A 57,671-nucleotide genomic window follows, 5' to 3' on the forward strand; every position below is an offset into this window, starting at 1 on the left:
TGCATATTCTTGAATTTTTCCTGGGCCGTGGCTGAGAGCGACACCACCTGCTGCGTGCTGCTGCTGACTATCAAGCAGCCGCTCGCACCGTGTGTCGGCTTGAACCATGACCTCCCGCCGGCGGATAGACCGCTGGTTCACTCGACGCGAAGGAGCTTCCGTCATGCATTACCTCGATAACCTGCTGCTCAACACCGACAGCTACAAAGCCAGCCACTGGCTGCAATACCCGCCCGGCACCGATGCGGCGTTTTTCTATGTGGAATCGCGCGGTGGCGTGTACGACCAGACCGTGTTCTTCGGCCTGCAGTCGATCCTGAAAGAAGCCATCAACCGGCCGGTGACGCACGCCGATATCGACGATGCGAAGGAACTATTGGCCGCGCATGGCGAGCCGTTCAACGAAGCCGGCTGGCGCGATATCGTCGACCGCCTTGGCGGGCAGCTGCCGATCCGCATCCGCGCCGTGCCCGAAGGTGCGGTGGTGCCCACGCACAATGTGTTGATGACCATCGAATCCACCGACGCCAAGGCGTTCTGGGTGCCGTCGTATCTGGAAACGCTGCTATTGCGCGTGTGGTACCCGGTGACGGTGGCCACGGTGAGCTGGCAGGTGAAGCAGATCGTGCGCGATTACCTGGAGCGCACCAGCGACGACCCGGAAGGACAGCTGCCCTTCAAGCTGCATGACTTTGGCGCGCGTGGCGTGTCCAGTCTTGGCTCGGCCGCCCTCGGTGGCGCGGCGCATCTGGTGAACTTCCTCGGCACCGATACCTTGTCGGCGTTGTTGCTGGCACGCGCGCATTACCACACGCCGGTGGCGGGGTTTTCGATTCCCGCCGCCGAGCACAGCACCATCACCAGCTGGGGCCGCGAGCGCGAGGTGGATGCGTATCGCAACATGCTCACGCAATTCGCACGGCCCGGTTCCATCGTGGCGGTGGTCTCCGACAGCTACGACATCTACCGCGCCATTCGCGAGCATTGGGGCACCACCTTGCGCGAAGAGATCATCGCCTCCGGCGCGACGGTGGTGATCCGCCCCGATTCCGGCGACCCGGTGGACGTGGTCGAACAGTGCCTGGTGCTGCTGGACGAAGCCTTCGGCCATCAACTCAACGGCAAGGGCTACAAGGTGCTCAACCATGTGCGAGTGATCCAGGGCGATGGCATCAATCCGCAATCGCTGCACGCCATTCTCGAACGCATCACTGCCGCCGGTTATGCCGCCGACAACGTCGCCTTCGGCATGGGCGGTGCGCTGCTGCAGAAGGTGGACCGCGATACGCAGAAGTTCGCGCTGAAGTGCTCGGCGGTGCGTGTGGACGGGCAATGGATCGATGTCTACAAGGACCCGATCACCGACAAGGGCAAGCAGAGCAAGCGGGGGCGTCTGACCTTGCTGCGCGACCGCCGCGATGGTCGTTACCGCAGTGCATTGCTCGACGAAGTGGCCGCCAGCGCCGACAGCGAAGATGCGCTGGTGACAGTATGGGAAAACGGCGTCATGCAGCAGGAATGGACGCTGGAGCAGGTGCGCGCACGTGCCGACGCCGCGCGTCGCTGACGTTTACGGCGCAGGCAGTGGCATGCACGCCTCCATCGATGACGACTCGTTGCTGTCTGCATCGCCACTGTTGGCCGGGCTGCGTGCTGCGGCGCCCAGCCTGCGGCGGCGCGTGCCGCAGCAGAGCGAGACAAGCCGATGGCATGCGCTGCGCATCGGCGAGCGCGCGTATCGGGTGGCGTTGCCGATCACCTTTACGCCGTATGCGTCGGTGCGGCCGTGTTCGGCGCGCTGCGGTTTCTGTTCGGAAAACCTGCGCCAGCACGGTGGCGGCCTGGCCGCAGCGATGTTGCGTCCGGGGCCGGACTACTTCGCACAGTTGAGCGCTGCGTTGCAGTTGCTGCACAAGGTGCCGTTGTCGTATTCCTTGTCCGGGTTGGAGATGACCGACGATCCGGATTGGTTGCAGGCCTTGCTGCATACCTTGTCAACAACGCCCGACGGCCCGCGTGTGGAGCAGCGCGTGCTGTACAGCAATGGTGCCGGGTTTGCGCGTGCGCAGGGTGCGCAGTTGATCGATGCCTTGGTGGACTTCGGCCTGTCGTGGATCGAGCTGTCGCGTCACCACCCGCTGCAGGCGGGCAACGACGCGATCATGCGCTTTCGCCCCGACGAGCCGATTGCCGATACGGCCACTTTCGCGCATACGGCACGAGGCATTGCGGCGCGCGTGCCGGTGCGACTGGTCTGCATCGTGCAACGCGGTGGTGTGGACAGTGCCGATGCCGTGGCGCAGTACATCGCGTGGGCGCGCAGCTGTGGCGCCAGCCAGGTGATCTTTCGCGAGTTGTCGCGTCTGGACGCTGCGTATCGCAGCAATGGCACCTGGCGTTATATCGCGCAGCACCGCATCGGGATGGAGACCTTGTTGGCGCAGTGCATGCAGCAGCCGTGGTGGTCGCGTTGGCAAGCGGACGGCATGACCGAGGGCTATTACTTCTGGAATCTGCGCATGCGCAGTGAGGATGGCCTGGAAGTGGTGTTCGAAAGCGCCGACTATGCGGCCATGCACGCGCGGCATGCCACCGGCGACCTCTACAAGCTGGTGTTTTTCGCCAACGGCCGCTTGTGCGCGGGCTGGGATCCGGATGCCGACGTGCTGTGGGACCCGGCCGATGGATGAGCTCGATCAGCACAGCTGGTGGACGCCTACACCGGACGACCCCGCGTGGGCACTGCCCGATGACCTGTGCGCAGCCGATTCGCTTGGCGGGCGCGACTGTGGCTGGGTCAACCAGATGCGCCCGTTCGTACGCCATTTCAGTGCGCCGGGGGAGCAGGTGTTCGATCCGTTCTGCGGTTTCGGCAGCACGCTGCTGGCGGCGGCGATGGAAGGGCGCAACGCGCATGGCATGGAGATCGACCCTGCACGTGCGCAACTGGCGCGCACGCGCCTGCAACGGCATGCCGTACAGGCGCCGGTCGTGGTCGGCTCGCTGGTCGACACCGCGCCTGCTGCGGTGATCGATCTGTGTCTGACCAACGTGCCGTATTTCGGTTGCCACTGGCGCGGCCAAGCAGTGCCTGGGCAGCTGTATGCCAGTGCCGATTACTCGGGCTATCTGTTCGGCATGCGCGGGGTATTGCATGCATTGCGAAAGCGGCTGCGGCCGGATGCCTTTGGCGTGGCGATGGTGGAAAACGTCGTTGTCGGCGGGCGGGTGATCCCGCAGGCATGGGACCTGGGGCGGATCCTCGCCAGCCTGTTCACGCTGCGCGAGGAACGGGTGCTGTGCTACCAGCGGCCGGGCGCAGCGCTGACGCATGCCGGCACGCAGAGCAATCGCAGCCACGAGTACGCATTGATTTTCCAGCATTGCCGGCAGCGGCTGGACCTGCAGCAGGCGGCGCAGTTGCTGCAGGCGGTGCGGGCGCAAGGCCTGCCGGTGGTGGTGCACGGGAGCTACGCGCGTTGGTTGGAGTCGCCGGACTCGGTGCTCCAGGGCCCGGCCGATCTGGACCTGATGCTGCAAGCCGAGCAGCCACTATGGGACCGCCTGACCGCGTGGCTACATGAGCAGGGATTCGCGTTGAGCCTGTGGGGCGAGCCGTGCCGGGCGCCGGTGGCGCTGGCCGCGGTGCGTGCGCACCACTATCTGCGCGCCGAGCGCATCGGCGCAGACGGCAGCCGCCTGCAGCTGGACCTGCAATTGCCGGCGGATGAACCGCCGTTGCCCTGATCCGGCAACGCCACGCCACGCGCACATGGGTTGCGGCTATGCTCTTGGCCGGTTTTGGATGCCGGAGTTGTCTATGTCTTGTTCTTCCCTGATCGCGCGCGGCGCGCTGCTTGGCGCGTTGGCAACCCTGGCTGGCTGCGGTGGCAGCAAGGGCGACACGATGCTGATGCGCGAGTCGTTCAATTCCGACGATACCTATTCGCGCAGTGTGGCGGCCACCTCGATGCAGGCTTGCGAGGCCGCGCGGCGCGTGTTGTTGAGCCAGGGCTACGCGGTCACGCGCGCCGATGCCGCAGGCGTGGAAGGCAGCAAGAACTTCCAGCTCAAGGAAGCCGACCAGAGCGAGCAGCTCAATCTGCGCATTTCCTGCGCCACCCAGGAGGGCGGCAAGGCGCAGGTCTTCGTCAGCGCGCTGCAGGATCGTTACGCACTGAAGAAGAGCTCGACCTCGGCCAGCGTCGGTGTCGGCGTGCTCGGCTCGTTGTCGTTGCCGGTGGGCAGTACCGGCGACTCGCTGGTGCGTGTGTCCACCACCACGGTGCAGGACGCGGCCTTCTACAAGCGCTTTTTCGAGCGCTTGAACTCGTATCTGCCCAATGTGACCCAGGCCGCGCCTGCCGCGGCGAGCGCGGCCCCCGCACCGGTTGCACCGCCGCATCCAGCAGCGGCCACACCTGCGGCGACGGCGGCACCCGTGCCGACCGCAGCGGCTGCAACACCCGCGACTGCAGTGCCGGCCACTGCCGCAACGTCTGCTTCCACAACAGTCGAACAGCCGCCGGTTGCGCCGCTACCGGTCGAGGCCCAAGATCCGCCCCCTGCACCGGCACCTGCATCCACGCCGGCGAACGTGCCGCAGACCGAGCCCGCAACTCAGCCGTGACGTTAGAGTTCACGCTTCGCTCCGGAACCTGAATAGCCGGCTGCGCGCTTCACGTTGCGTTCTCGACCGAGCCGCGAGAGTGCAACCATGACTCGCCGAGTGGGCGAGAACGACGGAGACCACGATGAAGATGCGCAATTCCCTGCTGGGTATTTCCTTGATCAGCCTGATGGCGACGAGCACCTTCGCGCAGGCCCAGACCCATTCGCGTCAGCACCGTTATACGGAAGCAGACGAAGGCCGCAAGTTCAATGACGGCACGCGCGTGCGCTGCCACAATGTCGAAGTGCAGAAGAATTCGACCGACCCCAATCGCGTCGGCGGCACCGTTGCAGGCGCAGTGGTTGGTGGTCTGCTGGGTAATCAGGTAGGTGGCGGTAACGGCAAGAAGCTGGCAACCGTGGCCGGTGCAGTCGCCGGCGGTGCTGCGGGCCGCACCATCCAGGGCAATCGCCAGCAAGCCAACGGCAATCGTCAGGTCGAGCGCGTCTGCGAACGTCGTTGAATCTGCTGAATTGAATCTACGAGCCCCGGTCATGCCGGGGCTTTCTACGTTTGAGGGTGCAGCGCCGTGTTGTCGATTCACACCACATCGCAGCGATGAGTTTTTTTCGCACTTGCCGCAACGGGATGTTTGCTCTGGCCTTGTTGGCCGCGCAATTGCTGCAGGTCGCCGTTGCCGCGCCAAGTGAGGCAGCAAACGCTGCAGGGGTGGACTGCGTCGAAGCATTGCTGCGGCGCCTGGGCTGGGACATCCGCAGCGCAGCGGTCAGTGCGCCGGTGATCCAACGCGGAGAACCGTGTACGCGCGGCTCGCTCGCGCAGGCACGCGCCGCCGGCGACCTGCAGCTGACGCTTCCACTAAATTGGAACGCGCAACAACGCGGCGCATCGCTCAAGGCCTTGCTGGACGATTCCGCCACGCAGTGCGCCTATGCGTTCGAAGTCGGCGCGGCCACGCGGCGTGCAACGACGCAGCTGCAAGACAACCCGCACTATCGGTTTTCGGCCGTGCAACTGGGCTGGATCGGCTTCGGCTGGCGTGGCGCCGCTGCGCAGGGCTGGAGCGGTTTTCGCAGTTTCGGGCGTGGTTATCAGCCGCGTGGCAGCAATGCGCAGGCGCTGGATGCGTTCTACAGCGGCCAAGTGCGCTCCGAATGCGGGGTGGGGCGTCAGGTGGCGCAGCTGGCCACGCAGCGCGAGCTGTACGGCGATGCCGGATTCGATCGGGTGTTTACGCCTGGCGAGTTATCGATCGGTACCTTTTTGACCTTGCACGACACCGACAGCATCTTGCTGGGTGCGCATGCCGGCGAATTCTTTGCCGACGGCAAGGCAGTCAAGACCGCGCAACTGGGGCGCCAGGCATTTGTCGGTGCGCCGGGGTTTATCGCGCATGTGTTCGACAAGGCGTATCTGGACGACATCCATAACCAGGCCGAAAACTTCGTGGTGGTGGATGTCAGCGATGCGGCGGCGCAGGCGTTGGCGCAGCACGGCGGCTTTGCGCATTACGACGCGCTCAATCGACAAATCTGGGAACTGGCCAAGGACGTGCGCGGGCGGGGCAAGCGCCGCTTCGAGCGTTTGCTGTACGAGCGCGATGCAAAACTGCGCGCCACGCTCGATGCGCAACAACACGCGCAGCTGCAAACGCTAGAAGCGTTACTGGACGATCCGTTCTATCAGGGCTTTCTGGTCTACGTGCATCCCAAGGGCGTCAAGCCGATCGGCTATCACGTGGCGCGACTGCTAGACCGCAATCCCCGCACGCCGTATGCCATCGACCTGACCCTGCACAATTTGCGCAGCACCTTGTACTGGCGCTGGATCGATTGGCAGCTGCAACAGTGCAGCGCCGGCACCGCTGCGGAACGATCCATTGAGAATTCCGCCACGCCAGCGTACGCCCGGCGTGGCACCCTGCACTGATCAGATCATGAGGAGCGATTATGGAACTGGGTATGGTGGGTTTGGGCCGCATGGGCGCCAACATGGCCGAGCGTCTGGTACACGGCGGACATCGCGTGCATGGCTACGACCCGGGCGAGGGCGCGCGTAGCAGTGCGCAGGCCAAGGGCATTGTCACTGCCGATGCGCTGGCAGCGTTGGTGTCGGCACTGCCGAGCCCGCGGGTGCTGTGGTTGATGGTGCCGGCCGGCAAGATTGTCGATGACACCCTGGCGCAGCTGCTGCCTTTGTTGCAGGCCGGCGACATCGTCATCGACGGCGGCAATTCGTATTACAAGGATTCGCAACGCCGCGCCGCGCTGTTGCAGGCCAGCGGTATTTCGTTTGTCGATTGCGGCACCAGCGGTGGCGTCTGGGGTCTGCAGGAAGGCTATAGCCTGATGGTGGGCGGCGACGAGGCGGCAGTGACCACGCTGCATCCGGTGCTGGCCACGTTGGCGCCGGCAGCGGACAAGGGCTGGGGCCGCGTTGGCCCGAGCGGTGCCGGCCACTTCACCAAGATGGTCCACAACGGGATCGAGTACGGAATGATGCAGGCCTATGCCGAAGGTTTTGCGCTGATGCAGCACAAGACCGATTTCGCGCTGGATCTGCACCAGGTCGCCGAGATCTGGCGCGATGGCAGCGTGGTGCGTTCGTGGTTGCTGGATCTCACCGCCGATGCGCTGGCGCACAACCCGAGCATGGCCGGCATCGCACCGTTCGTGGCCGATTCGGGCGAAGGTCGCTGGACGGTGGCCGAGGCAATCGATCTGGAAGTATCCGCGCCGATCATCACGCTGTCGCTGATGGAGCGGTTGCGCTCGCGCGACAAGGATTCGTTCACCGACAAGTTGCTGGCGGCGATGCGCAACCAGTTCGGTGGGCATGCGGTGATGACCACCACCGCGACACCGCCGACGATCGGCAGCAAGGACGCGTAACGCGTCAGCGAGTGAAGCAGGTCATGCGCGCCTGCCTTGCGGGCGCGCAGTCGTTTCAGCGGTCGCCAGACGTGGCGCCGGCACCATCCAGCCACTGCACCTGACCCGACGCAGCACTGCGTTGCGCCAGCTCCAGCAGCTCCATCAATTGCACGGCGTCTGCACCACTGACCGGTGCCGGGCCGGTACCGGCCAATGCATCGCGAAATGCGGCGTAGCAGTTGCGATAGTCGCCGGGCAGGGTGTCGGGTTGATGGGTGTGCACGCGGCCTTCTTCATCGACACGGGTGACGGTGCCGGGCAGCGGGTCGACACCCCAGCCGGCGGTGCCCGGGCGACGCCCGGCGCGGAGTTGGTCTTCCTGCGTATCCAGCCCGTGCTTGAGATAACTGCCGCGAGTGCCGTGGACGGCAAAGCGCAGGCTGCTGTCGGCCACCAACGAGCCGGCATGCAGGATCACGCGCAGGCGCGGGTAACGCAGGGTCACATGGAAATAATCGTCGCTGCGTGCCTGGCTGCGTTGGCGCTGCAGATCTGCGCTGATCGCCTGCGGGGTGCCGAACAATTGCAGTGCCTGATCGAGCAGATGCGGGCCCAGGTCGTACCACAGCCCGGCGCCGGGGATGTCGCTCTCGCGCCAACGGTCGCGCACCTGCGGGCGGTAGCGGTCGAAGTGCGAATGGAATTCCACCACCTCGCCCAGCTGGCCTTCGTCGATCAGCCGGCGCACGGTGAGAAAGTCTGCGTCCCAGCGGCGGTTCTGAAACACGCTGACGATGCGCCCGGCCGCTGCAGCGGCGTCCACCACCTCGCGCGCCTGTGCGGCATCCAGTGCGAAGGGTTTGTCGACCAGCACGTGCTTGCCGGCGGCCAGTGCCTGCAAGGCGAACGGCGCATGGGTCTGGTTGGGTGTGGCAAGCACCACCGCATCGAGCGCGGGGTCGGCCAACGCGGTTTCCAGATCGGCAAGCACGGCCACATCGGGGAAGTCGGCCTGCGCTTGTTGCGGCTTGGACGACACCACGCTGTGCAACTGCAAACCCGGTGTGCTGGCAATCAGCGGGGCATGAAAGGTGCGGCCGACATAGCCATAGCCGACGACGGCCAGATTGAACGGTTTAGGCATTGAAAACGGTTCATCGCAACGACTGAGGAAGCGTCCATGGTATTGCACACACCCGTGTGCGCCAGGTTCACAACCTCTGCATCCGGCAGTCACACCTGCACGACGAACGCCACTGCAGACTGCGGCCACATTCACTGGAAGGGGTATCGGATGAAGAATATGACGCATGCACGCAAGTTGCTGGCTTTGTCGCTGTCGCTCGGCCTGACGCTGGGTGCCTCGCAGGCATTCGCGGCGCCGCAGGAACATGCCGATCACAAGGACCACGCTGCCAGCATGGACGAGTCCAAGAAGCCGGTGACCGACACCTGGATCACCACCAAGGTGAAGGCCGATCTGCTGGCCACCGACAACGTGTCGGGTACCGACGTCAAGGTCGAGACCAAGAACGGCATCGTGACGTTGACCGGTTCAGTCGCGACCAAGGCCGAGCACGACAAGGCCGTGGCTGTGGCCAAGGGCATCGAAGGCGTCAAGAGCGTCAAGTCGGTGGGTCTGAAGGTTGTTGCTGCGAAGAAGTAATCGCAGTCATAGATGCCGGGCCGCCGCGACGAGGCGGTTGGCCTGAGCACGAAGGCGTACTCTACGGAGTGCGCCTTTTTTGTTGGTGTGTCGCAGGCCAGCCGACAGGTGGCGCCCGCTCTCACCATTTTCACGTTTGCTGCACTTATGATATGCCCATTCAGCTATGTCACGGATCGGCGTGACAAATCTGAATCATTAATCTCACCTTGGGTCTGGTCGGGGATAATACCGGCGCGCCTTCGGGTCCTTGCAGCGAGCGGATACAGATCGAGTAATGCAGACAACGGTCCAAGCAGACAGATGGGATCGCTGGCGCCTGCCTTTGCTGGCAGTTGCCGTGTTCCTGATTGTGGTGGTGCCCTCGTTGCTGTTGCAGCAAATGGCGCACAACGCCAATCAGGCCGCGGTGTGGGTCTCGCATAGCCAGGACGTGCAGGAGACCGCGCAGCGTCTGGAAGCGGCGATGCGCGACACCGAATCGGCGGCGCTGATGCGCTCGCATGGTGTGGTGCGCCCCGCCTTGCTGGAGCGCATGCGGCGTGGCCGGCGTGAAGCGCTGGCGGCGGTGCATCAGCTCATCGTGTTGACCAAGGACAACCCGGCTCAGCAAGTGCGGATGGGGCGCATCCAGAGCACGATCGAGCGCCGCTTGCTGCTGGCCGAGCGTATCGCCGTGGCGACCGATCCGGCGCTGATCCGTGCGCTGATCGACGACATGACATTGAACAACCCGATCCGGCTGTTGATCGACGAGTTGCAAAGCGCCGAAAGCAAGTTGCTGGAACTGCGCAGTACGCGCGCCACCAAAGAACGCACGCATTACGCGGTACTGAGCTGGGGGACGCTGGCCGTGCAGTTGCTGCTGCTGGGCACGGTGATCTGGTTGCTGCAGCGGCAGATCCGCCGCCGCCTGGCGGCCGAGCAGGAATATCTGCGTGCCAATGGCCGCGCCAGTTCGGTGCTGCAGACCGTGCGCGAGCCGATCGTGCTGCTGGATGACAAACAGCGCATCATGCTGCACAACCCGGCCTTCGCCGAGTTGTATGGCCTGGAAGAGCGCGGTAACGAATCGATGTCGCTGGAGGACGTGGGCGAGGGCGTGTGGCGCGATGCGCAGATTCATCAGCGGCTTGCCGACGTGCTGCTGCGCGACCGCGAGTTGTGGGATTACGAACATGAGCAGCGCGGCGCCGATGGCGTGCTGCGCACCATGTTGATCAACGCGCGACGCATGCCATTGCCCGATACCAACGACGAAGATGTGGTGCTGATGACGGTGAGCGACATCAGCCTGCAGAAAGCCTCGCAGCAGCGCATCCAGGAACTCAACCGGCAGATGGAAGGCAAGGTCGATCAGGTGTCCGAGGTCAACCGCGAGCTGGAAGCCTTCAGCTATTCGGTCTCGCACGATCTGCGCGCACCGTTGCGGCATGTGGCCGGTTTTTCGGACAAGCTGGCGCGTCACCTGGGCGATGCGGCGGACGAAAAATCGCGTCACTACATGGAAGTGATCAGCAGCTCGGCGCGGCGCATGGCGTCGCTGATCGACGATCTGCTGGTGTACTCGCGCCTGGGCCGCAGTGCGCTGCGCCTGCAGGCGGTGGACATGCAATCGCTGGTGTCGGAGACGCGCGCGATCCTGGATTCCAGCGTGCAGAGCGAAAACACCGGCCACCGTGTGGAATGGCATATCGCCCCGCTGCCGGTGCTGGTGGCCGACGAAAACATGATGCGCCAGCTGTGGATGAACTTGCTGGGCAATGCGGTCAAGTACAGCGCCAAGCGCGAAGTGGCCAAGATCGAGGTCAGCTACCGGCCGCTACCGGACGGCGGCCATCAATTCAGCGTGCGCGACAACGGTGCCGGCTTCGATATGGAGTACAGCGCAAAGTTGTTCGGTGTGTTCCAGCGTCTGCACAAGGCCAGCGAATACGCCGGTACCGGCATTGGCCTGGCCAGCGTCAGGCGCGTGTTGACGCGCCACGGCGGCCGGGTCTGGGCCGAGGGTGTCGTCGACGAAGGCGCCACGTTCCATTTTGTGCTTCCCCCTGCGCATGAAGCGCCCAACCAAGAGTTCAATGCATGAGTGCCATCCGTACCATTCTTCTGGCAGAAGACAGCCCGGCCGATGCAGAAATGGCGGTTGACGCCCTGCGCGAAGCCCGCCTGGCCAACCCCATCGTGCACGTCGAAGACGGTGTGGAAACCATGGACTACCTGCTGCGTCGTGGCGCGTTCGCCGATCGCGAGGAAGGCTTGCCGGCGGTGTTGCTGCTGGACATCAAGATGCCGCGGCTGGATGGCCTGGAAGTGCTCAAGCAGGTGCGCGGCGACGAGACGCTCAAGCGCTTGCCGATCGTGATCCTGTCGTCCTCGCGCGAAGAGAGCGATCTGGCCCGCAGCTGGGACCTGGGCGTGAATGCCTATGTGGTCAAGCCGGTGGATGTCGATCAGTTCTTCAATGCAGTCAAGACGCTCGGCACGTTCTGGGCGGTCATCAATCAGGCACCGGAGCTGGACTGAACCATGCTGCAAGAGGGTGGCAAACTGGAGCAGCTGAAGATCCTTCTGGTGGAAGATTCACCGGAAGATGCCGAGCTGTTGTCCGATCAGCTGCTGGATGCCGGCATCGACGCGGCGTTCGAGCGCGTGGACAGCGAACGCTCGCTGCGCAGCGCGCTGGATGAATTCCAGCCGGACATCGTGCTGTCGGATCTGAGCATGCCCGGGTTTTCCGGCCACCAGGCATTGCGTCTGGTGCGCCAGAACGGCGCCACGCCCTTCATCTTCGTCTCCGGCACCATGGGCGAGGAGACTGCGGTCAAGGCGCTGCAGGACGGCGCCAACGACTACATCATCAAGCACAACCCGACCCGCTTGCCGAGTGCGGTGATCCGCGCGATCCGCGAAGCGCGTGCCGACCTGGAACGTCAGCGCGTGGAGAGCGAGCTGATGCGCGCGCAGCGGCTGGAAAGCCTGGCGATGCTGGCGGCCGGGTTGAGTCACGACTTGCGCAATATCCTGCAGCCGTTGTTGATCGTGCCCGACCTGCTGGCCGGGCGCACCGAGGACCCGCAGCTGCGTCAATTAGCCAAGGTGGTGGCCGAGTGCGGCCGGCGCGGGCATGAAATGGCCGAGTCGATGCTCTCGTTCGTGCGCGGCTCCAACAAGCCGCGCGAGCAGGTGTCCGTCGCCAGCCTGTTCCAGGGTGTGCAGATGCTGCTCAGGAGCAGCCTGCCCGATGGCGTGCGCCTGCAGATGGAGACGATCGCCCTGGATCTGACCATCGAGGCCAATTACACCGAGCTGCAGCAATGCCTGCTCAACCTGGGCTTGAACGCGATCCAGGCGATGCCAGGTGGCGGCACATTGATTCTGTCGGCCGATCGCCATGACGATGCGCGCGTGCGCATGAGCGTGGCCGACACCGGCGTAGGCATGAGCGATGAAACCCGCGCACGCTTGTTCAGCCCCTTCTTCACCACCAAGGCCGATGGCACCGGGCTGGGGCTGATTTCGTGCAAGCGCATCATCGAAAGCTACGGCGGCAGCATCCTGGTCGACAGCCGGTTGGGCGAGGGCACGCGTTTCGACATGCTGGTGCCGATGCGCTCGAACGCGGTGGCGGTTGCCGACGCCGAGCCGCCGCTGCCGCTGGGCCATGGGCAACGCATCCTGCTGGTAGACGGCGAAGCCACGCGCCTGTCGCTGCTGGGTAATGCACTGTCCAGCCAGGGCTATCAGCCGCAGCTGGCCACCGATGGTGCGGCCGCGCTGCAACTGGTGCAGCCACACGCCATGCCCGACCTGGTGATCATCGACAGCGACATCATTCTGCTCTCGGCCGTGAGCGTGCTGTTGAGCATGCAGGAGCTGGGCTATCAAGGCCCGGCGATCGTGCTGGAAGATGTCGGCGCGCCGCTGCAGCGGATGCACTTTCCGGCGGATATCCCGGTGCATGTGCTGCGCAAGCCGCTGGAAATGCGCCGGGTGTTCCGTGCCGTGTCGCACGCGCTCGAAATGGCCTGATCCAGGGGTTTTCGCGCGTTGCGGGCGTGCTTGTTCAAGTGCAATGCGATTGCAACAGTTGACGCCCACGCCGGCCGCATGCGCGAATAACGCATGACCACCGTGCTTCTCAGCCTCGGCAGCAATGTCCAGCCGACTCACTATCTTCGCTTGGCCGTCGACGCCTTGCGCGCGCGCTTTGGCCAGCTCGACGTGTCGCCTGCGTACCGCACGCCGGCGGTGGGCTTCGACGGGCCGGACTTCGTCAACAACGCGGTGGTGCTGGATACCGATCTGGATCTGCACGCGCTCGATCATTGGCTGCATGCGCTGGAAGACGCGCACGGCCGCGACCGCAGCGGCCCGCGTTTCAGTGACCGCACCCTGGATGTGGATGTGGTGTTCTTCGGTGATTGCATCATCGAAGGGCCCGGGCATCTGCGTATTCCGCGGCCGGAGCTCAAGCATGCGTTCGTGTTGAAGCCGCTGGCCGATATCGCGCCTGGCTTTGTCGACCCGTTGAGTGGGCAGACGTTGGCGGCGCTATGGCAGGCGCATCCGCAACACGGCACCGCGTTCACGACGGTGGAGCTGGAGGCGGCCCCCGTCGCGGCGGCTGTGGCGCAGTAGCGCAGCGCTGCAGTACCGGCAAGGTGTGACCGACAACGCGTGCGGATCGTCGTAGGCAGGCATGAAAGGTGCCGCCCGGAACCGTCATGGTCGAGTCTGCAGGTAGCGCGTTATCCGCAGCGCACATGGAGCGAGTGTGCGCGGCAGCACGCCTGGCCGCCTGGACAGTTGCTCAACTGAGCTGGCGGCCACCGTCCACATGCAAGGTATGGCCAGTGACGAAGCTGGCTTCATCGAGCAACCAGCGCACTGCCTCGGCGATCTCTTCGGGCGTGCCGATGCGTGCCAGCGGCGTGCGCGCGAGCAGGGCCTGCTTGGCGTCGGAAGACTTGCCTTCTTCCGGCCACAGAATCGCGCCGGGGGCGACCGCATTGACCCGCACCTGCGGTGCCAGTTCCAGTGCGAGCGAGCGGGTCAGCATTTCCAGCGCACTCTTGGAGGCGCCGTACAGTGGGTGATTGCGCATCGGCTGCTGGGCATGCAGGTCGGTGAGGTTGACGATGGCTCCGCTGTGCTGGCGCAGTTGTGCGGCCGCAGCCTGGGCGATGAAGAACGGCGCGCGCGCGTTGACTGCAAACAACTCGTCCCATTGCGCTGCGGTCGCTTCGCCCAGCGCGGTGGGATAGAACGCCGAGGCGTTGTTGACCACGCCATCCAGGCGGCCGAATGTGGCGATGCAGTCGGCGACCAGTTGCGCCGGTGCCTCCGGCAAGCGCAGATCGGCGTGCAAGGCCAGCGCGCTGCCTGCGCGTTGCGCGCACAACGCGGCCACGCGCGCGCTGAGCGCCTCACCGGAGCGGTGCGCATGCAAGGCCACGCGGTAGCCGGCCGCATGCAGGGTGGTGGCGATCTGGGCGCCGATACGGCGGCCTGCGCCGGTGATCAATACCACCTTGGAACTGTCTGTCATGGCGTACTCGCTCGGCGTTGCAAAGGGCTCGGCTATCCTGTGCATTCTCCCCGCAACCGGTGCCCGCATGCACGCCGACCTTCCCACTCCCGATTCGGACGCCTTGGCGCACAGCGACCGCCTGGCTGCGCATGTGCGCGCCGAAATCGCCGCTGCCGGTGGTGCGATCCCGTTCTCGCGTTTCATGGAGCTGGCGCTGTATGCGCCGGGTCTTGGCTATTACAGCGCCGGCTCCAGCAAATTTGGCGAGGCCGGCGATTTCGTCACCGCGCCCGAGCTTGGGCCGTTGTTCGCAGCGACCGTGTCCGGTGCGTTGGCGCCGGTGTTGCAGCAACTTGGCCCAACTGCCCGCGTGCTCGAAGTAGGCGGTGGCAGCGGCGCATTTGCCGAAGTCACGCTCAAGCGCTTGCTCGAGCTCGATGCGCTGCCCGAGCGTTACGCGATTCTGGAGCCCAGTGCAGACTTGCGCGAACGTCAGCGCGAGCGGTTGGGGCGCACGCTGATACCGCCGGTGTTCGATCTGGTCGAGTGGCTGGATGCACCGTTTCCGGACGATTGGGACGGCGTGCTGTTCGCCAACGAAGTGATCGATGCATTGCCCACGCCGCGCTTCGCGCTGCGCGATGGCGAGGTGTATGAGGAAACCGTGGTGCTGGATGCGCAGCAGCAGTTTGCACGTGGCGAGCAGCCGGCCGATGCGTTGCTGGGTGCAGCGGTGCGTCATCTGGAGCGCTATCTGCAGCAGCCGTTCGCCGATGGCTATCGCTCGGAGTTGTTGCCGCAGTTGCCGTACTGGATTCAGGCGGTGGCCGGTGGTCTGAAGCGCGGGGCGATGTTGTTTGTCGACTACGGTTACCCGCGTGGCGAGTTCTATCGTGCACAACGCGAAGACGGCACCTTGCGTGCGTTCTATCGCCATCGCATGCATGAGGATCTGTATCGCTGGCCGGGTCTGCAGGATCTGACCGCGTCGGTAGACTTCACCGCGTTGGCCGAGGCCGGCACCGGTGCCGGTTTCGAGTTGGCCGGTTACTGCACGCAATCGAGCTTTCTGCTCGGCAACGGTCTGGATGCGTTGCTGGCGCAGGCCGATACGCGCACCGATGAGGTGGGGCGCATGCGCTTGCGCGAGCAGATCAAACGCTTGACCTTGCCCAGCGAAATGGGCGAGCGATTCCAGGTGATGGGCTTTGCGCGCGATGTCGATTTTGCGCCGGCATTTCTGGCGGGCGATCTCACATGGCGGCTGTGACGTCTGCGCTGCGTCCGTTTTATCGGCCGTGGTTGTGGGTGGGTTTGTGGGTCGCGGCAATTTTCGTGGTGATTGCGGTGTGCCTGGGGCCACCGCCAGAGTTTCCGGAGCTACCCTCCAACAGCGATAAGGCGGAGCACTTTTTGACGTTCGCGTTGTTGTGCTGGGGTGCGGTGCAGTTGTTCGCCACACGTCGGGCGTTGTTGTATGCGGCGTTCGGGTTGGTGTTGCTGGGTATCGGTATCGAGATCGCGCAAGGTGCGTTGACGACCAATCGCAGTGCTGATCCCTACGATGCGCTTGCCGATACCTTGGGCATCCTTGCCGGGTTGTGTCTTGCTTGGACGCGGCTGCGATTGGTGATGTTGCGGGTGGATCAGCGGGTGTTTGGGTCGCGCTGATTTTTCTGTGTTTTGCGGTTTTGGGATGACTGGCAAAACGTAGTGCTCAGGGCTGCAGTTTGGCTGCAGGGCCCTTGCCCGCCCACCCTCGCGGGACACGCCGCAAGTACGTCCATGTAGGCTCTTACGCGGCATCCATGCCGCGTAAGGTCCCGCGACGGTGGGCTGGCAAGGACCAGTCGAGGTGGTCGGTGTGCATGGTTGCAAGCAAGGCATGTGTTGTTTGGATAACGCCACGGCCGATCAGCTTCGCAACGCAAAGCGCAACGCGATCAACAGGCAGGCTTTCATCAAACTACCGACCAACTTTCTGGTGAGGGCACCGCGCACTCGACTCACCAAGCTTTTGATCGCATCTAAACGACGCTACGACTCGAAATCTCGGGTGTCTTGAAACGCATGGAGAGTGCGGATAGATCAGTTACAGAGCGGTTGATCTGTGATTCCGCTGCAGGGCCCTTGCCCGCCCACCATCGCGGGACACGCCGCAAGTACGTCCATGTAGGCTCTTACGCGGCATTCATGCCGCGTAAGGTCCCGCGACGGTGGACGGGCAAGGACCAGTCGAGGTGGTCTGTGTGCATGTTTTCAAGCAACCAGCAAACTGTCTGGTGCGGCAAGGGCACCGCGCGCTCGACTGACTAGGTCAAACGCACCGCGCGTTCGCGCAACCACTTGGTTGCGACCCACTTTTCGCCGGCTAATACCGGTGCGCCGGCATGCAGGCTGCGCGTCATCGGATGCGGGCGGTCGTAGCTGAAAAACACGGCGTTGCCTTTGACGGCAGCCACGTCCAGATGTGCATCGGGAAAGCGCGTGGCGCCGCCGCGTTCGGGCGTGTTGAGATACATCACCAGCGATGCGAGGCGTTGGCCGCCGGCCTGCAACAACACCGGCGTGCCGGCGGCGGTTGGGTCGAAGTAATCGTAGTGCGGCTGATATTCCGCGCCGGTGGCGTAGCGCAAGACCTGCAATCCTTCGCCGTGGTCCACCGGCCAATCGAGCAGGCGTGCGATACGCGCTTCGATGCGTTGGCATAACGCATCCTGGCCCAGTTGCAGACACATGCTGTCACTGGTGCGCGCGGCGTGCACGATCTGCGCGCCGTTGTCGTTGTCCACGGTGCGCGAGCGTGCCAGGCGTGGTTGTGCCAGTGCGATCAAGGCATCGCATTCGGCATCGGACAAAAAACCACCCAGCACCACCACGCGCGGCAGCAGCAGGCTGACCAGTACGCGCACCTGGCGGTCGCCCAGATCCAGCAGCGAGGCATCGTTGTCCTGCAACACCGCAGGCACGCGCACCGGTAGCGGCAGGCTGTGTGTCACTGCGTGTTGCTGGATGTGCTCACGCAACAGCGCTTCGACCGCGTCGATGGCGTCTTGCTCGTTCCAGCCCTGATCCAGTAGCGGTTGTAGCGCTTGCTCGGGCGGTTGGCCGGCCAGTGCCTGCGCAATGATCCAATCGCCCAGGGCGGCGGGAATAGTGGTAGATGTCATCGCCCTACAGTGCATGCCAACGTGTGGCAGCTTTATGTCAAATGTGTCGCGGTAAGACAAATGCAACACATAGCCCCTATAAAAGTGACGGGGATCTTGAACGTGCTCGCCACTGCAGTGCGCGGAACGCCACCAATTCTTGACGACTCCTCTTCATACCGGACCTTTTGACCTGGAGATCAGCCGCATGGCCGTTCGCAACAGCAGCAAGACATTATTGATGACGTTTGGTACCGCACTGGCGCTGTCCGCCTGCGGTGGTGGTGCCGACCGCGTCGCTTCGCCTGGCGAGGGCGCGTTTCCGCCCGCACCGACACCCGCTCCTGCACCGACGCCTGCGCCCACGCCGGCACCGACGCCTGCGCCGGCACCGACCGGCCCGGCTGCGGATTGCCCGACCGGTTTTTCCAACGTCGGCACCATCGCCAACAACACGCTGCGCGCCTGCCAGTTGCCGGACACCATCACCGGCAATCTGGTTGTACCGGCACGTGCAGGCACTGCGTATTCGATCAGTGGCCGCGTCAACGTGGGGACCGACCGCGGCGGCAATGCCATTGCACCGGCCGCCGGCAGCGCGCAGGGCATCTTGACGATCGAGCCGGGCACGACGTTGTACGGCTCGTCGGGGAGCGACTACATCGTGGTCAATCGCGGCTCGCAGATCTTTGCCGAAGGCAGCGCGACCGCACCGATCGTGTTCACCGCGCGTCAGGCGCTGGACGGCACCGTCACCGCCAATACCATCGGCCTGTGGGGCGGCATTGTGGTGTTGGGCCGCGCGGCCATCAACAACTGCCCGGGCACCACCGTGTCAGGTACGCCGGAATGCCAGGCGCAGGTGGAAGGCACCAACGCGTTCTACGGCGGCAACAGCGTCACCGACAACAGCGGTTCCATGCGCTATCTGCGCGTGATGTATTCGGGCTTCGAAATTTCGCCCAACAACGAGCTGCAGGGCATCACCCTGGCCGGTGTGGGCAACGGCACGCGTCTGGATTACGTGCAGATCCACAACAGCTCCGACGACGGCATCGAATGGTTCGGTGGTTCGGTCAACGGCAGCCACGTGGTGATCACCGGTGCCGACGACGATTCGCTGGATACCGATGCCGGTTGGAACGGCGCCTTGCAGTTCGGCATCGTGGTGCAGCGTGCCGGCGGCGGCGACCGCATGAACGAGTGGAGCAGCCTGCGTCGCCAGCCGTATTCGCGCCCGAAGGTGGCCAACTTCACCTACGTGGGCAATGCGCGCGCCGGTGCGGCGATCATGCTCAACCAGGGCACGCAGGCCGCGTTCTACAACTCGGTGTTTACGCGTCCGGCGGGTGGCACCGGCGATGGCCTGGTGTGCTTCAACCTGGCCGACGCCGACACCCTGGGCACGTTCAACTCGGTGTTCTTCGCCTGCCCGACCGCCTTCGGTAGCGATGCGCGTGCGGCCACCCAGTTTGCGGCCGGTACCAACAACGTTGCCAACGGTGTGTCCACGTTGCAGAACACCTTCGTCAATGGCGCCAACGAAACCGCCGTGCCGGCATTCCAGGGCTTGAATGGGGTGAGCAGCTTCTTCCAGCAGGTGAACTACATCGGTGGCGTGCGTGATGCCAACGACACCTGGTGGCAGGGCTGGACCTGCGGTCTGACCGCCGATCGTCCCTGCTGAGGCACAGCGTCACGCGGCGGCCCGATGGTCGCCGCGTGAAGCGTCCAGCTTCATCTTTCAGTTGCCAGGGCTCCCACGATGCGAACCTCCGCTGTCGCCCGTCTTTCGCGGACGGGCCTGTCTCTTTCCATTTCCACCTTGCTGTTTTCCGGCGCTGCGCTGGCGCAATCGACCACCACCGATGCCGATTCCAGCAGCGGCACCAGCAGCACTACCAGCACCACCAACAGTGCGCCCAAGCAACTCGACCAGGTCGTGGTGCGTGGCGAGTACATTCCCGAACCGATGCTGCAGACCTCCGAGGTGGCATCGTTCATCACCCGTGAGGACATGGAGCGCACCGGCGACAGCAGCGCAGCGGTGGCGCTGACGCGTGTCACCGGCCTGAGCCTGTCGCGCGGTAAATATGTGTATGTGCGCGGCCTGGGCGAGCGCTATTCCTCGGCATTGTTCAATGGCTCGCCCTTGCCCAGCCCCGAGCCGATGCAGCGCGTGGTGCCGCTGGATCTGTTCCCCAGCGATGTGCTGGCCAGCGTGACCGTGCAAAAAACCTATTCGGCCGATTATCCGGGCGAATTCGGCGGCGGCGTGATCGATCTGCAATCGATGACGGTGCCGGATAAACCGTTTCTCTCGCTCACCGTAGGCGGCGGCGTCAACAGCGTCAGCACCGGCGAAAAAGGCCTGACTTACTACGGCTCCGGCGACGACGAGTGGGGCTATGACGATGGCACGCGCAAGCAGCCTGCCGCGTTGCGCGATGCGATCCAGAGCGGCCGGCGCGTCGACCTGGGCAGCTTCTCGCGCGAGGACATCCGCAGCATCGGCCGCAGCTTGAACAATGCCAACCTGTACGTGCTGCAGGAAAAGGACAGCATCGCTCCGGACGTCAATGTCGGCGGCAGCGCCGGCTACAGCATGGACGTGGGCGAAGCCAAGCTGGGCATCATTGCGGTGGCCAGTTACGACAACGAATGGCGCACGCGCACCGGCAAGCAGCAGGACGGCATCTTTGTCGGCGATACGGTCGAGTTCAATTCCAATTACGACTTCGCCACCACCCGCAACAACGTGCGCACCAACGGCATGCTGGGCCTGGGTTGGGAATACGGCCGCCACACCATCGGCTGGACCACCTTGTATGTGCACGACGCCTTGAAAGTGGCGCGTAGCCGTGCCGGCCGCGATGAGCTGGCCGGGTTCGATGTGCGCGACGACAACACCGAGTGGTACGAGCGCCAGCTGATCAACAACCAGCTGCGCGGTACGCATGCATTCGGCGAATACGATGACTTGAAGATCGAATGGCGCGCAGCGGTGGCCAATGCCAGCCGCGATGTGCCGTACGAAACCGGCATTCGTTACGAGCTGCTTGACGGTTACTGGGCGCACGATGCCTCGCGCGTGCAGAACTACACCCGCTTCAGCAAGGTCGACGACAAGGTGGCCAGCGGTGGCGTGGATGTGACCTGGCGCCTGCCGATCGAGCACGACCTGACCGTCAAGGGTGGTCTGGCTTATCTGGACAACGACCGCACGGCGTGGAGCCGCGAATTCCGCTTCCTGGCGCTGGATGGTCCGTTGCCGTTCTACAACCAGTTCCAGCGTGTGGATTACCTGATCTCCGATTTCAACCTCAGCAACGATCTGCTGCGTCTGCGCGAAACCACCGGCAGCTTTGGTGCGGCCGCGTACGATGCGACCTTGAAGGTCAAGGCGGCGTATCTGCAGGCCGAAGGCGAGATCGTGCCGACGCTGCGCGCCACCGTCGGTGTGCGTTACGAAGACGCCACGCAGGCGGTGCATCCGTACGACATCTTCAGCGGCACGCGCCAGGACAGCGTGGCACCGCTGGAGAACAGCTACGCGCTGCCATCGGCCACGGTGACCTGGAATTTTGCCGAGAATCAGCAGCTGCGCTTTGGTGCCTCCAAGACCATTGCACGGCCGCAGTTTCGCGAAATGGCACCTCAGCAGTATCTGGATCCGGATATCGACCGCCAGTTCTTCGGCAACCCGTTCCTGGTCGATAGCGAGCTGGTCAATCTGGATGCGCGCTACGAATGGTTCTTCGAGCCGGGCCAGTACGTCACCGTTGGCGCGTTCTACAAGAGCATCGACAAGCCGATCGAAGCCATCGTCAACGATGCGCCGGGTGGCGGCATCGTGCAGAGTTTCATCAATGCGCCCAAAGCCACGCTGTACGGCGTCGAGCTGGAAGCCAAGAAGTATCTGGACCTGCCGATCGCGGGTGACTGGTGGGGCGACAACCGGGTGTTCGTGTCCGGCAACTACACGCGTACCAAGTCGGAGGTGAGTGCCAGCGATGGCGACACCGTGCAGCCGTTCGGCTTCACTGCGCCGGTGCAGGCGACCTTGTTCATCCGCGATGGCTCGGCCTTGCAGGGGCAGTCCGACGACATCGCCAACCTGCAGATCGGTGTGGAAAGCGAAAGCACCCACAGCCAGGCCACGTTGATCGCCAACTATGTCGGCGAGCGGGTGTCGGCGCGTGGTCGCCCGGGGCAGCCGGATTACATCGACAAGCCGGGCACCTCGCTGGATCTGGTGATCAAGAAGGGTCTGGTGTGGTCGGGCAATACGCTGTCGTTGAACTTTGCGGCACGCAATCTGCTCAAGACCAAGTATCAGGAATACCAGAGCCTGGGCAGCAACCGGGTGGACCTGTACGAGTACCAGCCTGGCGTGACGTATGACCTGAGTGTGACAGCGCGCTTCTGATCCAACGCGTACTGCTGTCAACGCAAACGCCCGCTATGCATCGCATGGCGGGCGTTTTGCGTTTGATGGTGTGTCGCCGTGTGTCGGCATGTGTCATCGGTTTCTTCGAACTGACACATTGCTGCCGCATTCTGTCATCCGACCGCAATCCTGAGACGGATGTCCGCTTTGCAGCGCGCTTTGCCCTCCTTGAAACCCGTGATGACGCTGCGTGGTGTTCGCACTGCGGTGGCCTGCGTGCTGCTTGCGGTGTTGGCGCTGCAGTGCGCGCGCTTGCTGTGGCTGTTGATCACACCGATCGGGCCGTTGGGCACTGGCCAGGTCGCCACGGTAGCTAATGCGGATGTGCCCGCATTGCGCCGCGATGTGTTCTATCGCAGCGTGCCCGAGAGCAACAGCGACGGCATCGTGTTGCATGGGGTACGCGCAGGCGGTACGCAAGCGGCTGCGTTTTTGAGCAGTGGCGATGGCAAGCAAGGCGCGTATCGCGTGGGCGATGCCGTGGTGCCTGGCGTGGTGGTGCACGCGATCGCGAGCGATCACGTGTTGCTGCGTGCAAGCAACGGCGTGCGGCGTCTGGCGTTGGTCGAATCCATGGCGTCGTCGTCGAGCGCATCGCCTGCAGCGAACGCGACAACGTCGGCAAGCTCCGCACCTGCGGTGATGTCGAATGTGGGCACAGTGGCTGGCGCTGCTGCAGCCACGGCCGTCGACCCACAACAACTGCTGACGACCGCCGGCTTGCGCGCAAGTACGGATGGCGGCGGCTTCACCGTGATGCCGCGCGGCGATGGCGCACTGTTGCGCCAGGCCGGCCTGGCACCGGGCGATGTGCTGACTCAAATCAATGGCCGCACGCTCGATGCCGAACACCTGCGCGAGCTGCAGGACGAACTGCGCGATGGCCAGGCGGCCACGCTGACCTACCGCCGCGACGGCCAGACCCACACCATGACCTTGAAGCGCCCGCAATGACTGCTGTTCGCCCCGTATGGCTGCTTTCAGCCACGTTGTTGCTTGCACTGCCGGCCGTGCCGATGGTGTCGCTGCATGCCGCCGATGCGCCGGCCGTGCGTTTACAAGATGTGGACCTGCGTGCCTTCATCCAGGATGTGTCGCGTGCCACCGGCATTACCTTCATCGTGGACACGCGCGTGCAGGGCACCGTCAATGTGGCGCGTGCACAGGCGATGTCGGAAGAGGATTTGCTTGGCATGCTGCTGGCGGTGTTGCGTGCCAATGGCTTGATCGCGGTGTCCAGCGGTCCTTCGACCTATCGCATCATTCCCGACGACACCGCAGCGCAACAGCCCGGCAGCGCAGCCAACGGCAACCTGGGTTTTGCCACGCAGGTGTTCACCCTGCAGCGCGTGGATGCGCGCAGCGCTGCTGAGATTCTCAAGCCCTTGATCGGGCGCGGCGGCGTGATCATGGCGATGCCGCAAGGCAATAGCCTGCTGATTGCCGACTACGCCGACAATCTGCGCCGCGTGCGCGGCCTGGTCGCGCAGATCGACACCGACCGTGCGGCGATCGACACGGTGACCTTGCGCAATAGCTCGGCGCAGGAACTGGCACGCACGTTGACCTCGTTGTTCGGGCAGGCGGGCGAGCGAAGCAATGTGCTGTCGGTGTTGCCGGTGGAAAGCAGCAATTCGCTGATCGTGCGTGGCGATCCGGCGCTGGTGCAGCGCGTGGTGCGCACCGCGGTGGATCTGGACGGGCGCGCCGAGCGGCGTGGCGATGTCAGTGTGGTGCGTCTGCAACACGCCAGTGCCGAACAATTGCTGCCGGTATTGCAGCAGCTGGTCGGGCAGACGCCAGGCAATGACGCGCAGCCTGGGCAGGATGCGCGCCCGACTGCAGTGGATGTGGCAGCCGCTGCCGGTGGCGCACAGACGCAGGTGATTGCACCGGCTGCCGGCAAGCGCCCGGTGATCGTGCGCTACCCCGGCTCCAATGCCTTGATCATCAATGCCGACCCGGAAACCCAGCGCGCCTTGATGGATGTGATCCGGCAACTTGACGTGCATCGCGAGCAGGTCCTGGTCGAAGCGATCGTGGTGGAGATCTCCGACACCGCCGCCAAGCGCCTGGGCGTGCAGCTGTTGCTGGCCGGCCGCAATGGCACGGTGCCGTTGATCGCCACGCAATACAGCGGTGCATCGCCGGGCATCGTGCCGCTGGCCGCTGCGGCTGCCGGCACGCGCAGCAACAATGGCGAAGAAGATTCGGTGCTGGAGCAGGCGCGCAATGTGGCCGCGCAATCGTTGCTGGGGTTGAGCGGCGGCTTGATCGGCCTGGCCGGGCAAAGCAACGATGCGGTGTTCGGCATGATCATCGATGCGGTCAAGAGCGACACCGGCTCCAACCTGTTGTCCACACCGTCGATCATGACGCTGGACAACGAGCAGGCGCGCATTCTGGTCGGCCAGGAAGTGCCGATCACCACCGGCGAAGTGCTGGGCACCGCCAACGTCAATCCGTTCCGCACCATCCAGCGCCAGGATGTGGGCGTGCAGCTGGAGGTGCGCCCGCAGATCAATACCGCGGGCGGCATCACGCTGGCGATCAAGCAGGAGGTCTCGGCGATTGCCGGGCCGGTCAGCGCGCAGTCCTCGGAGCTGGTGTTCAACAAGCGCCAGATCGAAACCCGCGTGGTGGTGGAAAACGGCGCCATCGTCGCGCTGGGTGGTCTGCTCGATCAGAACGACCGCCAGACGGTCGAGAAGGTGCCGCTGCTGGGCGATGTGCCCGGCCTGGGCGCGCTGTTCCGGCATAAATCGCGCAATCGCGACAAGACCAATCTGATGGTGTTCATTCGCCCGACCATCATCCGCGATGCGGCCGATGCGCAGCGCATGACCGCACCGCGCTACAACTATCTGCGCGATCGCCAGTTGGCCGATGGCGACCCGGAAGCCGCGCTCGATGCACTGGTGCGCGACTATCTGCGTGCACAGCCGCCGCAGTTGCCGGCCGCGCCATCGTCGGTGGCGCCAGCACCGACGCCTGCGCCCAGCGCACGCCCCGTGCAGCGCTGATGCCATGAGCAGTGCGCGCGCCAGCATTTCGTATGCGTTCGCCAAGCGCCACGGCGTGGTGCTGCTCAGTAGCGACACTGCTGCGCAGATCGGCCTACGCGAAGGTGGCGATGTGCAGGCCTTGATCGAGCTGCGGCGTGCGCTCGGTGTGCCATTGCAGGTACGCACTTTGGCGCCTTCGGTCTTCGACCGGCATGTGTCGGAGATCTACGCCGATGCGGGCATGGAGCAGGGTGTGCAGGTGGAGGCGCTGGATCTGCACGGCAGCCTGGATTCGTTGATCGACGATATCCCCACCGCCGATCTGCTCGACAGCCAGGACGATGCGCCGATCATCCGCCTGATCAACGGCATCATCGCCGAGGCTGCGCGCTTGGGCGCCTCGGACGTGCATCTGGAATCCTACGAATCGCGCTTGCGCGTGCGGCTGCGCGTGGATGGCGTGATGCGCGAAGCGGCCAGGCTGCCCGGACGCATCGCCCCGCTGCTGGTGTCGCGCGTGAAGGTGATGGCACGCCTGGATATCGCCGAAAAACGCATTCCGCAAGATGGCCGCGTGTCGTTGGTGATGGGTGCCAAGGCGTTGGATGTACGTGTCTCCACGCTGCCTACGCGCAGCAGCGAGCGCGTGGTGTTACGTATTCTGGACAAGGAGCAGGGCACGCTGTCGTTGGCGCAGTTGGGCATGCCGCCTGCGGTGATGCACACCGTGCAGCGCGCCTTGCAGGTGCCCAACGGCATCGTGCTGGTCACCGGCCCGACCGGTTCGGGCAAGACCACCACGCTGTATGCGGCGCTGAGCCTGCTCAACGATGGCTCGCGCAACATCCTCACGGTGGAAGACCCGGTGGAATACGCCATCGACGGCGTCGGCCAGACCCAGGTCAACGCGCGCGTGGGCATGACCTTTGCGGTTGGCTTGCGCGCGATCCTGCGGCAGGACCCGGACGTGGTGATGATCGGCGAGATCCGCGATACCGAGACCGCGCAGATTGCGGTGCAGGCCAGTTTGACCGGCCACCTGGTGCTGTCCACCGTGCACACCAACGATGCGGTGGGTGCGGTCACGCGCCTGCGCGACATGGGCATCGAACCGTTCCTGCTCGCATCGAGCCTGCGGTTGATTCTGGCGCAGCGGTTGGTACGGCGCCTGTGCACGCAGTGCCGCGCACCGCGCCCGCTGGATGCCGGCACGCGCCAGCTGTTGGATGCCACGGACGCGGCAACGATCTACAGCGCGGTGGGTTGCCCGGTCTGCCATCACAGCGGTTACGCCGGCCGTGTGGGCATTTACGAAGCCATCGCGGTGGATGATGCAATGCGGCGCCTGATCGGCGACAACGCCGACGAAGATGCGTTGGCCGCGGTGGCCTTCGCACGCGCACCGCGCCTGGGCGATGCCGCGCGCGCGGCGGTGCTGCAAGGTCTCACCACGCTGGAAGAAGCGCTACGCGTCACCCGCCAACAGGACGATGCGCATGCCACGGTTTGATTACACCGTGCTCGATCTGCACGGGCACAGCCGCCAGGGCGTGATCACTGCCGACAACGCGCACAGTGCGCGTGCGCAACTGGAACAGCGGCAGTGGGTACCGGTGCGCGTGGAGGCGGCGGTCGCGACCAGCAGCGTGCGGCCGGCGCGTTTCAGCGGCAAGGATCTGGTGCTGTTCACCCGCCAGCTCGCCACACTGGTGGAGACCGCGCCGCTGGAAGAAGCGCTGCGCACCATCGGCACCCAGTCCGAGCGCCGCGGCGTGCGCCGGGTCACCAGCCAGACGCACGGGCTGGTGGTCGAAGGCTTCCGTCTGTCCGATGCGATGACACGCCAGGGCAACGCGTTTCCGCCGCTGTATCGCGCGATGGTGGCCGCGGGCGAAAGCGCCGGTGCGTTGCCGCATGTGCTGGAGCGGTTGGCGGACTTGCTGGAACGGCAAGCGCAGGTGCGCAGCAAGTTGCAGTCTGCGTTGGTCTACCCGGCGGCGTTGGCCTTGACCGCTGGTGCGGTGGTGATCGTGCTGATGACCTTCGTGGTGCCCAAGGTGGTGGATCAGTTCGATTCGATGGGGCGTGCGTTGCCGTTGCTGACGCGCATGGTGATTGGCGTCTCCAACTTTCTGTTGCATGCAGGCATTCCGTTGCTGATTGCGTTGGTCATTGCGGTGATCGCAGCGCTGCGGCTGCTCAAGCGCCCGGAGCTACGTCTGGCGGCTGACCGCGCGGTGCTGCGTGCGCCCCTGCTCGGCCGGTTGATCCGCGATCTGCACGCCGCACGCATGGCGCGCACCCTGGCCATCATGGTCAACAGCGGGCTGCCGTTGATGGAAGGCTTGATGATCGCCGCGCGCACCGTCGACAACCGCGCGTTGCGGCTGGCCACTGACAACATGGTCACCGCGATTCGTGAGGGCGGCAGCCTGGCCGCGGCGATGAAGCGGGCCGGCGTGTTTCCACCGACGCTGTTGTACATGGCCTCCAGCGGCGAGAACAGCGGGCGCCTGGCGCCGATGCTGGAACGCGCCGCCGATTATCTGGAGCGCGAATTCGAGTCGTTCACCACCGCGGCGATGAGCCTGCTGGAGCCGGCCATCATCGTGCTGCTCGGCGGCGTGGTGGCGGTGATCGTGCTGTCGATCCTGCTGCCCATCCTGCAATTCAACACCCTCGCGCTTGGTTGAGCGCGGCCGCTTATCCTTGGAGATCCTCATGCAGTCCATCCATCCTCGCGTACGCATCGGCTCGCTCACATCGTGCAGGCGCATGCGCGGCTTCACCCTGGTCGAGTTGATGGTGGTGATCGTCATCATCGGCCTGCTTGCCACCGTGGTGATGATCAACGTGATGCCCAGCCAGGACCGCGCGATGGTCGAGAAAGCGCGTGCCGATGTGGCAGTGCTGGAGCAGGCGCTGGAAACCTATCGCCTGGACAACCTCAGCTACCCGAGCACCGAACAGGGCTTGCAGGCACTGCTCAACGCGCCGAGCGGATTGACCCGGCCGGAGCGCTATCGCCAGGGTGGCTACATCCGCCGCCTGCCGGAAGATCCGTGGGGCCATGCGTATCAGTACCGTCGCCCGGGCCGCAGTGGTGGCTTCGATGTGTATTCGTTCGGCGCCGATGGCGTGGAAGGCGGCGACGCCGACAATGCCGATATCGGCAACTGGCGCTGAGTTGCAACGGTGCTCGCGCAAACGGCCACTGCAAGACGATCACTTGTGCGCATGTCGCCTGCGCGCACACGCGGTTTCACCTTGCTCGAACTGCTCGCAGTGCTGGTGATCACCGCACTCGCCAGCACCTTGGTGGTGATGACCTTGCCCGATACGCGGCGCGATCTGCACGACCAGGCCGATGCGTTGGCCAGCGCCCTGCTGCACGCACGCGACGAGGCGATCCTGAGCCTGCGCATGGTCGAGGTGACCGTCGATGCGGGTGGATATGCATTCCGACGTCAGGCGCAGCAGCGTTGGGTGCCACTGGATGAGAAACCCTTTACCGCACTGCGTTGGCCAGCTGGCGTGCAGACCGCGTTGCCGGTTGGCGGCACGCAAGTGAGCGTGCGTTTCGATCCTACCGGCGCGGCCACGCCGCAACGCATCGCGCTGGCTGACGGTCAACAGCAGGTGCAGGTCCTGGTGGATGCAGCCGGCGTGGTGCGGGTCGATGCGCCACAACGGTAACCGCCATGACAGCGCTGGATTCTCGCTGCTCGAACTGATGGTCGCGCTGGCGATCTTCGGTATGGCCGTGGTTGGCTTGCTGAATCTGTCCGGCGAAAGCACGCGCACTGCCGTGGTGTTGGAGGAACGCGCGCTGGCTGCGGTAGTTGCAGAGAATCAGGCAATCGAGGCGATGCTCGCGCCGACGGCCGCAGCGCTGGCACCGGCGCATGGGCAAGAGACCCTGGGCGGACGTACATGGGACTGGCAGCGCAAATCGATGCCGGCCGGCGGCGCAGGCATTGTGCGGATCCAGGTGCAGGTGCGGGTCGCAGCGCAGGCGCAGGAAATCGCCAGCCTCAGCGTCTTGCGGAGCGCCGAATGATCCGCGCACGTCGTGCCGCACTGTGCACCCGTGGCAGTGCCGGCTTCACCTTGATCGAGCTGCTGGTCGCACTGGCGGTGTTCGCACTGGTGGCGGTCGCGGCAGTGGTGGTGATGCGACAGAGCATCGATCAGCGCGATGCGGTACGTGCGCGCCTACAGCAGATTCGCGAGTTTCAACTTGCGCATGGTCTGCTGCGTAGCGATTTGCAGCAGGCCGCTGTGCGGCGCACGCGTAACAGCGAGGGCGGTGCTGCACGCACCGCGTTCGTCGCAAGCCCGCCCGGTGCGCCCGGGCCCTTGTTCGGTTTTGTGCGGCGCGGTTGGAGCAACCCGGATCAGGCGCCGCGTGCGTCGTTGCAGTATGTGGAGTACCGCGTGGTCGATGGACGCCTCGAGCGCAGTGCACGCCCCGCACTCGATGGCGCAGTTGCCGGCACGCCGCAGGTGGTGCTGCGTGGCGTGCGCTCGGCGGTGGTGGGGTTTCACTATCGCGCGCAGTGGAGCGATGGCTGGAGCGGCGGGCTCGAGGCACTGCCGGATGCGATCTCGCTGGAGCTGGACCTGGAGCAATGGGGCCGCGTGCGTCAGCTGTTCGTGCTGCCGGAGGGGCGCGGGTGAAAGCCTTGAATGCAGGTACGCAGCAACGCGGCGTCGCACTGCTGACGGTGTTGCTGCTGGTCGCAGTGATGACGCTGCTGATGGTTGCGGTGCTGGACGATCTGCGCTTCGGTCTGCGTCGTAGCGGCAATGGCGAGGCGATGACGCAGGCGCAGTGGTATGCGCTGGGCACCGAAAACATTGCGCGGCAACGTCTACAGGTATTGGCCAGGCGCGACCCGATGCGCACCACGCTGGAGGGCGGCTGGAACGATCAACCGATCACCTTCCCGCTGGACGACGGCGCGGTGAGCGTGCGTCTGCGCGACCGCGGCGGCTGCTTCAATCTCAACAGTGTGGTCGCCGGCGCTCCCGAGCAATGGCAACGCAACGACGACGGTACACGCCAATACATCGCGTTGCTGCAGGTGCTCGGCATCGCGCCGCAACAGGCGCAGGCCTTGAGCGATGCGCTGGTGGACTGGATCGACAGCGACAGCCAACCCGGTGCGCAGGGCGCCGAAGACGATCGTTACCTGCAACTGGCAGTGCCGTTGCGCACCGGGGCGACCTTGCTGGCCGGCGTCAGCGAACTGCGCGCCATCGCCGGTTATACGCCGCAGGTGATCGCGCAATTACGGCCGTATCTGTGTGCCTTGCCGGAGGGGCGCTTGTCGCCGATCAATATCAATACGCTCAGCCTGGAAGATGCGCCGGTGTTGGTGGCGCTCACCGAAGGCGCGTTGGAGCTGCCAGCTGCGCGACGCGTCATTGCCGCGCGGCCGGCCGGAGGATGGCGCGACGCCAAGACGTTCCTGAGCCAGCCTGCGCTGATACAGGCCGAGCCTTCCAACGCCGTATTGGAACAATTCGCACTACGCACCAGCTATTTCTCCCTCTACAGCCAGGTCGACCACGCCGGCGCGCAGGTCATGCTGGATGCCTTGTTGCAGCAAGATCCTGCGGGGCGTGTGCGGCTGGTGGCACGCCAATGGAGTTCCGACGAATGAGTACCACCTTGCTGTTGCTGACCACCGATGCCACTGCGCAGGCCATCGCCGTGCGTGTGGATGCGCATGGCCAGGTGCTGTCGCAACGCGCAGCCAGCGCGCCGTTTGAAGCGTCTGCACGCTGCGTGCTGGTGGTGCCGGGCGTGGGCGTGCAGTTGCGCTGGCTGACATTGCCTGGCCGCAGCACCGCGCAATCGATAGCCGCCGCGCGCCTGCAACTGGCCGAGCATCTGGCCGTGGAGACGCAGACCTTGCATGTGGTGATCGCCGAGACTGCCGAAGCCGATGGCACGCGCCTGGTGGCTGCGGTGGAGAGCGCGGTGATGCAGCAGTGGTTGGCGCGCGCAGCGCAGCTAGGCGTCACCCCCGATGCCGTGGTGCCCGATTGCCTGCTGCTGGAGCCCGGTGCCGACGGTGCGGCGGCAGTGATGGACTGGGATGGCCGTTGGCTGATCCGTGCCGCAGGCCTGGCCTGCAGCCTGGAGCCCGAGGTTGCACGCATGCTGCTGGGCGAGCGCGCGCCGGCACAACCGCCCGCGTCCGATCCTGCGCTAGCGATTGCCTGCTTTGCGCGATACGCCACACACGCGCCGATCAATCTGCGTCAGCACGCATTCGCTGCAAAGCCGGCCACGGCACAGACGGTCACGTCGCGTCGTCTTGCGGTGTTGGCTGCGCTGGTGCTGCTGTCGCCGTTGCTGTTACTGCTGGCGCAGACACTGCGCTATGAAGTAGGTGCGCGGGTGCTGCAATCGCGCGCCGCCGCACAGTTGGGCGTGCACGACACAGCGGCGGTGCCGGCAGCGCTGCAGGCTCGTCGGCACGCGGGCGCAGCGGTCGATACCCTGGCGGTGCAGCTCGGCAGCTTGTTCGCCGCAGTCGATGCCATTCCCGCTGCCGAACTGGATCAGCTCGACTATCAATCCGCACAGCCGTTGCGGGCCACACTGCTGCATACCGATGCCGCCAGCGTGCAGCAACTTTCCGCGCGGCTGGCAGAGGCAGGATGGAGGTTGCAACCAGGCACCAGCCAGAGCGAGGACGATCGCCTGCGCACGCCATTCGTGCTGGAGCCGCTGCGATGAGTGCAGGTCTGCAACGCGGGATGCAGTGGTGGCAGACGCGTGCGCCGCGCGAGCGGGTGATGCTGGGCGTGATGTGCGCCGCAGTGGCCGCGTTCGTCGGTTGGTATGCGCTCTACCTGCCACTGCGGCACTGGCGTGTACAGGCGCAGGCGCGTTACGCAGATGCGGCTCAGATGGTACTGGATGCATCCGCGCAGACGTCGGCAACCAAGCGTCCCGCCCCAGCGGGCACAGCTGGGCTGGCGGAGATCATCGCAAGCAGCGCACGCGATGCCGGTGTCGGCATCAGCTCGCAGCAGCGCAGCGCTGCGGGCGGTGTGGAGGTGCAGATCGATGCGGTGAGCGCCACCACCTTGTTCGCCTGGCTGGAACGGCTGCGGCAAGCGCATGGCCTGGCACCGACGCAGCTGAGCATCGTGCGCGACCAGGGCCAACTGCGGGTACGCTGCGGATTTGCGGAGCCCGCACCGTGACGCGCACGCGTTGGATTTTGGTATTTGCACTGATGTTATTGGTCGCGCTGCTGGCATGGCTGCCACTGCGCCTGGTGTTGCCACGCGAGGGGCTGCCGTTTTCGGTGCTGGACGTGGAAGGGCCGGTGTGGGCCGGCACGTTGCGACAGGTGCAATGGCAAGGCATCGCATTCGGCGATGTCGCGGTGCGGCCACGCGTCTGGCCGTTGTGGCGTGGCGAGCGCCAGGTGCACCTGCAGGCCACGCAGCTGCAAGTGCTGCTGGTGGATGGCACGCAACACGGCATTCGCGATGCGCAGGGGCAGTTGTTGGTACGCCAGCCTGCGGGGATGACCTTGATCGATCTGGCATTGGAACTGCAGCAGGTCGATCTGCTGTTCGATGCCACCCGTTGCGTGCAGGCGCGTGGGCGGGTGAGCCTGCAACTGCTGCCGAGTGGGGCGGGCGAGCTGCCGGGTTTGCCGCCGCTGCGGTTATCCGGGCAACCGGTGTGCGTGGACGACACCGCAGTGCTGACACTGCTGCCGGACGCCGCGCTGCCTGCAGGCGTGCAGGCCAACGCGCAGCTGCAACTGTGGCGCGACGGACGCTGGCAGCTGCAGTCGCGCGTCGATCCCGGTCAGGACGCGGTGTTGGGCGTGGGCCTGCAATTGCTGGGCTTTGCCGCCACGCCTGAGCGCACGTTGTTGCGCATCGATCAGGGGCAATTGCGCTGAGCGCGGCTTTGCAGCTTACGCAACGGGTGATCGGTCTTCTGCACCATTACCGTGCATGCGTGATGGCCTGTGGCTTCGTCCAGGCCGATTTGATGGCGCGCATAGCTAGCCTGCTGACAACGTTGTCGGCGTAGCGCCGCCTGTAGTCATTGCAACAGTCAGCTGGTTGCGTTGGTGAGACATTGACGCCGCTTTCGACACGCAGGAACGCCTGAATATGGACTGTGACGCAGCTTCCAGCGAATGCGGTGCGTCTGGCACATTTCGCCTGGAACAAAATTGGTCTGGTAATAGCGAATTGGTCATTGACTGGTCCTGTGACAACGATACCCGGGATGCACCCGAATGATCCTGAGCGCATCCACAAAAACCCCTGGATAAAGGACTTGGCTCTAGTCACGAGGAGCGATCAAACACTTTCGACAGTGACTGTTGACAGAATCTTTTAAAGACCATAAGAATCAAATCCACTGAATTGGTATTTGCCAGTCAGGGCCGTTGATCAGCAATGGCACGCGATGTCCGTCCTGGGAGGGAGGCGGCATCGGCACCCACGGGGGGCCGTACGGGGTGTGTCTCAAACAACAGATCGCAGGCGGTTCCGGATGTCCGGGACTGGGGGCCTGTGCGCGTGTGGGTGGGTTGCCCAACGCCGGGATCTGTCATCGCTGATCGATCGGAATGCCAGTCGCGTCGTCGTCCAGCCATTCCACCTCAGGATCTCCCATGTCACCTGTCTCGCGTGCCTCGTTGCGTTGTTGTTCGCCTTCCTCGCTGTCCATCGCCATCGCGCTGTCGCTGCTTGCCTGCGGCGCCAGCGCGCAGGCGCAGGAGTCGCCGCCTGCAGACGCTGCGCAGATTTCCCAGCTCGATACGGTCAAGGTCACCAGCTCTTACCAGAAGAGCCTGATCACCGCGATGGACAACAAGCGCGACGACGTGCGCATGACCGATGGCATCTCGGCGCAGGACATCGGCAAGTTTCCCGCCGAAAACATCGCCGAGGCGATCCAGCGCATTCCCGGTGTGCAGATCTCCACCATCAACGGGCGCGGTTCCACCATCAGCGTGCGTGGCCTGGGGCCGCAGTATTCGGCCACCACCATCAACGGCCAGGTGATCAAGAGCGCCGATTTCACCGATGGCTTCCGCTACGATATCATCCAGCCGGAAGTGGCGGCCGGGATCGAGGTGATCAAGTCGCCGTCGGCCGACATGGATGCCGGTGGCTTGTCCGGCACGGTCAACATCAACACCACCAAACCGCTGGACTACAAGCAGACCAAGCTGCTGTTTTCGGCCAAGGCGCAATACGCTGAATTTGCCGGCGGCGCGCCCACGCCCAAGGGCGTGCTGACCTATATCGACCAGTTCAAATTCGGGGGTGGCGATCTGGGCGTGTTCCTCAGCGCCGGTTATCAGAAGCTCAAGGATCGCGCCGATTATCTGTGGATCGACCGCTGGTATACGCAGCAAACCGACGCCGGCACCTTGTACATTCCGCGGCGCCCGCGCTATCGCTCGATCGAGCGCGAAACCACCCGCAAGATGTTCAACGGCGGGCTGCAGTGGAAGCCCAGCGATCAGCTGGAAATGAACCTCACTGCCTTGTATTCGCAGGACAAAACCGCCAACGATATGAACCAGTTGGTGTACTCGTTCGAGCGCAGTCCGCTGACCGTGTTGCAGACCAACGGGCTCACCGCCACGCAGGTGTCGGCGTCGGACTACTGGCTGGAAAACAACCGCCAGATCGAACAGCACGATCTGTCCACGCGGCTGCTGACCTACGACTTCAAGTGGAAGGGCGATGCCTGGACCGTGAGTGGCGCGGCCAATTACACCGAAGGCAAGACCGACGAAAACGAGCGCGCGGCGATCCTGGGCCGCAAGCCGACCTCGACGTTGCTGGACACCTCGAATTCGGATGCGATTTCGCTGATCACCGATGCCGACGCCACCGATGCCAGCGCCTGGGACAAGGCCAATCTGGTGCGTAGCGAATATCCAAATGGCGGCATCCAGTCGCTCAGCAACAAGGAATGGTCGTTGCAACTGGATGCCGAGCGTTATCTGGACCTGGGCGCGTTGAACGCGGTGCGCTTCGGTGCCAAATACCGCCGCGAAACCTTCGACCGCGATGTGCGCCGGCGCGATTTTCTGTATCTGCTCAGGACCGGTGCCGTGTCGGGCTTCGACATGTTCCCGGAACTGTCGGCCGCCAACAGCACGGTGAGCAACTTCCTCGACGGACAACTCGCCTCGCAGGACAGCTGGGTCACCCCGGACATCGCGGCCTACGCGCGCTCGCTGGCGGCTGCCGGCATCACCGTGCCGGTGCTGTTCGCCCCGCAAAGCAGCTACAGCATCGAGAACGACATTTCATCGGCCTATGTGATGGCGCGCATCGATACCGACATCGGCAGCATGCGCCTGCGTGGCAACGTGGGCATGCGGTATGAAAACACCAAACGCACCACCGACACCTACCTCACCCAGGCGCAGGCAGCCAGCGACGACGCCAACGTGGTGATCGGTACCGCGCGCGCGCCGTACGACTATTCCAACTGGTTGCCCAGCCTGAATCTGGTGCTGGACATGCGCGAGGACCTGCTGCTGCGCTTTGCCGCCGCCAAGGTGCTGGTGCGGCCGATCCTGGACAGCAATACCGCCATTGCTTCGACCATTTCCACCGGCACCAATACCGGCGGCACCACCACGTTCATTGTCACCCAGGGCCAGACCGATCTGAAGGCATTGACCGCCGACCAGGCCGACCTGAGCCTGGAGTGGTACTACGGCAACGGTGGCGCGCTCACCGTTGCTGGGTTCTGGAAGAACATCAAGAACGGTACCTTCAACAGCATCGTCTGCCCGGGCGCGTTCAACGGCACCGCACTGTCCAGTAATGCGGCCGGCGACTGCGTGGACGGCGGCGGCAACATCTACGAGATCACCGCCACCACCAACGATCCGAGCAAAGTCAAGATCCGCGGTTACGAGCTGGGTTGGACACAATCGCTGGATGCGTGGTTGCCGATCGATGGCTTCGGCGTGACCTCCAACTTCACTCGGGTGATTCCACAGCGCGATACGGCATTCCAGATCCGCAATCTGTCCGAGCAGACCTGGAACGCCACCGCATACTGGGAAAGCCAGCATTATTCGGCACGCGTCTCGCTCAACCATCGCAGTGAGTACGAGCAGGACAGCAGCGACAGCTTCTTCGCGCGCGAAGGCCACACCATGAAGGCGCGCACGCAGCTGGATGCGGTGCTCGGGTATCAGGTCAACGACAAGCTCAGCTTCCAGCTGGGTGGTTTGAACCTCACCAACCGTACCGAAGAGGCCTACAAGGACATCACCAGCCGTTGGCAGATGACTGGCGTTACTGGTCGCAGCTACTACCTGTCGATGCAGTGGGACATGCTTTGATGGCGGGGGAGGGCGCGCAGCGCCAGTGTGCACGGCTGCGTGCTACAGCACGCATTGAATGCAATGCTGCAGCTGTTGTGGGAGCGCACTTCAAAGATGCTGCGGGTGTTGCTGCTGCGCGTCGTTCGCAGGGGATGTACGCAATGCTGTTGATCGGGCACTGCCATGCGCAGGCGTGACTTCCTCGCCGGTAGCGTCTGTGCCTCGTCGTTGCTCGGGGTTCCGACGCTGACTCTCGGCATGGCGAGCGCTGCAACTGCAGGCTCTGGTGTTACCGGAAAGCCGCGTCCCACTCCGCCGCCATCGGTCAAAGATGGCAGTGGCCAATGGCTGGATCTGGACGAAGGCTGGCGGTTCCATGACGGCGATCTGCCGTTCCCGCGCCTGCTTGCGCAGGACGAGACCTACGACAACGCCAAGGCCGGCCGGGCCTGGGGCGCGGCGGCGCCGGACTTCGACGACACCGGTTGGCGGCAGCTGCAACTGCCGCACGATTTTGTGGTGGAGCAGCCGGTGCGCGCCGACGCCAATATCGCGCAAGGCTATCGCCCGCGCGGTATCGCCTGGTACCGGCGCACGCTGCGGCTGGACGAGTCGGCGCGCGGCCAGGCGGTGGAGCTGCGTCTGGACGGCATCGCCAGCCATGCCACCGTGTGGGTCAACGGCATGCTGATGGCGCGCAGCTGGAGTGGCTACAACGGGTTGGTGATCGACCTCACGCCGGTCGCGCGCTACGGCAACGCCTTGAACAACATCGCCATCCGTGTGGATGCCGATGCGATGGATGGATGGTGGTACGAAGGCGGCGGCATTTACCGGCACACCTGGCTGGTGTTGCGGACGCCGTTGCACATCGCTGGCGATGGCCTGGCAGCGGTGCCGCGCGAAGGCCCGGGCGATGTCTGGCAGGTGCCGGTGGAGCTGGAGCTGGTCAACAGTGGCGAGCAGCCTGCCGAGGCCTGGGTAGATGTCGAACTACGCGATGCACGTGATGTTGTGGTGGCACATGGCGAGACGCAACTACGCGTCGCTACATTCGGCACTGCGCAGGCAAAAGTGAGCGTCTCGGTCGCGCAGCCGCAGCGCTGGAGCGTGGACACGCCGGTGCTGTATCGCGTGGTGGCCAGCGTGCGCGGGGAAGACGGCCGCAGCGATCATGCCGAGTGCGAGATCGGTTTTCGCAGCCTGCGCTTCGATGCCGACCACGGCTTTTTCCTCAACGGCCGCGCGCTCAAGATCAAGGGCGTGTGCCTGCATCAGGACCATGCCGGCGTCGGTGTGGCGCTGCCCGATGCCTTGCATGCGTTTCGCCTGCGTCGCCTGAAATCGATGGGCTGCAATGCCATCCGCCTGCATCACGCGGTGGCGCCGGAACTGCTGCAGGCCTGCGACCGGCTGGGCATGCTGGTGATGGCCGAGAACCGCTTGTTCAACCCCGCACCCGAGTACGTGGCGCTGTTGCAAACGATGGTGCGGCGCCAGCGCAACCATCCCAGCGTATTCCTGTGGTCGCTGCTCAACGAAGAGCCGCTGCAGGGCACCGCCATCGGCTACGCCATCATCGCGCGCGCGGCCAACGCGGTGCGTGCGCTCGACGACACCCGCCCGATCACCGCCGGCATGAACGATGGCATGTTCGCCACGCGCGGCGCAGCCGATGTGGTGGACGTGCTCGGCTTCAACTATCGCCAGTACAACTACGACCGCGTGCATGCCGCGCGCCCGCGCACGCCGATGCTGTCCAGCGAAGACACCAGTGCGTTTCAAACGCGCGGGGCGTGGTTCACCGATCTGGATGCGCACGTGGTGGCCGAAGACGACAGCTTGGCCGCCGACTGGGGCAATACCCATCGCCTCGCCTGGCAGCTGATTGCCGAGCGCCCGTTCGTTGCCGGCAGCTTCGTGTGGACCGGCTTCGATTATCGCGGCGAACCCACCCCGTTCGAATGGCCATCGGTGGGCTCGTTCTTCGGCATCATGGACCAGTGCGGATTTCCCAAGGGTGCGTATTGGTTGCGCCGCGCCTTGTGGATCGACGATGCGCCGGTGCTGCATCTGTTGCCGCACTGGAACTGGCCGGGCCGCGAAGGTCAGGCGATCAAGGTGATGGCGTTCTGCAATGCCGCGCAGGTGGAGCTATGGCTCAACGGCCACTCGCTGGGAAAACAGGCGGTGGATCGCGCGCAGATGAATCAGTGGCAGGTGCAGTACGCGCCGGGCGTCCTCGAAGCGGTGGCTTGGCGCGATGGCCGCGAGGTGGCACGCACGCGCGTGGAAACCACCAGCCCAGCGGTTGCGCTGCGATTGACGCCCGACCGCGCGCAACTACGCGGCGATGGCCGCGACGCGCAGCCGGTGACCTTGGAGGCGGTGGATGCGCAAGGCCGCCACGTGCCCGATTGCAATGCAACGCTGACGCTGCAGATCAGCGGCGGCCGGCTGCTGGGCGTGGGCAATGGCGACCCGAATGCGCACGCACCCGATCAGGCCACGCAGGTGGCCTTGTTCAACGGACTGGCGCAGGCCATCGTGCAGGCAGGGAGCGGTGTCGGCGTACTACGCCTACAGGCGCGCGCCGCAGGACTACAAGATGCGGTGGCCGAGATCGCCTGCACGGCGGTGCCGCTACCAGCGGCTGTGGCAGTGACCGCACCAGTGATGGTGGTCGAAAGCTGGCGCCACACTGCCGCATTCGCGCAGCCACCGGCAGCGGATCTGTCGCGCCGCCCCAACGACAACAACAGCTGGAGCAACACGCTACCCGGCACGCTGGAAACCGCACCCGAGCGCGCCGGCTACGTGCTGTACCGCACCCAGTTCACGCCGTGGCAAGGCGTGCAGACTCACGGCGGCGTGCTCGATCTGGGCCGGCTCAGCGGGCCGGCGCAGGTGTTTCTGGATGGCCACGCGGTGGCGCAAGCGGCAGCCGGCACGCCGATCAAACTGACGCTTGCGCCAGCGACCGGTGCGCGCACGCTGGCGGTGATCATGCAGGTCGCCGCCGATCAGCCGTTTGGATTCCACGACGTCGTCACCGTGCATTATCGGAACTCGCCATGATTGCTTTATCGTTTTCACCCTCGTCGCATGCGCGCCTGTTCGCTGGTGCATTGCTGAGCGCGTTGCTCGCCATTCCAGTCAGCGTGCTGGCCGCACCGCCCGCACAGGCGGTGGTGCAACGTTTGATCGGCACACGTGCCGCACAGTTCGAGATGACGATGGCGCCACGCGGCGACGGCGCAGACTGGTATCGCATCGATGCCGGTGGCGACACGGTGCGCATTGCCGGCTCCTCACAGGTAGCATTGGCGCGCGGCGCCTACGCATATCTCGGCCAGGCCGGTGCGGCGTCGATGAGTTGGGAAGGCGACCGCGTGGCACTGCCGGCGCAATGGCCCACCTACAACAGCGGCCAGGTGCGCACGCCGTTTGCGCATCGTGCCTATCTCAATACCTGCACCTACGGCTACACCACGCCGTTCTGGGACTGGCCGCGCTGGCAGCGCGAGATCGACTGGATGGCGTTGCACGGCATCGACATGCCGCTGGCGATGGAAGGGCAGGAAGCAATCTGGCAAGCGCTGTGGCGCGAGTTCGATGTGGGCGATGCTGCGCTGGCGGAGTATTTCTCCGGCCCGGCGTTTACCCCGTGGCAGCGCATGGGCAATATCGAAGGCTATCGCGCGCCGTTGCCGCAACAGTGGATCGACAGCAAGCGCGTGCTGCAGACGCAGATCCTCACACGCATGCGCGAGCTGGGCATGCAACCGGTGCTGCCGGCGTTTGCCGGCTACGTGCCCAAGGCATTCGCACAGGCACATCCGAACGCGCGCATCTACCGCATGCGCGCCTGGGAGGGGTTTCACGAAACCTATTGGCTGGATCCGCGCGATCCGTTGTTCGCCAAAGTTGCGCGCCGATTCCTTGAGCTGTACACGCAAACCTACGGCGCTGGCGAGTTCTATCTGGCCGATGCCTTCAACGAAATGCTGCCGCCAGTGGCCGACGACGGCAGCGACGTGGCCGCGGCCAAATATGGCGACAGCATCGCCAACTCCGACGCCGCACGCGCCAAGGCAGTGCCGCCTGCGCAACGCGACGCGCGCCTGGCCGAGTACGGTCAGGCGCTGTATCGCTCCATCGCCCAGGTCAATCCGCAGGCCACCTGGGTGATGCAGGGCTGGCTGTTCGGTGCCGACCGCGAGTTCTGGCAACCGCAGGCGATCGCGGCGTTTCTGGGCAAGGTGCCGGACGCGCGGTTGATGGTGCTGGACATCGGCAACGACCGCTATCCCGGCACCTGGAAGGCCTCGCAGGCCTTCGACAACAAACAATGGATCTACGGCTACGTGCACAACTACGGCGCCAGCAATCCGCTGTACGGCGACTTTGCGTTTTATCGGCAGGATCTGCAGGCCTTGCTGGCCGATCCGGACAAACGCAATCTGCGCGGCTTCGGCGTGTTTCCCGAAGGCTTGCACAGCAACTCGGTGGTCTACGAGTATCTCTACGCGCTGGCCTGGGAAGGCCCGCAGCAATCGTGGTCGCAGTGGCTCACGCAGTACACGCGCGCCCGCTACGGTCGTAGCGATGCGGCATTGCTGCAGGCCTGGTCGGATCTGGAAGCTGGCATCTACCAGACCCGTTATTGGTCGCCGCGCTGGTGGAACAAGCGGGCCGGCGCGTATCTGCTGTTCAAGCGGCCGACTGCCGACATCGTCGGCTTCGACGATCGCCCCGGCGATCCGCAACGCCTGCGCCGCGCCATCGACTCGCTACTGCAGCAAGCCGACCGTTACGCCGACGCGCCGCTGTACCGCTACGACCTGATCGAAGACGCGCGGCATTACCTCAGCCTGCACGCCGACCGCCAACTGCAGGCAGTGGTGCAGGCGTACGGCGCCGGCAACTTCGCACGCGGCGATGCGCTGTTGGCGCGCACCACGCGGTTGGTGCAAGGACTCGATGCACTGGTCGGCGGCCAACACGAAACCCTCGCCGACTGGACCGGCCAGGCGGCCGCGGCCGCGGGCGACGATGCCGCATTGCGTCGCGTGTATGTGGGTAATGCGCGCGCGCAGGTCAGCGTCTGGGGCGGCGACGGCAATCTTGCCGATTACGCGTCCAAGGCCTGGCAAGGCATGTACGTGGAGTTCTATCTGCAACGCTGGACGCGCTTTCTGAGCGCCTACCGGGATGCGCGCAAGGCCGGCACGCCGTTCGACGAAGTGGCCTTCAACAACCAGCTTGCAGCGTGGGAGCGTCAATGGGCCGAGCAGGGCACCGTTCCGAAGCGCCAGCCACCACGCGATCCACTGACCTCGCTGCGCACGTTGCTGGCGCAGGTGGATGCGCACGACGATGTGCCGAGCGCTCTGCAAAGCGACATGCAAAGCGAGGTGCAAGGAGTTGCGCACGGCGCCATGCACGGAACTGTCCAAGGCGCCGCCCAATGAGCGGATCCGTCTTGCGCTTCGTCGGCATGCATGACCGCTGCAGCGGCGATGCAATCACGCAAGCCATCGGCATCAAACGCACACCTCGCACCCACCTGCAGTGCCTGGACAAGGAACTGCAATGAGCGAACAAACACCCGCTGCTGCAGCGATCACTGCATCGCCAACGCTAACGCCAAAGCGCGAACGCTTTCTATCGCTGGACGTCTTCCGCGGCCTGACCATCTTCCTGATGATCCTGGTCAACACCGCCGGGCCGGGTGCGCAGGCGTATGCGCAGCTGACCCACGCGGCCTGGTTCGGCTTCACGCTCGCCGATCTGGTGTTTCCCTCGTTCCTGTTCGCAGTCGGCAGCGCGATGAGTTTCGCGCTGGCAACCGACACGCCGCATCGGCAGTTTCTCGGCCGCGTGGGCAAGCGCGCCGCGCTGATTTTTCTATGCGGCGTGCTGATGTACTGGTTTCCGTTCTTTCATCTGCAGCCCGGTGGGGAATGGGCATTTACCGCGATCGATCAACTCCGCCTGACCGGCGTGCTGCAACGCATTGGCTTGTGCTATCTCCTTGCCGCGTTGCTGGTGCGCTATCTGCCGCCACGCGGCATCGCGCCGGCCTGCGTGGCGCTGCTGCTGGGCTACTGGGCGGTGTTGTACGTCTTCGGCCAGCCCGGCGCCGAGTTGAGCAAGACCGGCAACGCCGGCACCCGGCTGGATCTGTGGCTGTACGGGCGCGCGCACCTGTATCGCAAAGACAACGGCTTCGACCCGGAAGGCCTGCTCGGCACGCTGCCGGCCACGGTCAACGTGCTGGCCGGCTATGTGACCGGGCGCTTCCTGCAGCGCCGCGGCAAGACCGCTGCGGCCACGCGCACGCTGCTGCTGGCCGGCGCGGGCCTGGTGCTGCTCGCGTTGCTGTGGAACCCGGCCTGGCCGCTGTCGAAAAAGCTCTGGAGCGGGTCGTTCGTCGCCTGCACCGTGGGCCTGGATCTGCTGGCCCTGGGCGTGCTGGTCTACCTGCTGGAGCTGCGCGGCTGGACCGGCGGCAGCGGTTTTTTCACCGTGCTGGGGCGCAACCCGCTGGCGATCTATCTGTTCTCCGAATTGTTCGTGGTGGTGCTGCGCCTGCTCCCGGCCGGCAGCTCCGGCCTGGACCTGTACACCTGGGCCGGTATCCGCGTCTTCCAGACCATCGCGCCGGGGCCACTCGGCTCGCTGCTATGCGCCCTGAGTTACACGCTGCTGTGCTGGGCCGTGGGCTGGTGGATGGATCAGCGGCGCTGGTACCTGCGGTTGTGAGGCCACGGCGCGTCAAGTGATGGTATGGCTGCCGATGCTTGCAGGTTGTCGCCGCCAGATCCTGCCAGCACCGGCCGCCGCGTGACGCGCGGAACCTTGCGATTCGCAGGTCAGTGCGAGCTGTCGCCGGGATCGGCACTGCACAGATGCGCTGCGGCCAAATTGGTACTATATTGGACCTAACGAATCCAAGTCGGTCCGGAGGACAAGCAATGGCCAAACCCAAGGCGGCACCCCGGAACGACACCGATCCCCGGGTGGACGATCTGGCGTTGGACGCGTCCGCGCCGACCCCCTTGTACCTGCAACTGGCCGGCAAGCTCACCGACGCCATCCGCGGCGGTGAGTGGAAGGCCGGCGAGGCGCTGCCGGCCGAGCGCCAGCTGTGCGAGCGGCTGCAGATTTCGCGGGTGACCCTGCGCCAGGCGGTGGATGTGCTGGTCGAACAAGGCCTGGTCTCGCGCCGTCAGGGCGCCGGCACCTTCGTCACCGCGCAGATCCAGCATCAGCTGAGCGGCCTAACCAGTTTCAGCGAGACGCTGCGCATCAAGGGTTACGAGCCGGGCACGCGCTGGCTGGAGCGGCGCCTGCGCCCGGCGCATGGCGAAGAAATCCTGCGGCTCGGTCTGTCGCCGGATGCGGCCGTGGCCTCGCTGACACGCCTGCGCAGCGCCGACGACCGCGTCATGGCCTACGAGCACGCGGTGCTGCCGCAACGCATCGTCGCCGACCCGCAGCAGATCGGCGATTCGCTCTACAGCTATCTGGATGCGCAAGGCACCCCGGTGGTACGCGCGTTGCAGTATTTCCGCGCGATCAATCTGCCTGCGCGGCTGGCCGAACACCTACGCATGAAGACCGGTGAGGCGATCCTGCATGTTGTGCGCGTGGGTTATGCGCGCGATGGCAGCGCGATCGAATTGACCGACACCTATTGCCACAACGACTTCTACGATTTCGTCGCCGAACTGCGCCGCTGATTCCACCCGGCGTCCCCAACGACAACCTCAGAGCCAGCCGATCCATGACTACTGCCAGGCCCGCAAATCCCGTTGTCTCGATCGCCATCGTCGGCGTGCTGTTTTTCATCATCGGCTTTTTCACCTGGATCAACGGGCCGCTGATCACCTTCGTGCGCTTGGCGTTCGACCTCAACGAGGTCAACGCGTTTCTGGTGCTGATGGTGTTCTACCTGTCGTATTTCTTCCTGGCGCTGCCCTCGTCGTGGATCCTCAAACGCACCGGCATGAAGAAAGGCCTGGCGCTGAGTCTGGTGGTGATGGCGGTGGGTGCGGCGGCGTTCGGCCAGTTCGCCACCCAGCGTTGGTATCCGGGCGCATTGGGCGGCCTGTTCGTGATCGGTAGCGGCCTGGCGCTGCTGCAGACCGCGATCAATCCGTACATCAGCATCCTCGGCCCGATCGAAAGCGCGGCCCGGCGTATCGCGCTGATGGGGATCTGCAACAAGATCGCCGGCATTCTGGCACCGATCCTGATCGGCTCGCTGGTGCTGCACGGCATCGGCGATCTGTCCGAGCAGGTGGCCAGTGCCAATGCGGCGACCAAGGAGACCTTGCTCACTGCGTTTGCCGCCAAGATCCATGCGCCATATCTGGTGATGTCCGGCGTACTGTTGCTGTTGGCCATCGGCGTATTGTTCTCGCCGTTGCCCGAACTCAAGGCCTCCGAGGCCAATGCAACGCCCGGCGCTGCCGGCGTGCAGAAATCCAGCATCTTCCAGTTCCCGCATCTGTGGCTGGGCGTGTTGTGCCTGTTCGTGTACGTGGGCGTGGAAGTGATGGCAGGCGATGCGATCGGCACCTACGGTCATGGTTTCAACCTGCCGCTGGACAGCACCAAACTGTTCACCTCCTACACGCTGGGCGCGATGCTGGTGGGCTATATCGCCGGCCTGGTGCTGATTCCGCGCGTGATCTCGCAGGCACGCTACTTGAGCGTGTCGGCGGTGCTGGGTGTGCTGTTCTCGCTCGGTGCATTGCTCACGCATGGCTATGTGTCGGTGGGCTTCGTTGCCGCGCTGGGCTTTGCCAACGCGATGATGTGGCCGGCGATCTTCCCGCTGGCCATTCGCGGGCTCGGCCGCTTTACCGAAATCGGTTCGGCACTGTTGGTCATGGGTATTGCCGGTGGCGCGATCATTCCGCAGCTGTTCGCCATTCTCAAACAGCACTACGACTTCCAGGTCGTGTTCGCTGCGCTGATGGTGCCGTGCTATCTGTACATCCTGTTCTATTCGCTGCGCGGTCATCGCGTGGGCCTGCCGGCCCAGGCCAAGTGAGCGACGCGGCATGATGCGTTCCGACGAACAAGGTACATCCATGCGCAGGCCCACCATCAAAGATGTCGCCGAGCGCGCCAAGGTCTCGTTGAAGACCGTGTCGCGGGTGATCAACAACGAGCCATCGGTGATGCAGGCCACGCGCGCGCGCGTGCTGCGCGCCATCGCCGATCTCGACTACGAACCCGATCCGTCCGCACGCAATCTGCGCAGCGGTACGCCGTTCGTGATCGGTCTGGTGTACGACAACCCCAACCCGTATCACATCATCGCCATTCAGAATGGCGTGCTCGCCGCGTGCCGCGAAACCGGCTTCGGTCTGCAAATCCATCCCTGCGATTCCACCTCGCCGTTGCTGGCCGAAGAATTGGCCGAATGGGTGCAACGCTCGCGTCTGGCCGGCGTGGTGCTGACCGCACCGATGTCCGAGCGCCCTGAGCTGATGGCTGGGTTGGCCGCGCGCGGCATCAAGAGCGTGCGCATCATCGCCGCCACCGATGACCCCGGCGATGGCCCGTGCGTGTATATCGACGACCGCGCTGCGGCGTATGAGATCACCGAACATCTGGTGCAACTGGGCCATCAGCGCATCGGTTTTTTGTGGGGCGGCCCGCAGCATCGCTCCAGCGGCGAGCGCTACGCCGGCTACGAGGCCGCGCTGAAGGATTACGGCATCACCCTGGACAAGCATCTGGTGATTCCCGGCGACTACACCTTCGACGATGGCTTCCGTGGCGCGCGCAGGCTGTTGTCGCTGCGCGAGCCGCCCACCGCCATCTTCGGCAGCAACGATGAAATCGCCGCCGGCGTGCTGGCGGCGGCCAAATCCACCGGCATGAACGTGCCGTATCAACTCTCGATTGCCGGCTTCGAAGACAGCCCGTTTTCGCGTCAGTCCTGGCCGGCATTGACCACCGCAAAGCAGGCCACCGACGACATCGCGCGGCATGCCGCGCGCCTGTTGATCAGCCAGCTGCGCAGCGATGCTTACGACGATCAGCCCGCGCAATTGCAGAACCGCGGCTTCGTGCCGCAACTGGTCGTGCGCGGTTCCACAGCACCGGCGCAACCGCCGGCCGCCAAATCCTCTCCCACCGAATCCGTCTGAGCCCGATGAGCCTTCCCCTCGAAACCGATACCTTGATGTTCCGCGAAGCGGCGCAAACCGCCGACGTGGTGGCTGCGCAGTTCGCCCGTAACGCCGATACCATCGCCGCACTTGCGCAGTCGCTGCGCGACACACCGCCACCGTTCGTGGTGACCTGCGCGCGCGGCAGCTCCGATCACGCCGCGACGTATGCGAAGTATTTGTTCGAAACCCAGCTTGGCATCGTGACTGCTTCCGCTTCGCCATCCGTGGGCTCGGTCTACGCAGCGCCGCTGCAATTGCGCGGCGCGCTGTACATCGTGATTTCGCAATCGGGCAAGAGCCCTGACCTGCTGCGCAATGCCGAAGCCGCAAAGGCTGCCGGTGCGCGCGTGGTCGCCCTGGTCAACGTGGAAGATTCGCCGCTGGCGCAGTTGGCCGAGGTGGTGATTCCGCTGGGCGCAGGCCCGGAGAAAAGCGTGGCCGCCACCAAGAGCTATCTGGCTTCGCTCGCCGCAGTGCTGCACCTGGGCGCGGTGTGGAAGAACGACCCCGCATTGTTGGCCGCGCTGGATGCATTGCCGCAGCAGTTGCGCAACGCCTGGCAGGCCGACTGGTCTGCACTCACTGCCGGCCTGGTGCCCGCACACAACCTGTTCGTTCTCGGTCGCGGCCTGGGCCTGGGCGCGGCGCAGGAAGCGGCCTTGAAGTTCAAGGAAACCTGCGGCCTGCACGCCGAAGCCTATAGCTCGGCCGAGGTCAAACACGGCCCGATGGCGCTGGTGGGGCCAGGCTTCCCGGTGCTGGTGTTTGCCCAGCCGGATGAAACCGGTGCCGGTACGCGTGCGCTTGCCGCCGAATTCCGCGCGCGTGGCGCACAGGTGTGGCTGGCCGCGCCCGATGGCGACCTGCCGCTGGCCGATGCCGCACATCCGGCCAGCGCACCGCTGCTGACCGTGCAGAGTTTCTATCGCGCCATCAATGCGCTCGCATTGCAGCGTGGCAACAATCCCGATTTGCCGCCGCATTTGAACAAGGTTACGGAAACGGTTTGAACATGGATGCTTCCCCGATTCAAGCGTTGTGCAATGCACGCGTGCTCACCGACGACGGCTTGCAGGATGGGCTGGTTGTCTTGCTGGCGGGCACGCAGATCCAGGCGATTGTGGCGGCCGACGATGCGCGTGTTGCGCAGGCGCACACACGCGTGGATCTGGGTGGCGCCACCTTGTTGCCGGGCTTCATCGACATCCAGGTCAATGGTGGCGGCGGTGTGCTGTTCAACAACGCGCGCGACCCGCAGGCACTGGCCACGATCGCCGCAGCGCATCGCCGCTTCGGCACTACCGGCATGTTGCCGACGTTGATCAGCGACACCGCCGAGGTGATGGCCGAGGCGATCGACGCCACGCGTCAGGCGATCACGCAAGGCGTGCCCGGTGTGCTCGGCATCCATCTGGAAGGCCCGTACCTGAGCCCGGCCCGCAAGGGCACGCACGACGCGCACAAGTTCCGCCTGCCCGACGCGCACGAGATTGCAGTCGACACCTCGCTGGACAACGGCGTCACCCTGATCACGCTCGCACCCGAGCGCGTGCCGTTGGACGACATTCGCGCCTTCGTTGCCGGCGGCGCAATCGTGTTCGCCGGCCACACCGCAGCAACGTACGAACAGGCGCACGCCGGCATTGCCGCCGGCGTCAGTGGCTTCACCCATCTGTACAACGCAATGTCGCAACTGACCGGGCGCGAGCCCAGTGCCGTGGGCGCCGCGTTGGAAGACCCCAACGTGTGGTGCGGTGTCATTGTCGACGGCGTGCACGTGCACCCTGCCAGCCTGCGCGTCGCGTTGGCGGCCAAGCCGCGCGGCAAGCTGTTGCTGGTTACCGATGCCATGCCGATGGTCGGCGCCGACAGCCCCAGCTTCGATCTGTATGGCGAGACCATCACCGCCGTGGACGGTGTGGTGCGCAACGCCGACGGCGCACTGGCCGGCTCCGCGCTGGACATGGCCACCGCCGTGCGCAACAGCGTGCAATGGCTGGGCGTGGATCTGGCCGAAGCCGCGCGCATGGCGTCCACCTATCCCGCGCAGTGCATCGGCCTGGGCGATCGCCTCGGTCGGATTGCGCCGGGCTATCAAGCCGATCTGGTGCTGGTGGATGTGGATGTGGATGTGCAGGTGTTGGCGACCTGGGTGGCCGGGCAGCGCGAGTAGGCGTGCGTGCCGGTGCGTGGATCCATGCTGCGCGGCGAGTTGCCGCAGCCGCATGGACTCGCAGCACTTCTGCAGCAGAAGTCGAGCGCTTTCTGGTGAGAGCGTTGTGTACGAGTACGCGCCACATCAAAGCGTGCAAACACTTTGCATCGCAACATCTGCGTGCGCAGCCTTATGGCATCAGGGCTCTATGCGCAGTGGTCTGCCTGAACACCAAAAAGAATGCGATGGTGATCACGTCGTCATTCCGTTATCTGCGTTGAATTCGACGAAATACACATAAATCAGGCTGTTTGTGTCGTTGAGTTGACAGCGCGGCTTGCGGTAGGCACCTTCGCTGATAACGTTGTCAGCGAACAGGAGCACACTCCGAATTCATGCAGACGCTGGCGCCGATCATGCATCGGTCTGCCGTCTTGACCCGCACGCCACGAGGCAGTGCGGGACGCTGCTCGCATCCGGCACAGGGGACGGAGTGCGGGGGCATGGCACGCGCATCGCGCGTTCTTGCGCAACTCACCGGTTGCGACGTATCAGCCTAGAGGTCCACGCAATGGTGTATCCCCGTGTGTTCGAGTTGTCCGGTCATTTCCTGTGTCATGCGCGTGCACCGCGTCGTTCGCCACTGAGCGCAGCGGTCCGTGGTTTGCTGTTGGGTGGCGCGGCTTTTGCCAGCACTGCGGCACTTCCCGCATTCGCGCAGGAACAGCCTGCACCCGCCCAGCAACAGGCACCCGCGCAAACCAATCCATCGGTCTCCACCTTGGATGAAATCAAGGTGGTGGGCTATCAGGCCAGTCTCGGCAAGGCGCTCAACGTCAAGCGCAATGCCGATGCGATCGTCGATGCGATCAGCGCCGAAGACATCGGCAAATTCCCCGATACCAACGTCGCCGAATCGCTGTCGCGGCTCTCCGGCATCACCGTGGACCGGCAATTCGGCGAAGGCGAAAAAGTCAGCATCCTCGGCACCGATCCTGCGCTCAATCGCGTGCTGCTCAATGGCCAGACCATTGCCTCCACCAGTTGGGGCGGCGACCCCAACGATCCGGATAGCCGCTCGTTCAACTACAGCACCCTGGCGCCGGAAGTGGTCGGCTTGATGGAGGTCTACAAGACCCCGGAAGCGCGTATCGACGAAGGCTCCATCGGCGGCACCGTGATCGTGCACACGCGCAAACCGCTGGATCTCGAGCGCAATACGCTGACCGGCACGGTGAGCTACGGCTATAACGATCGCTCCGAAGACCCCAAGCCGAACGTATCGGCGTTGTACAGCTGGAAAAACCAGGATGAAACCCTGGGTGTGCTCACCTCGGTGATGCATTCGCAGCGCGTGTTGCGCCGCGATGGTGTGGAAATTTTCGGCTACGACAACGTGGAAGGCGCAGGGTTTCCGCCGGGTGTGGTGGGCAATAACACCGGTGTGTTTCCGACCTCGATCAACACGGCCTTGTTTCAGCAGACCCGCAAGCGCGATGGTGTCAGCGCCGCATTGCAGTGGAAGCCGGATGCCGACTTCGAGCTCAATCTGACCGGTTTGTACGTCAAGGAAAGTTTCGACAACTACAACCAGAGCCGCTACGGCTACTGGGGCTCCAACCCGGGCGATGCGCAGGCACTGGGCTTCGAAAACGGCGTGGCCACCTCGGGTACATTCGGCGATCAATCCACCACGTTCCTGGACGGTTATCTGCGCAACAGCGATGTCACCACCGGCAGCATCCACTTGCGTGCCGACTGGCATGGCGACGGCTGGAATGCGTCGAGCCAGGTTGGCTACACCAGCTCGCAAGGTGGTGCCGAGCGCATCTACGGCATCCAGTTCCGCAATCTTGCCGGCTACAGCTACAACATCGACGGGCGCCGTACTGCGATGGACTACAGCACCGACCCCACCAACGCGGCCGCGATGCAACTCAACAATGCATCGGCCAGCCACAGCCCGCAGTACGACAAAGAGCGCTATCTGCAGCTGGACTTCGATCATGCAGTGGAGTGGGGGCCGTTCACGCAGATTCTGACCGGCATCAAGCTCACCAATCACGCCACCGGGCAATCGGCGTACAGCCGCACCTGGACGCCGAACGATGGCAGCACGCTCGCCGCATTCTCGCCGGGCACCACGCCATCGGGCTATCTGGATGGCATATCCACCAGCGCCGATATGCAGCAATGGTCGACGATCAACAGCGGCGTGATCAGCCAGTACATCAGTGGACTGGAAGGCGATGACGGGCTGCCGATCAGCTACGCCGGCAACTACAGCATCGAAGAGCAGAACCGTGCGTGGTTCCTGCAAGCCAATTTTTCCGGCGAGCGGTATCGCGGCAACATCGGCGTACGTTATGTGCATACGCGCGATTCCACCGACGGTTTCAGCTATGCGCCGGGCGGCGGCTACACGCCTGTCAACTTCCTCAACAGTTACGGCAAGTGGCTGCCGGCCTTCAATATCGCCTACGACCTGCGCGACGATTTGATGGTGCGCTTTGCCGCCTCCAAGGTGATCGCGCGGCCGCGCTACACCAACATGACCCCGTACGTGGCCACCGACGACACCACGCTCACCGCATCCACCGGCAATCCCGGTCTGAGCCCGTACGAGTCGACCAATCTGGGCGCATCGCTGGAGTGGTATTTCTCCGACAGCAGCCTGCTCAGCAGCGAATTCTTCTCACGCGATATCTCCAACTACATCCTGACCACGGTGGAAGACCGGGTGTTCTTCAACAACGCCACCGGCGGTTCAAGCACGTACCAGACCTCCGTGCCGACCAATGCCGGCGATGCCAAGGTGCGTGGCGTGGCGCTCAACTTGCAGCACAACTTCGGCAACGGATTCGGCGTGGTGGCCAATTACACCTATTCCGATTCCAAGACCGACGGCGATTACAGCCTGCCGTACAACTCGCGCAATGCCTACAACATCAGCCCGTACTACGAGCAGGGCAAATGGAGCGCGCGGGTGAATCTGGGCTGGCGCTCGGAATACTTCACCCAGATCGGCCGGCTCAATGGTCAGCAGATGACCGATGCCTTCACCCAGGTGGATGCATCGTTCGGCTACCAGGCCACCGAGCGCCTGCGCGTGGCGCTGGAAGCCACCAATCTGCTGGACGAAACCTACTTCAGCTACATCGGCAACAAGAACCAACCGTACTACATCTATAAAAACGGCCGCTCTTTCATGCTGAGTCTGAATTTCAAGCTTTGAGCATCATGGCCGGAGCGGCTGCTGCAACGTAGCTGCTCCGGTCATTCCTGGCGCTGTTGACCATCGGCTTCGTGTTGTCGCGCCTGCAAGCGATACAGCTCCGCATAGGCGCCGCCGTGTTGCATCAGTTCTACGTGCGTGCCTTGCTCGATCAACCGGCCTTTTTGCAGAAAGAAGATCTGGTCCACTTCGCGTACGCTCGCAAGGCGATGCGTGATGAGCACGACGGTGCGATCGCGCCCGAGTTCGCGCAGTGATTCGAAGACCGCGTATTCGGCTTTGGCGTCGAGCGGAGCGGTGGGTTCGTCCCAGATCACCAGCGGTGCATCGCGAAAGATGCCTCGCGCCACTGCAAGCCGTTGCCATTGACCACCGGAGAGATCGTGACCGCCCACGAATTCACGCGACAACAGGCAATCCCAGCCGCCAGGTAATCCCTCGATCACCGCAGTTGCCTGTGCGCGCTCAGCGGCACGCTGCAGCTGCTCGTCCGAGGGGTCATGACGCTCGGGCTGACCGAGCCGGAGATTGTCGCGCGCGCTGCCTGGCCAGCGCAGCGGATGCTGCTGCACGATGCTCACGCGCTCACGCAATACCTGTGTTTGAAACTGGCGTAAATCGATACTGCCCCAGTAAATCGCACCGATGCTGGGCCGGTAGAGCCCCGCAATCAGTTTGGCCAGGGTGGTCTTGCCCGAGCCGTTTTCACCGACCAGTGCAATCGTCTGACCTGCCTCGATGCGTAAGCTGATGCCCTGTAGCGCGATGCGTTCGGTCATGCCTGGGTAGCAAAAGCCGACATCGTCCAGCACAATCTCGCCCGCCTGCGCGGGCGGGATCTTGTCGCCACCTGCCGCAACCTGGGTTGCTGCCAATGCCAGAAAATCGTGATAGTCGGCAATGTAGAGCGCGCGCTCGGAGATCTCATGCAGCATGCGCAAGCATTGCGCGAATGCACTGGTGGTGATCTGGATGGCGATCACTGCAGTGCCGGCTAGAGCCAGGTTCAACCAGCCTGTCTGCAACATCGCGGCAAGACCGGCAAAGGTAAGCAATAGGCCGAGCATCGAGAGCAGGCGGCCACGCGTCATTGTTCGGGCTTCGACGGTGGCCTGGTCGATCAGATGCTCCTGCAGTGGAATCGCGCTGCGCCGGTATTGGCCAAGCACGTAGTTCTGCGCCTGGCAGGCACGGATTTCTGCGGCTGCATCGCGCGAGGTGGCAAGTTCGGCGATCATCCGTGCATGCCGGGTCAACGCGATGGTCTTGTCCATGCCGGCATAGTGCAGCCGTGCGGCGGCAAGCGCCGCCCAGCCTTCGGGGATAAAGGCGACCAGCAAGGCGAGCAACAGCAGCGGATGCAGCCACAGCAACGCGAGCGATGCGGCCATCACCGCCAGCAGCGCCGACAGCGTTTCGGACAGGCAAACCGCAACGCGCTCGATGTGCAATGCGCCGCGGTCGCGCGCGCGCTGCATACGATCGAAGAAGTGCGGGTCGTCGAATGCAGCCAGATCGATGGACAGGCTGGCGGCCAGGATCTGGTCGTCGGCCAGATGCCTTACCTTCGGTACCAAGCGCGCTTGCGCGGACAGGTCCGCGGCGCGTGCAGCAACACGCAGCAACTGCGCGACCAGCAGCAACGACACGCTGGGAAGCAACTGCGCGATCAACGTGGACGCGGTGACGCCGGAGAGCAGTACGCCCAACACCTGCCTGAGCAACAGCAATCCCCAGACCGCTGCCGCTGCCGCCAGCAGTTGGCTCGCGACCAGTACGCGGGTCGCGGCCGGCGCGGCGCGTCGGGCGATGCTCACGACCGGCCGGATTGCGCTGACCAGCTTGACCATGATTGCGCCCAGGCCCTGTGCGGAAGCGTCGCTTGCGATACGCCAGTACGGGTTCTGGATCTGTGCCGGTTGCTCTGCCATGGCGTTACAAACCCAGTCCTCCCTGCACCAGAATCGATGGGATCCGATGTTGCGGATGCGTCCTGAGCAATTGATACGCAATGCCGCCCAACCCCGGCATCAAGCCGGGCGACAAGGTGTCGCGCAGCAGACCGCAGCATGCGCCGTGATCTTCGATACTGGTCAGCACGCTGTCCAGCAGATCGGCGGGTGCGTTGCCGTGCATCTCTGGTTGCAGACGCGCTGCGGTGTCGAACAACTCCCATGCACTCAAGTCGCCATGACAGGCGCAGTGATTCCAGCCAAGCCCTTGGCGGGCAGTTGCGTTAACGGCGATCCGTAGGACCTGGCGGGTGCGCGGATGGGTTAGTTGTGGATCCAGGTCTGCATGCGCTAGACCGATGCCGACTGCGCCATGGCACCAGGCCGCTGCAGTCGGGTTGCCGGCCAGCATGCGCAGATCGCGCCAGTTGTCATACGTGGGGTCGTAGAGCGTGTCCTCGAAGGCGAAGGCGGCCTCTGCACAACCCGCATGCAGCGAGCTTTCCGTCACCCGCGCCAGTTTGGTCAATGCCCAGCCGATCCCTGTCACGCCGTGGGCAAAGCCTCCAATGCCGTCGGGCCAACGGGTATGCGTCCAATGCATCGTGTCGCCATTGCGCGTGCCCGCCTGGCAGATACGATTGCCGATCACCGTGGCGGTCTCCAGATGACGTTGCTCGCCGGTGCGTTTGGCCAGCGCAATCAGCGGCACGATCGCACCGGCGCAACCGGCCAGCACATCGAACACCTGGTCGGCCTGCGCGGCATCGGGAAATTCCTGCGTCAGCGCTGCAGCATGTTCCAACACAGCATCGATGCCGAAATCGGCAAGCACCAGATATGCCCACAGCTGCGATCCCAGTCCGATATAACCGCCAGGCGGCAGTGGGCGGAAACGGATTCCATCGCGGATGAGTCGACGTCGCTTGGCATCGCCCATTGCCAAGGTGGTGACGCAGGCCTGCAGGCAGTGGTCGATGCCATCCACCGGATCGGCCCGCCCTTCGGCGGATTCGCGCCGGTAGGCCGCCAGCAGCAGCGCCATGCCAGCAACGCCGTTATACATATCCGGCCCGAGCGGTTGCACCGACCAGCCATTGGCGGCCAGCACCGGTGCCAGCCACGCGATGCTGCCGTCCTTGCCCACGACTGCATGCTCAACCAATCGACGCATCAGTGCGGAAAGCTGTTGCCTGCGCCGCTGCTCGATGTTGCCGCGTCGCGGCACCACTGGCAGCAACGAGCGATCTTCCGGCATCCAGCCGTCGTTGACGAACGCGCTGATCAGCGAGGCGTGGATGACTTCACGCTCGAGCGCGAAATCGGCGTTGCGCCAATCCGCTAGCGCGGCGGCGATCAGGTTGTCGGCAATCTTCCAGTGAGTTTTTCCTGGACCTTTCAGGCAGCCATCGTCGGTAATGGCGAAAAAATATGGGATGTCGCCAGCCAGCAGGTCGTCGATCTCCGCCTGCAGAATGGCGGGGTCGTGAGGCACCGATCCCACGTTGTCGGCCATGCGCAGCATCAAGTCATACGCGCGTTGGCGTGCCTGCGCCGGGTTATGCAGCGACACCGGGTGCCAGAGCATGCGGCCGATTTCGGCGTAGGTTTCGGTTGGCCTCGCAACGAAGCGCACCACGCAGCCGGCGAACTGTTCCAGGCGTGGACTTAATCCATTTCGCGCGTCCAACTGCTGCAACACTTGCGTCATTTCGCCGAAGCCGCTCAGCACATCGGGCCAATAGCGCGCCAGTTCGGGGCGTGCATCCGGATGGTTCTGTGCGTTCGGCATTCCGCGCGCCATGCCCATCCCGATGCGCGCCTGATCGGTTCCCGCATCGATCACAGCAGGCTGCGGCACGTCCGGCTGCTGGCCGGGCAACGATCCCAGCGCCGAATGATCGACCCCGCGCCATCCAAGCCCGGTGGCACGTCCGGGCAGCAGTCCGATGTTGGCGACCGTGCCTGCGATCGTGGCAGCCACCAGATCCGTCGCATCGCCAAGCCCTGACGGAGGAGCAGGAAGACGCGGAGTGAACAGCGTCTCGCAGTCGATCACCGTTGGCGAGGAGCCATGCGCAATAAGGTTGCCCGCGTGCAGATCGGTGCCGGCCAGTAACCGCATGACCGCCAACCAATGACCGATGCCGCGATAGAAATCCTGCTGCCCGGCCGGCGTGCCGGCATGTTGATGCGCGACGAACTCAACCCACCCATAAGCGCCGTGATCGATGGCACGAGGAACGCGCATGCTGGTGGGCAGAGCCTCCGCGAGCATGCCGACAAATGTTGCCAGTGCCAGATCGATCGCGACCGATCTTGGTTTGTAGACCAACTGGCCGCCAGTACAGCGCACCAGCGCCACGTTTTGGCCGCCACAATGGCTATCGCCAGCTCCGAACGCCAGTTCCAGAAGGACGCCGGGCGCCGTGAGCAGCAAGGTCGTCAACGTGTTTCGATCGCTACACAAGCGCTGCGCGAACATTGCCGCTGCAGTACACCGGTGTGCAATCAGGGTATCGATACGTTCGATCAGGCCAGGATAATGCGGGGCCAGTGATTGCCAGTAATCTGACGCGCAGGTGAGTTGCTGAAACTCCAGCCAGCGCTGTTCTGCGGTATCGCCATCGAGTTTGTCGTTGACTCGCGCAGCATTGAGTTCCAATAACAGAAGTCGGGTGAGCTTGCCATGCAGCGCTGCCAGCAACGTATCGCGCGTTGCTTGGAGGATGACATCGCGTTCGCTCTGTTCAAGCGAGGCCATCTCGCTGAGCTGGACTGCCAGTTTCTCGATCGGTGACGAAATCAGGCAGCCCAGCGACGTGCCGAAGTCACCGCCATGCTGGCCGGAGACCATGCCGCCTCAACAACACTGGAACGTGGCTGACCCCGTACAAATGGTGCCGCACTGCTCGGTCACCGCAGCCGCCTCGCAGCCGATGTCTGCCTCTGCATACGCGCCGCTTACGAACAACGGACCGGCAGGATTGTCATCGCCGGCATGACTGCGCCAATACTCCACCAGATCGTTCCGACTCTCTTCGCTCATGAGCAGATCCTTTGTCTTGAATTGAGGTGCGACGGTTGTGGTGCGGCAGGCTGAAAAAATTGGCACGAACATCGAGCCCATTTATCACCGAGAGGATGCGCGTGCAGATGCTGCCGCGTCTTGATCCTAGCGGTGTGATGGTTTGAAAACTGATACTTACGTCCGCAAATAACCGATGTGGGTAGCGGCCCCAGCCGCCTTAGTTGCGGCCGAGCACGCGCGCTGCCGCAATTGCTGCAATCCGTGCCTTCGCCAATGCCTCACCGATCTGCGGGCCTTGCAAACCTTCTGCAGCCAGGTCGCGTGCGTTGATGGCGAGCGCAGCAGCATGCAAGCGCTTGAGTTCTTCGCCCTGCGGATAGGCTGCGTCTTCGCTGCCCAGTCGGCCACGCTTGTCTGCTTCGCAGACCAG

At 64.3% G+C, this 57,671-nt stretch carries 47 protein-coding genes (2 of these 47 cut by a window edge); 40 read left to right on the forward strand and 7 right to left on the reverse strand.

Features of this window, described 5'->3' with window-relative positions; genetic code table 11:
* From AC1KVG_RS16985 to gnd, 8 genes are all read left to right on the forward strand, one after another.
* A protein-coding gene (locus tag AC1KVG_RS16985) for a bifunctional nicotinamide-nucleotide adenylyltransferase/Nudix hydroxylase (RefSeq protein WP_481095164.1) crosses the window boundary here: on the forward strand, positions 1-35 show its end. The gene continues 1,021 nt to the left of window position 1, outside the view; only the last 35 of its 1,056 coding nucleotides appear in the window; its start codon lies beyond the left edge, outside the window; it ends in the stop codon at positions 33-35.
* A 128-nt stretch (positions 36-163) separates the two neighbouring features.
* On the forward strand, positions 164-1,567 hold the full coding sequence (locus AC1KVG_RS16990) for a nicotinate phosphoribosyltransferase (protein ID WP_481095165.1): 1,404 nt from the start codon (positions 164-166) through the stop codon (positions 1,565-1,567).
* A 22-nt stretch (positions 1,568-1,589) separates the two neighbouring features.
* Positions 1,590-2,690, forward strand: coding sequence for a hypothetical protein (locus tag AC1KVG_RS16995; RefSeq protein WP_481095166.1), 1,101 nt, complete (start codon positions 1,590-1,592; stop codon positions 2,688-2,690).
* The gene (locus AC1KVG_RS17000) at positions 2,683-3,747 is read left to right on the forward strand and encodes a DNA methyltransferase (RefSeq protein WP_481095167.1); all 1,065 of its coding nucleotides are present in this window, start codon (positions 2,683-2,685) and stop codon (positions 3,745-3,747) included. The genes AC1KVG_RS16995 and AC1KVG_RS17000 overlap by 8 nt, the downstream gene beginning before the upstream one ends.
* A 73-nt stretch (positions 3,748-3,820) precedes the next feature.
* The gene (locus AC1KVG_RS17005; protein ID WP_115037734.1) at positions 3,821-4,630 is read left to right on the forward strand and encodes a DUF2242 domain-containing protein; all 810 of its coding nucleotides are present in this window, start codon (positions 3,821-3,823) and stop codon (positions 4,628-4,630) included.
* 124 nt (positions 4,631-4,754) lie between these two features.
* Positions 4,755-5,135, forward strand: coding sequence for a glycine zipper 2TM domain-containing protein (locus AC1KVG_RS17010; protein ID WP_115037735.1), 381 nt, complete (start codon positions 4,755-4,757; stop codon positions 5,133-5,135).
* A gap of 125 nt (positions 5,136-5,260) precedes the next feature.
* Positions 5,261-6,562 carry a hypothetical protein gene (locus AC1KVG_RS17015; protein WP_481095168.1) on the forward strand — a complete coding sequence of 434 codons (1,302 nt, stop codon included), beginning with the start codon at positions 5,261-5,263 and terminating at the stop codon, positions 6,560-6,562.
* Positions 6,563-6,582: 20 nt separating this feature from the next.
* Positions 6,583-7,524, forward strand: a complete 942-nt coding sequence (gene gnd / locus AC1KVG_RS17020) for a phosphogluconate dehydrogenase (NAD(+)-dependent, decarboxylating) (RefSeq protein WP_006452627.1) — start codon at positions 6,583-6,585, stop codon at positions 7,522-7,524.
* A gap of 55 nt (positions 7,525-7,579) precedes the next feature.
* Here gnd and AC1KVG_RS17025 read toward each other — a convergent pair whose 3' ends face one another.
* The gene (locus AC1KVG_RS17025) at positions 7,580-8,650 is read right to left on the reverse strand and encodes an oxidoreductase (RefSeq protein ID WP_074058284.1); all 1,071 of its coding nucleotides are present in this window, start codon (positions 8,648-8,650) and stop codon (positions 7,580-7,582) included.
* A gap of 150 nt (positions 8,651-8,800) precedes the next feature.
* Between AC1KVG_RS17025 and AC1KVG_RS17030 the strand changes: the two genes are divergently transcribed.
* The 5 genes from AC1KVG_RS17030 (at position 8,801) to folK (ending at position 13,813) form a co-directional block, all read left to right on the forward strand.
* Positions 8,801-9,172 (forward strand): BON domain-containing protein, encoded by a 372-nt coding sequence (locus AC1KVG_RS17030; RefSeq protein WP_023905139.1) that lies wholly within the window; start codon positions 8,801-8,803, stop codon positions 9,170-9,172.
* Positions 9,173-9,449: 277 nt separating this feature from the next.
* Positions 9,450-11,261, forward strand: coding sequence for a sensor histidine kinase (locus AC1KVG_RS17035; RefSeq protein ID WP_481095169.1), 1,812 nt, complete (start codon positions 9,450-9,452; stop codon positions 11,259-11,261).
* Positions 11,258-11,698, forward strand: a complete 441-nt coding sequence (locus AC1KVG_RS17040) for a response regulator (protein WP_006452631.1) — start codon at positions 11,258-11,260, stop codon at positions 11,696-11,698. Before AC1KVG_RS17035 ends, AC1KVG_RS17040 begins: the two co-directional genes overlap by 4 nt.
* 3 nt (positions 11,699-11,701) lie before the next feature.
* Complete coding sequence (locus tag AC1KVG_RS17045) at positions 11,702-13,204, forward strand: ATP-binding response regulator (protein ID WP_481095170.1); 1,503 nt, start codon at positions 11,702-11,704, stop codon at positions 13,202-13,204.
* A 93-nt stretch (positions 13,205-13,297) separates the two neighbouring features.
* Positions 13,298-13,813 (forward strand): 2-amino-4-hydroxy-6-hydroxymethyldihydropteridine diphosphokinase, encoded by a 516-nt coding sequence (gene folK, locus AC1KVG_RS17050; protein ID WP_481095171.1) that lies wholly within the window; start codon positions 13,298-13,300, stop codon positions 13,811-13,813.
* Positions 13,814-13,985: 172 nt separating this feature from the next.
* Here the strand turns inward: folK and AC1KVG_RS17055 are convergent, their stop codons facing one another.
* Positions 13,986-14,723: a pteridine reductase gene (locus AC1KVG_RS17055; protein WP_481095172.1), complete on the reverse strand. Its 738-nt coding sequence runs from the start codon at positions 14,721-14,723 to the stop codon at positions 13,986-13,988.
* Here AC1KVG_RS17055 and AC1KVG_RS17060 point away from each other — a divergent pair.
* Both AC1KVG_RS17060 and AC1KVG_RS17065 read left to right on the forward strand, forming a co-directional pair.
* Positions 14,722-15,975 carry a class I SAM-dependent methyltransferase gene (locus AC1KVG_RS17060; protein WP_481095173.1) on the forward strand — a complete coding sequence of 418 codons (1,254 nt, stop codon included), beginning with the start codon at positions 14,722-14,724 and terminating at the stop codon, positions 15,973-15,975. The genes AC1KVG_RS17055 and AC1KVG_RS17060 overlap by 2 nt on opposite strands.
* The gene (locus AC1KVG_RS17065; RefSeq protein WP_481095174.1) at positions 15,963-16,376 is read left to right on the forward strand and encodes a VanZ family protein; all 414 of its coding nucleotides are present in this window, start codon (positions 15,963-15,965) and stop codon (positions 16,374-16,376) included. The genes AC1KVG_RS17060 and AC1KVG_RS17065 overlap by 13 nt, the downstream gene beginning before the upstream one ends.
* Before the next feature lie 641 nt (positions 16,377-17,017).
* Here the strand turns inward: AC1KVG_RS17065 and AC1KVG_RS17070 are convergent.
* Positions 17,018-17,875 (reverse strand): 2OG-Fe(II) oxygenase, encoded by an 858-nt coding sequence (locus tag AC1KVG_RS17070; protein WP_481095175.1) that lies wholly within the window; start codon positions 17,873-17,875, stop codon positions 17,018-17,020.
* Positions 17,876-18,062: 187 nt separating this feature from the next.
* Here AC1KVG_RS17070 and AC1KVG_RS17075 point away from each other — a divergent pair, with 187 nt between their 5' ends.
* From AC1KVG_RS17075 to AC1KVG_RS17195, 25 genes are all read left to right on the forward strand, one after another.
* Positions 18,063-19,541 carry a hypothetical protein gene (locus tag AC1KVG_RS17075; protein WP_043889440.1) on the forward strand — a complete coding sequence of 493 codons (1,479 nt, stop codon included), beginning with the start codon at positions 18,063-18,065 and terminating at the stop codon, positions 19,539-19,541.
* Positions 19,542-19,619: 78 nt separating this feature from the next.
* Positions 19,620-22,283 carry a TonB-dependent receptor domain-containing protein gene (locus tag AC1KVG_RS17080; protein WP_023905129.1) on the forward strand — a complete coding sequence of 888 codons (2,664 nt, stop codon included), beginning with the start codon at positions 19,620-19,622 and terminating at the stop codon, positions 22,281-22,283.
* A 159-nt stretch (positions 22,284-22,442) separates the two neighbouring features.
* Complete coding sequence (locus tag AC1KVG_RS17085) at positions 22,443-23,258, forward strand: type II secretion system protein N (RefSeq protein ID WP_481095176.1); 816 nt, start codon at positions 22,443-22,445, stop codon at positions 23,256-23,258.
* Positions 23,255-25,327 (forward strand): type II secretion system secretin GspD, encoded by a 2,073-nt coding sequence (gene gspD, locus AC1KVG_RS17090; protein WP_481095177.1) that lies wholly within the window; start codon positions 23,255-23,257, stop codon positions 25,325-25,327. The genes AC1KVG_RS17085 and gspD overlap by 4 nt, the downstream gene beginning before the upstream one ends.
* A gap of 4 nt (positions 25,328-25,331) precedes the next feature.
* Positions 25,332-26,819 (forward strand): type II secretion system ATPase GspE, encoded by a 1,488-nt coding sequence (gspE, locus tag AC1KVG_RS17095; RefSeq protein ID WP_481095178.1) that lies wholly within the window; start codon positions 25,332-25,334, stop codon positions 26,817-26,819.
* Complete coding sequence (gene gspF / locus AC1KVG_RS17100) at positions 26,806-28,002, forward strand: type II secretion system inner membrane protein GspF (protein ID WP_481095179.1); 1,197 nt, start codon at positions 26,806-26,808, stop codon at positions 28,000-28,002. The genes gspE and gspF overlap by 14 nt, the downstream gene beginning before the upstream one ends.
* A gap of 28 nt (positions 28,003-28,030) precedes the next feature.
* The gene (gene gspG / locus AC1KVG_RS17105; RefSeq protein WP_481095180.1) at positions 28,031-28,495 is read left to right on the forward strand and encodes a type II secretion system major pseudopilin GspG; all 465 of its coding nucleotides are present in this window, start codon (positions 28,031-28,033) and stop codon (positions 28,493-28,495) included.
* 51 nt (positions 28,496-28,546) lie between these two features.
* Positions 28,547-29,005 (forward strand): GspH/FimT family pseudopilin, encoded by a 459-nt coding sequence (locus tag AC1KVG_RS17110; RefSeq protein WP_481095181.1) that lies wholly within the window; start codon positions 28,547-28,549, stop codon positions 29,003-29,005.
* Positions 28,989-29,369 carry a type II secretion system minor pseudopilin GspI gene (gspI, locus tag AC1KVG_RS17115; RefSeq protein WP_481095182.1) on the forward strand — a complete coding sequence of 127 codons (381 nt, stop codon included), beginning with the start codon at positions 28,989-28,991 and terminating at the stop codon, positions 29,367-29,369. Before AC1KVG_RS17110 ends, gspI begins: the two co-directional genes overlap by 17 nt.
* Complete coding sequence (gene gspJ / locus AC1KVG_RS17120; protein ID WP_481095183.1) at positions 29,366-29,989, forward strand: type II secretion system minor pseudopilin GspJ; 624 nt, start codon at positions 29,366-29,368, stop codon at positions 29,987-29,989. Before gspI ends, gspJ begins: the two co-directional genes overlap by 4 nt.
* Positions 29,986-30,978: a type II secretion system minor pseudopilin GspK gene (gene gspK / locus AC1KVG_RS17125; protein WP_481095184.1), complete on the forward strand. Its 993-nt coding sequence runs from the start codon at positions 29,986-29,988 to the stop codon at positions 30,976-30,978. Before gspJ ends, gspK begins: the two co-directional genes overlap by 4 nt.
* Entirely contained in the window at positions 30,975-32,063 is a 1,089-nt protein-coding gene (gspL, locus tag AC1KVG_RS17130) for a type II secretion system protein GspL (RefSeq protein ID WP_481095185.1), read from the forward strand. Before gspK ends, gspL begins: the two co-directional genes overlap by 4 nt.
* Positions 32,060-32,536 (forward strand): type II secretion system protein GspM, encoded by a 477-nt coding sequence (gspM, locus tag AC1KVG_RS17135; protein ID WP_481095186.1) that lies wholly within the window; start codon positions 32,060-32,062, stop codon positions 32,534-32,536. The genes gspL and gspM overlap by 4 nt, the downstream gene beginning before the upstream one ends.
* 32 nt (positions 32,537-32,568) lie before the next feature.
* Entirely contained in the window at positions 32,569-33,252 is a 684-nt protein-coding gene (gspN, locus tag AC1KVG_RS17140; protein ID WP_481095203.1) for a type II secretion system protein N, read from the forward strand.
* A 726-nt stretch (positions 33,253-33,978) separates the two neighbouring features.
* Positions 33,979-36,687, forward strand: coding sequence for a TonB-dependent receptor (locus tag AC1KVG_RS17145; protein WP_481095187.1), 2,709 nt, complete (start codon positions 33,979-33,981; stop codon positions 36,685-36,687).
* A gap of 165 nt (positions 36,688-36,852) precedes the next feature.
* A complete protein-coding gene (gene galA / locus AC1KVG_RS17150) occupies positions 36,853-39,747 on the forward strand; it encodes a beta-galactosidase GalA (protein WP_481095188.1) in 2,895 nt (964 codons plus the stop codon).
* On the forward strand, positions 39,744-42,143 hold the full coding sequence (locus AC1KVG_RS17155; protein ID WP_481095189.1) for an alpha-N-acetylglucosaminidase: 2,400 nt from the start codon (positions 39,744-39,746) through the stop codon (positions 42,141-42,143). Before galA ends, AC1KVG_RS17155 begins: the two co-directional genes overlap by 4 nt.
* Positions 42,140-42,268, forward strand: a complete 129-nt coding sequence (locus tag AC1KVG_RS17160) for a hypothetical protein (protein WP_481095190.1) — start codon at positions 42,140-42,142, stop codon at positions 42,266-42,268. Before AC1KVG_RS17155 ends, AC1KVG_RS17160 begins: the two co-directional genes overlap by 4 nt.
* On the forward strand, positions 42,265-43,437 hold the full coding sequence (locus tag AC1KVG_RS17165; protein WP_481095191.1) for an acyltransferase family protein: 1,173 nt from the start codon (positions 42,265-42,267) through the stop codon (positions 43,435-43,437). Before AC1KVG_RS17160 ends, AC1KVG_RS17165 begins: the two co-directional genes overlap by 4 nt.
* A gap of 257 nt (positions 43,438-43,694) precedes the next feature.
* Complete coding sequence (locus AC1KVG_RS17170; RefSeq protein WP_172839323.1) at positions 43,695-44,417, forward strand: GntR family transcriptional regulator; 723 nt, start codon at positions 43,695-43,697, stop codon at positions 44,415-44,417.
* 44 nt (positions 44,418-44,461) lie between these two features.
* Positions 44,462-45,736, forward strand: a complete 1,275-nt coding sequence (locus AC1KVG_RS17175) for a sugar MFS transporter (RefSeq protein WP_023905112.1) — start codon at positions 44,462-44,464, stop codon at positions 45,734-45,736.
* A 40-nt stretch (positions 45,737-45,776) separates the two neighbouring features.
* Positions 45,777-46,844, forward strand: coding sequence for a LacI family DNA-binding transcriptional regulator (locus AC1KVG_RS17180; protein ID WP_043889880.1), 1,068 nt, complete (start codon positions 45,777-45,779; stop codon positions 46,842-46,844).
* Between the two features lie 5 nt (positions 46,845-46,849).
* Positions 46,850-47,878 (forward strand): SIS domain-containing protein, encoded by a 1,029-nt coding sequence (locus tag AC1KVG_RS17185; protein WP_481095192.1) that lies wholly within the window; start codon positions 46,850-46,852, stop codon positions 47,876-47,878.
* Positions 47,879-47,880: 2 nt separating this feature from the next.
* Entirely contained in the window at positions 47,881-49,041 is a 1,161-nt protein-coding gene (gene nagA / locus AC1KVG_RS17190; RefSeq protein ID WP_481095193.1) for an N-acetylglucosamine-6-phosphate deacetylase, read from the forward strand.
* 553 nt (positions 49,042-49,594) lie between these two features.
* Positions 49,595-52,258 (forward strand): TonB-dependent receptor, encoded by a 2,664-nt coding sequence (locus tag AC1KVG_RS17195; RefSeq protein WP_481095194.1) that lies wholly within the window; start codon positions 49,595-49,597, stop codon positions 52,256-52,258.
* 41 nt (positions 52,259-52,299) lie between these two features.
* Here the strand turns inward: AC1KVG_RS17195 and AC1KVG_RS17200 are convergent, their stop codons facing one another.
* From AC1KVG_RS17200 to AC1KVG_RS17215, 4 genes are all read right to left on the reverse strand, one after another.
* Positions 52,300-54,189: an ABC transporter ATP-binding protein gene (locus AC1KVG_RS17200; RefSeq protein WP_481095195.1), complete on the reverse strand. Its 1,890-nt coding sequence runs from the start codon at positions 54,187-54,189 to the stop codon at positions 52,300-52,302.
* 4 nt (positions 54,190-54,193) lie between these two features.
* Positions 54,194-57,067, reverse strand: coding sequence for a type 2 lanthipeptide synthetase LanM family protein (locus AC1KVG_RS17205; RefSeq protein ID WP_481095196.1), 2,874 nt, complete (start codon positions 57,065-57,067; stop codon positions 54,194-54,196).
* A 6-nt stretch (positions 57,068-57,073) separates the two neighbouring features.
* Positions 57,074-57,340 carry a DUF6229 family protein gene (locus AC1KVG_RS17210; protein ID WP_481095197.1) on the reverse strand — a complete coding sequence of 89 codons (267 nt, stop codon included), beginning with the start codon at positions 57,338-57,340 and terminating at the stop codon, positions 57,074-57,076.
* Between the two features lie 118 nt (positions 57,341-57,458).
* Positions 57,459-57,671 carry the final stretch of a multifunctional CCA addition/repair protein gene (locus AC1KVG_RS17215; RefSeq protein WP_481095198.1) on the reverse strand. Its footprint extends 1,023 nt past the window's final position, so 213 of the gene's 1,236 nt are visible here — the last part of the coding sequence; its start codon lies beyond the right edge, outside the window — the gene reads right to left on this strand; the stop codon is at positions 57,459-57,461.

This window comes from Xanthomonas sp. NCPPB 3959 (assembly GCF_056675575.1).

Coding starts and splice junctions, on each gene's coding strand:
- AC1KVG_RS17075 (WP_043889440.1), top strand. CDS start 18,063: ATGGCCGTTCGCAACAGCAGCAAGACATTATTGATGACGTTTGGTACC.
- gspL (WP_481095185.1), top strand. CDS start 30,975: ATGAGTACCACCTTGCTGTTGCTGACCACCGATGCCACTGCGCAGGCC.
- galA (WP_481095188.1), top strand. CDS start 36,853: ATGCGCAGGCGTGACTTCCTCGCCGGTAGCGTCTGTGCCTCGTCGTTG.
- AC1KVG_RS17205 (WP_481095196.1), bottom strand. CDS start 57,067: ATGGTCTCCGGCCAGCATGGCGGTGACTTCGGCACGTCGCTGGGCTGC.
- AC1KVG_RS17185 (WP_481095192.1), top strand. CDS start 46,850: ATGAGCCTTCCCCTCGAAACCGATACCTTGATGTTCCGCGAAGCGGCG.
- gspF (WP_481095179.1), top strand. CDS start 26,806: ATGCCACGGTTTGATTACACCGTGCTCGATCTGCACGGGCACAGCCGC.
- gspG (WP_481095180.1), top strand. CDS start 28,031: ATGCAGTCCATCCATCCTCGCGTACGCATCGGCTCGCTCACATCGTGC.
- AC1KVG_RS17065 (WP_481095174.1), top strand. CDS start 15,963: ATGGCGGCTGTGACGTCTGCGCTGCGTCCGTTTTATCGGCCGTGGTTG.
- gspI (WP_481095182.1), top strand. CDS start 28,989: ATGCGCCACAACGGTAACCGCCATGACAGCGCTGGATTCTCGCTGCTC.
- AC1KVG_RS17200 (WP_481095195.1), bottom strand. CDS start 54,189: ATGGCAGAGCAACCGGCACAGATCCAGAACCCGTACTGGCGTATCGCA.
- AC1KVG_RS17070 (WP_481095175.1), bottom strand. CDS start 17,875: ATGACATCTACCACTATTCCCGCCGCCCTGGGCGATTGGATCATTGCG.
- AC1KVG_RS17000 (WP_481095167.1), top strand. CDS start 2,683: ATGGATGAGCTCGATCAGCACAGCTGGTGGACGCCTACACCGGACGAC.
- AC1KVG_RS17015 (WP_481095168.1), top strand. CDS start 5,261: ATGTTTGCTCTGGCCTTGTTGGCCGCGCAATTGCTGCAGGTCGCCGTT.
- AC1KVG_RS16990 (WP_481095165.1), top strand. CDS start 164: ATGCATTACCTCGATAACCTGCTGCTCAACACCGACAGCTACAAAGCC.
- AC1KVG_RS17175 (WP_023905112.1), top strand. CDS start 44,462: ATGACTACTGCCAGGCCCGCAAATCCCGTTGTCTCGATCGCCATCGTC.
- AC1KVG_RS17180 (WP_043889880.1), top strand. CDS start 45,777: ATGCGCAGGCCCACCATCAAAGATGTCGCCGAGCGCGCCAAGGTCTCG.
- AC1KVG_RS17005 (WP_115037734.1), top strand. CDS start 3,821: ATGTCTTGTTCTTCCCTGATCGCGCGCGGCGCGCTGCTTGGCGCGTTG.
- gspD (WP_481095177.1), top strand. CDS start 23,255: ATGACTGCTGTTCGCCCCGTATGGCTGCTTTCAGCCACGTTGTTGCTT.
- AC1KVG_RS17155 (WP_481095189.1), top strand. CDS start 39,744: ATGATTGCTTTATCGTTTTCACCCTCGTCGCATGCGCGCCTGTTCGCT.
- AC1KVG_RS17035 (WP_481095169.1), top strand. CDS start 9,450: ATGCAGACAACGGTCCAAGCAGACAGATGGGATCGCTGGCGCCTGCCT.
- AC1KVG_RS17030 (WP_023905139.1), top strand. CDS start 8,801: ATGAAGAATATGACGCATGCACGCAAGTTGCTGGCTTTGTCGCTGTCG.
- gspE (WP_481095178.1), top strand. CDS start 25,332: ATGAGCAGTGCGCGCGCCAGCATTTCGTATGCGTTCGCCAAGCGCCAC.
- AC1KVG_RS17085 (WP_481095176.1), top strand. CDS start 22,443: ATGTCCGCTTTGCAGCGCGCTTTGCCCTCCTTGAAACCCGTGATGACG.
- AC1KVG_RS17145 (WP_481095187.1), top strand. CDS start 33,979: ATGTCACCTGTCTCGCGTGCCTCGTTGCGTTGTTGTTCGCCTTCCTCG.
- gnd (WP_006452627.1), top strand. CDS start 6,583: ATGGAACTGGGTATGGTGGGTTTGGGCCGCATGGGCGCCAACATGGCC.
- AC1KVG_RS17165 (WP_481095191.1), top strand. CDS start 42,265: ATGAGCGAACAAACACCCGCTGCTGCAGCGATCACTGCATCGCCAACG.
- AC1KVG_RS17080 (WP_023905129.1), top strand. CDS start 19,620: ATGCGAACCTCCGCTGTCGCCCGTCTTTCGCGGACGGGCCTGTCTCTT.
- AC1KVG_RS17040 (WP_006452631.1), top strand. CDS start 11,258: ATGAGTGCCATCCGTACCATTCTTCTGGCAGAAGACAGCCCGGCCGAT.
- gspN (WP_481095203.1), top strand. CDS start 32,569: ATGTTATTGGTCGCGCTGCTGGCATGGCTGCCACTGCGCCTGGTGTTG.
- gspJ (WP_481095183.1), top strand. CDS start 29,366: ATGATCCGCGCACGTCGTGCCGCACTGTGCACCCGTGGCAGTGCCGGC.
- nagA (WP_481095193.1), top strand. CDS start 47,881: ATGGATGCTTCCCCGATTCAAGCGTTGTGCAATGCACGCGTGCTCACC.
- AC1KVG_RS17195 (WP_481095194.1), top strand. CDS start 49,595: ATGGTGTATCCCCGTGTGTTCGAGTTGTCCGGTCATTTCCTGTGTCAT.
- AC1KVG_RS17060 (WP_481095173.1), top strand. CDS start 14,722: ATGGCGTACTCGCTCGGCGTTGCAAAGGGCTCGGCTATCCTGTGCATT.
- AC1KVG_RS17025 (WP_074058284.1), bottom strand. CDS start 8,650: ATGCCTAAACCGTTCAATCTGGCCGTCGTCGGCTATGGCTATGTCGGC.
- AC1KVG_RS17045 (WP_481095170.1), top strand. CDS start 11,702: ATGCTGCAAGAGGGTGGCAAACTGGAGCAGCTGAAGATCCTTCTGGTG.
- folK (WP_481095171.1), top strand. CDS start 13,298: ATGACCACCGTGCTTCTCAGCCTCGGCAGCAATGTCCAGCCGACTCAC.
- gspM (WP_481095186.1), top strand. CDS start 32,060: ATGAGTGCAGGTCTGCAACGCGGGATGCAGTGGTGGCAGACGCGTGCG.
- AC1KVG_RS17010 (WP_115037735.1), top strand. CDS start 4,755: ATGAAGATGCGCAATTCCCTGCTGGGTATTTCCTTGATCAGCCTGATG.
- AC1KVG_RS17110 (WP_481095181.1), top strand. CDS start 28,547: ATGTCGCCTGCGCGCACACGCGGTTTCACCTTGCTCGAACTGCTCGCA.
- AC1KVG_RS17160 (WP_481095190.1), top strand. CDS start 42,140: ATGAGCGGATCCGTCTTGCGCTTCGTCGGCATGCATGACCGCTGCAGC.
- AC1KVG_RS16995 (WP_481095166.1), top strand. CDS start 1,590: ATGCACGCCTCCATCGATGACGACTCGTTGCTGTCTGCATCGCCACTG.
- AC1KVG_RS17055 (WP_481095172.1), bottom strand. CDS start 14,723: ATGACAGACAGTTCCAAGGTGGTATTGATCACCGGCGCAGGCCGCCGT.
- AC1KVG_RS17210 (WP_481095197.1), bottom strand. CDS start 57,340: ATGGGCTCGATGTTCGTGCCAATTTTTTCAGCCTGCCGCACCACAACC.